General features: G+C 38.6%; 46 protein-coding genes and 2 pseudogenes (1 of these 48 running past the window's edge). 33 read left to right on the top strand and 15 right to left on the bottom strand.

The window, feature by feature from the left end:
• The first annotated feature begins 301 nt into the window (after nucleotides 1–301).
• Nucleotides 302–1,243, top strand: a complete 942-nt coding sequence (locus HYG88_RS05395) for a hypothetical protein (protein WP_143225219.1) — start codon at nucleotides 302–304, stop codon at nucleotides 1,241–1,243.
• A gap of 264 nt (nucleotides 1,244–1,507) precedes the next feature.
• Here the strand turns inward: HYG88_RS05395 and metG are convergent, their stop codons facing one another.
• Both metG and HYG88_RS05405 read right to left on the bottom strand, forming a co-directional pair.
• A complete protein-coding gene (gene metG, locus HYG88_RS05400; RefSeq protein WP_178882713.1) occupies nucleotides 1,508–3,565 on the bottom strand; it encodes a methionine--tRNA ligase in 2,058 nt (685 codons plus the stop codon).
• 101 nt (nucleotides 3,566–3,666) lie between these two features.
• A complete protein-coding gene (locus HYG88_RS05405) occupies nucleotides 3,667–4,164 on the bottom strand; it encodes a hypothetical protein (protein ID WP_178882714.1) in 498 nt (165 codons plus the stop codon).
• Between the two features lie 256 nt (nucleotides 4,165–4,420).
• Here HYG88_RS05405 and HYG88_RS05410 point away from each other — a divergent pair, with 256 nt between their 5' ends.
• Together HYG88_RS05410 and apbC are read left to right on the top strand one after the other, a co-directional pair.
• Nucleotides 4,421–4,957, top strand: a complete 537-nt coding sequence (locus tag HYG88_RS05410; RefSeq protein WP_178882715.1) for a hypothetical protein — start codon at nucleotides 4,421–4,423, stop codon at nucleotides 4,955–4,957.
• Between the two features lie 160 nt (nucleotides 4,958–5,117).
• Nucleotides 5,118–6,347, top strand: a complete 1,230-nt coding sequence (gene apbC / locus HYG88_RS05415) for an iron-sulfur cluster carrier protein ApbC (RefSeq protein WP_178882716.1) — start codon at nucleotides 5,118–5,120, stop codon at nucleotides 6,345–6,347.
• A gap of 18 nt (nucleotides 6,348–6,365) precedes the next feature.
• Here the strand turns inward: apbC and HYG88_RS05420 are convergent, their stop codons facing one another.
• Nucleotides 6,366–6,938 carry a DUF2062 domain-containing protein gene (locus tag HYG88_RS05420; protein ID WP_178882717.1) on the bottom strand — a complete coding sequence of 191 codons (573 nt, stop codon included), beginning with the start codon at nucleotides 6,936–6,938 and terminating at the stop codon, nucleotides 6,366–6,368.
• A 312-nt stretch (nucleotides 6,939–7,250) separates the two neighbouring features.
• Between HYG88_RS05420 and HYG88_RS05425 the strand changes: the two genes are divergently transcribed.
• From HYG88_RS05425 to HYG88_RS05465, 8 genes are all read left to right on the top strand, one after another.
• Nucleotides 7,251–7,844, top strand: a complete 594-nt coding sequence (locus HYG88_RS05425; protein WP_004663686.1) for a LysE family translocator — start codon at nucleotides 7,251–7,253, stop codon at nucleotides 7,842–7,844.
• 114 nt (nucleotides 7,845–7,958) lie between these two features.
• Nucleotides 7,959–8,528 (top strand): dCTP deaminase, encoded by a 570-nt coding sequence (gene dcd / locus HYG88_RS05430; RefSeq protein WP_004663684.1) that lies wholly within the window; start codon nucleotides 7,959–7,961, stop codon nucleotides 8,526–8,528.
• Nucleotides 8,529–8,854: 326 nt separating this feature from the next.
• A complete protein-coding gene (locus HYG88_RS05435) occupies nucleotides 8,855–11,131 on the top strand; it encodes a hypothetical protein (RefSeq protein ID WP_178882718.1) in 2,277 nt (758 codons plus the stop codon).
• A gap of 12 nt (nucleotides 11,132–11,143) precedes the next feature.
• Nucleotides 11,144–11,815, top strand: a complete 672-nt coding sequence (locus HYG88_RS05440; protein ID WP_178882719.1) for a hypothetical protein — start codon at nucleotides 11,144–11,146, stop codon at nucleotides 11,813–11,815.
• Between the two features lie 22 nt (nucleotides 11,816–11,837).
• Nucleotides 11,838–14,360: a hypothetical protein gene (locus HYG88_RS05445; protein WP_178882720.1), complete on the top strand. Its 2,523-nt coding sequence runs from the start codon at nucleotides 11,838–11,840 to the stop codon at nucleotides 14,358–14,360.
• A gap of 20 nt (nucleotides 14,361–14,380) precedes the next feature.
• Nucleotides 14,381–16,030, top strand: coding sequence for a hypothetical protein (locus tag HYG88_RS05450; protein WP_178882721.1), 1,650 nt, complete (start codon nucleotides 14,381–14,383; stop codon nucleotides 16,028–16,030).
• Nucleotides 16,031–17,071: 1,041 nt separating this feature from the next.
• On the top strand, nucleotides 17,072–18,526 hold the full coding sequence (locus tag HYG88_RS05460) for a hypothetical protein (RefSeq protein WP_218647849.1): 1,455 nt from the start codon (nucleotides 17,072–17,074) through the stop codon (nucleotides 18,524–18,526).
• A 139-nt stretch (nucleotides 18,527–18,665) separates the two neighbouring features.
• Nucleotides 18,666–19,724 carry a DUF6160 family protein gene (locus HYG88_RS05465; RefSeq protein WP_178882723.1) on the top strand — a complete coding sequence of 353 codons (1,059 nt, stop codon included), beginning with the start codon at nucleotides 18,666–18,668 and terminating at the stop codon, nucleotides 19,722–19,724.
• Nucleotides 19,725–19,872: 148 nt separating this feature from the next.
• On the opposite strand, the gene HYG88_RS05470 is transcribed toward HYG88_RS05465, so the two are convergent.
• Both HYG88_RS05470 and HYG88_RS05475 read right to left on the bottom strand, forming a co-directional pair.
• Nucleotides 19,873–20,799, bottom strand: coding sequence for a tRNA-dihydrouridine synthase (locus HYG88_RS05470; RefSeq protein ID WP_178882724.1), 927 nt, complete (start codon nucleotides 20,797–20,799; stop codon nucleotides 19,873–19,875).
• Nucleotides 20,800–20,879: 80 nt separating this feature from the next.
• Entirely contained in the window at nucleotides 20,880–21,689 is an 810-nt protein-coding gene (locus HYG88_RS05475; protein ID WP_178882725.1) for an inner membrane protein YpjD, read from the bottom strand.
• Nucleotides 21,690–21,836: 147 nt separating this feature from the next.
• On the opposite strand from HYG88_RS05475, the gene ffh reads away from it, so the two are divergent.
• Nucleotides 21,837–23,243 (top strand): signal recognition particle protein, encoded by a 1,407-nt coding sequence (gene ffh / locus HYG88_RS05480; protein ID WP_004663664.1) that lies wholly within the window; start codon nucleotides 21,837–21,839, stop codon nucleotides 23,241–23,243.
• 157 nt (nucleotides 23,244–23,400) lie between these two features.
• Nucleotides 23,401–23,988, top strand: coding sequence for an alpha/beta hydrolase (locus HYG88_RS05485; RefSeq protein ID WP_178882726.1), 588 nt, complete (start codon nucleotides 23,401–23,403; stop codon nucleotides 23,986–23,988).
• Here the strand turns inward: HYG88_RS05485 and HYG88_RS05490 are convergent.
• Both HYG88_RS05490 and HYG88_RS05495 read right to left on the bottom strand, forming a co-directional pair.
• On the bottom strand, nucleotides 23,958–24,701 hold the full coding sequence (locus HYG88_RS05490; RefSeq protein ID WP_178882727.1) for a pantothenate kinase: 744 nt from the start codon (nucleotides 24,699–24,701) through the stop codon (nucleotides 23,958–23,960). The two genes, HYG88_RS05485 and HYG88_RS05490, sit on opposite strands and share 31 nt — an antisense overlap.
• A 14-nt stretch (nucleotides 24,702–24,715) precedes the next feature.
• Nucleotides 24,716–25,468 (bottom strand): biotin--[acetyl-CoA-carboxylase] ligase, encoded by a 753-nt coding sequence (locus tag HYG88_RS05495; RefSeq protein ID WP_178882728.1) that lies wholly within the window; start codon nucleotides 25,466–25,468, stop codon nucleotides 24,716–24,718.
• A gap of 29 nt (nucleotides 25,469–25,497) precedes the next feature.
• Here HYG88_RS05495 and HYG88_RS05500 point away from each other — a divergent pair, with 29 nt between their 5' ends.
• Nucleotides 25,498–26,298, top strand: coding sequence for a sulfite exporter TauE/SafE family protein (locus HYG88_RS05500; protein ID WP_178882729.1), 801 nt, complete (start codon nucleotides 25,498–25,500; stop codon nucleotides 26,296–26,298).
• On the opposite strand, the gene HYG88_RS05505 is transcribed toward HYG88_RS05500, so the two are convergent.
• Nucleotides 26,295–26,837 carry an ATP/GTP-binding protein gene (locus HYG88_RS05505; RefSeq protein WP_005158504.1) on the bottom strand — a complete coding sequence of 181 codons (543 nt, stop codon included), beginning with the start codon at nucleotides 26,835–26,837 and terminating at the stop codon, nucleotides 26,295–26,297. The two genes, HYG88_RS05500 and HYG88_RS05505, sit on opposite strands and share 4 nt — an antisense overlap.
• Before the next feature lie 14 nt (nucleotides 26,838–26,851).
• Nucleotides 26,852–27,817 carry a hypothetical protein gene (locus HYG88_RS05510; RefSeq protein WP_178882730.1) on the bottom strand — a complete coding sequence of 322 codons (966 nt, stop codon included), beginning with the start codon at nucleotides 27,815–27,817 and terminating at the stop codon, nucleotides 26,852–26,854.
• A 347-nt stretch (nucleotides 27,818–28,164) separates the two neighbouring features.
• On the opposite strand from HYG88_RS05510, the gene HYG88_RS05515 reads away from it, so the two are divergent.
• The 5 genes from HYG88_RS05515 (at nucleotide 28,165) to HYG88_RS05535 (ending at nucleotide 35,947) form a co-directional block, all read left to right on the top strand.
• Entirely contained in the window at nucleotides 28,165–28,860 is a 696-nt protein-coding gene (locus HYG88_RS05515; RefSeq protein WP_005158499.1) for a GntR family transcriptional regulator, read from the top strand.
• A gap of 10 nt (nucleotides 28,861–28,870) precedes the next feature.
• Entirely contained in the window at nucleotides 28,871–32,320 is a 3,450-nt protein-coding gene (gene smc, locus HYG88_RS05520) for a chromosome segregation protein SMC (protein WP_178882731.1), read from the top strand.
• 1 nt (nucleotide 32,321) lies between these two features.
• Nucleotides 32,322–33,311: a cell division protein ZipA C-terminal FtsZ-binding domain-containing protein gene (locus tag HYG88_RS05525; RefSeq protein ID WP_178882732.1), complete on the top strand. Its 990-nt coding sequence runs from the start codon at nucleotides 32,322–32,324 to the stop codon at nucleotides 33,309–33,311.
• 72 nt (nucleotides 33,312–33,383) lie between these two features.
• Complete coding sequence (ligA, locus tag HYG88_RS05530) at nucleotides 33,384–35,420, top strand: NAD-dependent DNA ligase LigA (protein ID WP_178882733.1); 2,037 nt, start codon at nucleotides 33,384–33,386, stop codon at nucleotides 35,418–35,420.
• Nucleotides 35,417–35,947 (top strand): DUF6155 family protein, encoded by a 531-nt coding sequence (locus HYG88_RS05535; RefSeq protein WP_004675028.1) that lies wholly within the window; start codon nucleotides 35,417–35,419, stop codon nucleotides 35,945–35,947. The genes ligA and HYG88_RS05535 overlap by 4 nt, the downstream gene beginning before the upstream one ends.
• Before the next feature lie 51 nt (nucleotides 35,948–35,998).
• On the opposite strand, the gene HYG88_RS05540 is transcribed toward HYG88_RS05535, so the two are convergent.
• Nucleotides 35,999–37,054, bottom strand: a complete 1,056-nt coding sequence (locus HYG88_RS05540) for an aldehyde reductase (protein ID WP_178882734.1) — start codon at nucleotides 37,052–37,054, stop codon at nucleotides 35,999–36,001.
• 351 nt (nucleotides 37,055–37,405) lie between these two features.
• Between HYG88_RS05540 and bfr the strand changes: the two genes are divergently transcribed.
• The gene (gene bfr, locus HYG88_RS05545) at nucleotides 37,406–37,870 is read left to right on the top strand and encodes a bacterioferritin (protein WP_004663600.1); all 465 of its coding nucleotides are present in this window, start codon (nucleotides 37,406–37,408) and stop codon (nucleotides 37,868–37,870) included.
• Nucleotides 37,871–37,921: 51 nt separating this feature from the next.
• On the opposite strand, the gene HYG88_RS05550 is transcribed toward bfr, so the two are convergent.
• The gene (locus HYG88_RS05550) at nucleotides 37,922–38,500 is read right to left on the bottom strand and encodes a peroxiredoxin (protein ID WP_178882735.1); all 579 of its coding nucleotides are present in this window, start codon (nucleotides 38,498–38,500) and stop codon (nucleotides 37,922–37,924) included.
• 195 nt (nucleotides 38,501–38,695) lie between these two features.
• On the opposite strand from HYG88_RS05550, the gene HYG88_RS05555 reads away from it, so the two are divergent.
• From HYG88_RS05555 to HYG88_RS05610, 12 genes and pseudogenes are all read left to right on the top strand, one after another.
• On the top strand, nucleotides 38,696–39,409 hold the full coding sequence (locus HYG88_RS05555) for a hydrolase (protein WP_178882736.1): 714 nt from the start codon (nucleotides 38,696–38,698) through the stop codon (nucleotides 39,407–39,409).
• A 352-nt stretch (nucleotides 39,410–39,761) separates the two neighbouring features.
• On the top strand, nucleotides 39,762–41,057 hold the full coding sequence (gene bioA, locus HYG88_RS05560) for an adenosylmethionine--8-amino-7-oxononanoate transaminase (RefSeq protein ID WP_178882737.1): 1,296 nt from the start codon (nucleotides 39,762–39,764) through the stop codon (nucleotides 41,055–41,057).
• A complete protein-coding gene (locus tag HYG88_RS05565; protein ID WP_178882738.1) occupies nucleotides 41,044–42,198 on the top strand; it encodes an 8-amino-7-oxononanoate synthase in 1,155 nt (384 codons plus the stop codon). Before bioA ends, HYG88_RS05565 begins: the two co-directional genes overlap by 14 nt.
• Nucleotides 42,195–42,947: a malonyl-ACP O-methyltransferase BioC gene (bioC, locus tag HYG88_RS05570; RefSeq protein ID WP_005158470.1), complete on the top strand. Its 753-nt coding sequence runs from the start codon at nucleotides 42,195–42,197 to the stop codon at nucleotides 42,945–42,947. The genes HYG88_RS05565 and bioC overlap by 4 nt, the downstream gene beginning before the upstream one ends.
• Complete coding sequence (gene bioD / locus HYG88_RS05575; protein ID WP_178882739.1) at nucleotides 42,944–43,585, top strand: dethiobiotin synthase; 642 nt, start codon at nucleotides 42,944–42,946, stop codon at nucleotides 43,583–43,585. Before bioC ends, bioD begins: the two co-directional genes overlap by 4 nt.
• A gap of 267 nt (nucleotides 43,586–43,852) precedes the next feature.
• Nucleotides 43,853–44,518: pseudogene (locus HYG88_RS05580) on the top strand (hypothetical protein).
• Nucleotides 44,519–44,679: 161 nt separating this feature from the next.
• On the top strand, nucleotides 44,680–46,464 hold the full coding sequence (locus HYG88_RS05585; protein WP_178882740.1) for an ABC transporter substrate-binding protein: 1,785 nt from the start codon (nucleotides 44,680–44,682) through the stop codon (nucleotides 46,462–46,464).
• A gap of 14 nt (nucleotides 46,465–46,478) precedes the next feature.
• A complete protein-coding gene (locus HYG88_RS05590) occupies nucleotides 46,479–48,293 on the top strand; it encodes an ABC transporter substrate-binding protein (RefSeq protein WP_178882764.1) in 1,815 nt (604 codons plus the stop codon).
• A 67-nt stretch (nucleotides 48,294–48,360) separates the two neighbouring features.
• Nucleotides 48,361–50,379, top strand: a complete 2,019-nt coding sequence (locus HYG88_RS05595; RefSeq protein ID WP_178882741.1) for a M3 family metallopeptidase — start codon at nucleotides 48,361–48,363, stop codon at nucleotides 50,377–50,379.
• A 12-nt stretch (nucleotides 50,380–50,391) separates the two neighbouring features.
• Entirely contained in the window at nucleotides 50,392–51,330 is a 939-nt protein-coding gene (locus HYG88_RS05600) for an ABC transporter permease (protein WP_178882742.1), read from the top strand.
• A 10-nt stretch (nucleotides 51,331–51,340) separates the two neighbouring features.
• On the top strand, nucleotides 51,341–52,483 hold the full coding sequence (locus HYG88_RS05605) for an ABC transporter permease (protein WP_178882743.1): 1,143 nt from the start codon (nucleotides 51,341–51,343) through the stop codon (nucleotides 52,481–52,483).
• A gap of 12 nt (nucleotides 52,484–52,495) precedes the next feature.
• On the top strand, nucleotides 52,496–54,229 hold the full coding sequence (locus HYG88_RS05610) for an ABC transporter ATP-binding protein (RefSeq protein ID WP_178882744.1): 1,734 nt from the start codon (nucleotides 52,496–52,498) through the stop codon (nucleotides 54,227–54,229).
• A 57-nt stretch (nucleotides 54,230–54,286) separates the two neighbouring features.
• Here the strand turns inward: HYG88_RS05610 and rluB are convergent, their stop codons facing one another.
• Genes rluB through HYG88_RS05625 form a run of 3 tightly spaced genes read right to left on the bottom strand, consistent with a single transcriptional unit; the run spans nucleotide 54,287 to nucleotide 56,653 of the window.
• The gene (rluB, locus tag HYG88_RS05615; RefSeq protein ID WP_087536766.1) at nucleotides 54,287–55,222 is read right to left on the bottom strand and encodes a 23S rRNA pseudouridine(2605) synthase RluB; all 936 of its coding nucleotides are present in this window, start codon (nucleotides 55,220–55,222) and stop codon (nucleotides 54,287–54,289) included.
• 40 nt (nucleotides 55,223–55,262) lie between these two features.
• Nucleotides 55,263–55,862 carry an SMC-Scp complex subunit ScpB gene (gene scpB / locus HYG88_RS05620; RefSeq protein WP_004663573.1) on the bottom strand — a complete coding sequence of 200 codons (600 nt, stop codon included), beginning with the start codon at nucleotides 55,860–55,862 and terminating at the stop codon, nucleotides 55,263–55,265.
• On the bottom strand, nucleotides 55,859–56,653 hold the full coding sequence (locus tag HYG88_RS05625) for a ScpA family protein (protein WP_087544730.1): 795 nt from the start codon (nucleotides 56,651–56,653) through the stop codon (nucleotides 55,859–55,861). Before HYG88_RS05625 ends, scpB begins: the two co-directional genes overlap by 4 nt.
• A 245-nt stretch (nucleotides 56,654–56,898) precedes the next feature.
• Between HYG88_RS05625 and HYG88_RS05630 the strand changes: the two are divergent.
• Nucleotides 56,899–57,615: pseudogene (locus HYG88_RS05630) on the top strand (GNAT family N-acetyltransferase).
• 14 nt (nucleotides 57,616–57,629) lie between these two features.
• Here HYG88_RS05630 and HYG88_RS05635 read toward each other — a convergent pair.
• Nucleotides 57,630–57,671, bottom strand: the 3' end of a protein-coding gene (locus HYG88_RS05635) for an L-threonylcarbamoyladenylate synthase (RefSeq protein WP_087544727.1). The gene runs 576 nt beyond the window's last position; 42 of the gene's 618 nt are visible here — the last part of the coding sequence; its start codon lies beyond the right edge, outside the window; it ends in the stop codon at nucleotides 57,630–57,632.

Consider the following 57,671-nt stretch of genomic DNA (forward strand, 5'->3'; position numbering starts at 1 on the left):
TTCTTGACTCAAGCATTAATGCAGTACGATCTTCAAAGTTAAGATGATGGTATGACAATTTTATATACTCCATAAACCCTTTAAATTAATTAGGTGGTTTATGTCGCACTTCAAGTTTTACTCTGCCATTGTTTTTAGCATATCGTTAAAGAATAAATAAAGTATAATTTTATAAATATCAATAAGCTTTTATCATCCTATGCGAGAATATAACCAAAAATTACGGCAATATCAGAACTACTTAGACCAGTTTATAAATGTATTAGACACATATTCTGATGAAAAAATAGTGGAAGAGTTTATGCAAGAAAATGAAAAGGATAGAGTTTCTGATCCCTTTCATATAGCTAGAATTATGCGAGGTAATGTTTATCAAAGTCGAAATATTGGTAATCGGATTCTTCAGAACATAGGTACTTGGGATAGTGAAAACCAAAAATTCTTTTTGGATTCAATCGCTGCAGAATTAGACAAATTAGAGAGTGTTTTTAGGGGATATTCTATTGTAGTTCACGAAGCAAAATTACCTACTTTCGGTGAGGGTGGTTTTTATTATTTGGTTGAGGGCTGTGAGATATTAATTACTAATTATAAGATTATTCAAGGGTATTTTTTTGCTTCTCAATCTATTTTTAATCACTTAAAAGTAAGCATTGAAAAAGATATTAATCCTATTTTTAATGATAAAAATGATCAAGTAGATCAACTTATATCAGATTTAAACTTATATAAAGGTGAAGCATCCTCGAGAAAAACAAAAGAAATCTATAAAAAGAAATATAAAGATTATAAGCGAACTGTTGAAGTCTATGAACTGTACCTGATGTTACTAGTATGTTTATCTGTGACTTTGGTTATAGGACAGTTATTTGCACACAATTTTTTTGATTCGTTAAATGTTTCTAATGCTCTAATGATTAAATTAACAATTCTGGCTTTAATTGCGACTTTATTTACTTACTGTTTTAAGCAGATTGGCTTCTATCGAAAAATTTCAGAGCAAGCACACCAAACATTCATGGAATTAGAAGCATTACCTGAGTATTTGGCACATTTGCCAGAAGACAAGCAACACGAGATTAGGACTGATTTAGCAAAATGCTATTTTGGTCAAAACCTTTTTGATTCTATTAAAGAGGACTCAGTTTCGATACAGGAACAATCTAAAGCGAATGCTGAGGTTCTAAAGTCGACAGCTGCATTATTGGAAGTAATAAAGAAACAGAGTTCGTCACCAAATTAATTCAGATGTAGGCGATATGGATGTCGCTGTTAGCTTGTGATACATGGACGTATTATCAAGCTAACAAAAGATTTTTGTTACTTTTGATCTTTCAAAAGTAAGGCAATGCCTACGCAATGAAAATTGAGTTTAGATTGTAAAGTGGGGGCAGTGATTTAATAAATCTTCTCCCTAGCCCTCTCTTTTAAAGAAGGAGAGAGAACTAAAAACCAATAAAAAAAGCCCCTACATCGTAGAGGCTTTTTCTCATCTCAGATCTAAATCTTAAGACACTTTATCACCAGCTTTAGCGCCAGATTCAGGTGAAATCACCCAAACACCTTCGCCATTACCCGCTGCAAGTACCATACCGTTAGAAATACCAAAACGCATTTTACGAGGTGCAAGGTTAGCGACCATCACCACTAATTTGCCTTTTAAATCTTCAGGCTGATAAAACTCACGAATACCACTAAACACATTACGTGGTTCAGCTTCACCTACATTTAACGTGAGTTGAAGTAATTTATCAGAACCTTCTACCGTTGCAGCTTCTAAAACTTCAGCTACACGTAGGTCAACTTTCATAAAGTCTTCAATACCAATAATTTCAGCTTCACCCACTTTAGGTTCAGGCTTCTTCTCGGCTTTCTTCTCTTTTTTCTTTTCCACTTTTGGTGCTTCTGCCGCAGCAGCTAAAGAGTCTTTAGATGCATCAACCATTGCAGCAACTGCTTTAGGATCAACACGCTGCATCAGTGGTTGGAATTGTGCAATTTCGTGTGCAACGAGGATTTGCTGACGTGATGCAAAGTCAAAGCTTTCAAGTTGTAAGAAAGACTGAACTTGAGCCGCAAGTGTTGGAAGCACTGGAGCTAAGTAAATCGCAAGCTGACGGAATAAGTTGATACCAACTGAGCAAACATCATGAACTTCTTGTTCTTGACCTTCTTGCTTCGCAAGCGCCCACGGTTTTTTCTCATCAATATATTGATTCGCTTTGTCCGCAAGAGCCATGATTTCACGAATAGCAGCAGAGAATTCACGTGCTTCATAGGCTTGAGCAATTGAATCACCCGCATCAATAAAGCTTTGAATCAGTTCAGGTTCAGCGCATGTGCTTGAAAGCGTATTATTGAAATTGGTGTTAATGAATTTTGCACAACGGCTAGCAATATTCACTACTTTACCGACAAGGTCAGAATTCACTTTTTGTACGAAGTCATCCAAATTCAAATCTGAATCTTCAACTTTGTCAGAAAGCTTAGAAGCAAAGTAATAACGTAAATATTCAGGATTCAAGTGCTGTAAATAAGTTTCAGCTTTAATGAATGTACCGCGAGACTTCGACATCTTCTGACCATTCACTGTCAAGAAACCATTCACGAATAAACCAGATGGGGTACGGTAGTTCGCACCTTCAAGCATTGCAGGCCAGAACAGTGCATGGAAGTAAACAATGTCTTTACCAATGAAGTGATAAACTTCTTTATCGCTGTCTTTTTTCCAGAAGTCATCAAAGCTTAGATCAGGACGTTTAGTTTTGATGTAGTTTTCAAAACTCGACATATAACCAATCGGAGCGTCTACCCAAACATAGAAATATTTGTTTGGAGCATCTGGAATTTCAAAACCGAAATAAGGTGCATCACGTGAAATATCCCAATCCGATAAACCTGCTTCAAACCATTCATCCAGCTTGTTGGCAATCGAAACAGGTAAACGACCTTGATCACGTGTCCATTTCTGTAAGTATTCTGAGAAATTCGGTAGTTTAAAGAAATAGTGATCTGATGATTTCTCAACTGGCGTTGCACCACTCAATGTTGAGCGTGGGTTTAATAACTCGGTCGCGTTATAGGTTGTACCGCAGACTTCACATGAGTCGCCGTATTGATCTTCAGCTTTACATTTCGGGCACGTGCCTTTAATGAAACGATCAGACAAGAACATCCCTTTTTCAGGATCAAACAACTGTGTGACAGGGCGAACAGCGATATTGCCTGCTTCACGGTTTTTAATATAAATCTCAGATGCACGTGCTTTGTTTGCATCGCTATGAGTTGAATCATAATGATCGAAATGCACACCAAAACCATCAAAATCACGAATGTGTTCTTTCTGAACATTGGCAATTTGCGCTTCAGGGCTAATGCCATTCGCTTCAGCACGTAACATGATCGCTGTGCCATGAGCATCATCCGCACATACGTAAGTCACGTCATGACCCATTGCACGCATCGCACGAACCCAAATATCTGCTTGGATATAACCGAGTAAGTGACCCATATGGATAGGACCATTGGCATAAGGAAGGGCATTGGTGACTAAAATTTTACGCACGGATATTGTTCTCTCATTCGTATTTACAAGGCAAATGATTTTACATGACTTAAGAGCGACTTGCACAAGGGAATCGGTGAAATCTTTTTAATCCTATAGGATCACATACTCTGCATTTGTTTAACCGTTACGCTTTGCTTAGAGTTCTTTCTTAAAGAGATGATTTTTCCTTTTGATAAGAAATGAATGTGATAGCTCTTTAAGCGATTGGTTTTTGGATCAACTGTAATTTCAGCAAATAAAGGTGTTTGCCAAAGTTCATCACTTCCTAAAGTACCTAACCAAGCCTGAGCTTTAATTACAGCGGTAAATTCATCTTTAACTTGTAGATCGCTAATACTTAATTCACTGCACCAATGAACGGTCTTTGGAAATTCAACTTTTGAAAATTTCCAACAAATTGAAAGTGCCAAACTTGTTGCGATTCCAGCATAATCGTTGCTTTCATTATGAATGACTTGAAGGAGTTGCTCAGCTAAATCACTTTCAAAAGAATCAATCATGCTTTGGATTCTTCGTTTGCTCGAAAGAATATAATTCAGGCGCTTTTGTTGAGCTTGCAGTTCATGTTGAATTTCTAGAAGTTCATTTTCGTTCATAAGGGGGCTTGATGAGTAAATTGAAGATTTAAATCGCTTGAAAGTATATCCGATCGATTGCCTGATCATTGTTGATACTTGTTTCGTGGTGCTGTGTTGGTTCTAAAAATAAACAAAAGACTCGAAATTTACTTTGACTGCTACTGTATCCCATTTGTTTCAATTTGCAGCAATTCCTCCAAATATCCGCAGAATCTTGTATAACTATAATTGAAAGCAACAGTAATTTATTACGATATAACAAGAGGAACAAGACATGAGTAATGACAAAATTGATCAGTTAAAAGAGTTTGCATCAAAAGACTTGGAGCAAACTAAAACAGATTTACAGCAAGTCAAAGATAAAGTCAGCGAACTTGGAAATGACATCAAGCAGAAAGGTCAGGAAACTGTCGAAGACGTTAAAAACTTTGCAGCTAAAGATCTTGATCAAACGAAAGCTGATCTGCAACAAGCAAAAGATAAAGCGAATGAGTTGAAGCAAAAGGGTGAGCAAACTTTAGATGATTTAAAAACAAATGCAACGGATCAGTATGGTGAGGGTAAAGCTGCTTTATCTGCTAAAGCAGATGAGCTGAAAGAAAAATTGGCAGATACTCAGCATGCAGCCAAAGAGAAATTAGATCATTTAAAACAAGAAGCAAGCCATAAGTTAGAAGATGCCAAAGCAAAAGCTGCTGAACTAAAAGATGAAGCTACTGCTAAGCTTGAAGATCTAAAAGCTCAAGCGAGCCATAAACTGGATGATTTAAAGAAAGCTGCAACAGATACATTAAATAAATTCAAAGGTTAATCTTTTGATGACTATTTAACATCACGCTTATACTCAGAGAAGAAAACACGTTCATAAAAAATGAGCAATTATCTTCTCTGATGTGAGCGTCCAATCTTCAATACTGCTAAACTAGCCAAACTCAGTGATATATTGATCATCTGTTTTTGGAGTAAACAAAATGTCGTGGCTTTCTTCCTTAAAATCTGTTTTTTCACCAGCACAAGAAGTGAAGGAAGATGAAATTCAAACTGTTTTACAAAATTATGTGCTGCCACATTCTGAAAATGCATTAAAAGATCGTATCAGCCAAGTGAATGTACAAGGTCGGATTTTACAACTCACGATTAATACTTTTCCTCAAGAAAAAGATCACTTACAACAGATTCACGACGAACTCGCTGAAGCTCTGGAAAAATGCGGTATCCAAGAGTTAAATTTACATATTATCCAACAAAAACATGCAGCGCATGGTGAAGCAGGTCATAGCTGCTCATCGAAGCCAAAAGCAGAAAATAGCAATTTACCACCTGTAATGGATGCTTCGCCTAAAGCGGAAGTCGATCCCAATAATCCACCGATTCAAAAAGCTGCACCGCAACAACGCGATGTGGCTGCACATCCACGTATTCAAAATGTAATATTGGTATCGTCAGGAAAAGGTGGGGTCGGTAAATCAACCACCACAGTGAATCTGGCGCTTGCATTGCAACAACTCGGTCTAAAAGTCGGTGTTTTGGATGCAGATATCTATGGTCCAAGTATTCCAACCATGTTAGGGAATGCTGGACGTACTCCACAAATTGAAAATGAAAATTTTGTGCCCTTAGATGCGTATGGCATGGCTGTGCTTTCAATCGGACATTTGATTGGTGCACACAATACACCTGTGGCTTGGCGTGGTCCTAAAGCGACTGGTGCATTGATGCAACTTTTTAACCAAACACTTTGGCCAGATTTAGATGTGTTAGTGATTGATATGCCACCTGGTACAGGTGATATCCAACTGACTTTGGCACAACGTATTCCAGTGACAGGTGCTGTGATTGTCACGACGCCGCAAAATGTTGCACTTATGGATGCGGTAAAAGGAATCGAACTCTTTAACAGAGTAAATATTCCTGTACTCGGTGTTATTGAAAATATGTCGACACATATTTGTTCTAACTGTGGGTATGAAGAACAGATCTTTGGGATAGGCGGAGGAGATCAATTGTCTGAGCAATATGATATTCCTTTATTAGGACGTTTACCTTTAGACGCAAAAATTCGTGAACATGCAGATAATGGTCAGCCAAGTGTCCTTGCTCAGGATAGCGCGGCGGAAAGCTATATCAATATCGCACAAGCTGTATTAAAACAAATGGATAAATTGCCAAAACGTCAGCGTGATGAAAATCGTATTTTCTAAATTTGAAAAGCCTCTCATTTAGAGGCTTTTTTTAATGTCATTATTTGATTGCAGTACTTGTTTTCTTTTTTTCCAAGCATTCACTACGCTCCAACGCCAAAGTAAATGTGTAATTAAATAAAAACTAATCGCAAATAAAATTGCTTCAATGACAAGTCCTGATACGAGAATCTTCGCAAGACTGAAATCAATATGACCGTGCCCAAAATTCTTAAGCCAATTGATAATTTGGTGTAAAACCCCTAATAGCATATCGCTATTGATCATGTGCACATGATAAATTTTAGTTCCGAACCAAAAACCTAAATAGAGAATTGGAACGATAGTGAGCGGATTGGTTAGCCATGCCATGCATAGTCCAATCGGTAAATTTACTTCTAACCATAAGATGGTCAAAATAATAAAAAGACTATGAAAAGGAACAGGTAAAATTCCCCAAAATGTTCCAATAAACATCGCCTTGGCAATCGAACGGCGGTTTACATACCAAAGCAGTGGATTTAAGGTACGTTCACCAAAAATTCTCATAAATTTTAGACTAGCAACTTTCTCTGATGAAGGCAGCCACTTATTAAAAAATTTCTTAGGCATAAACGAGGAAGCACATTGAAAGGAAAAAGTGAACGAATGTATATAAAATAACATTATTTACTTATTGAAAACTTAAAATAGCACCAAAGTTTATCTTGTTAAAAAATAAGAATACTTAGAATACGTTATATGTGTTGTATTTTAGCGTATGTTTTTACTCATGTGACTCTTGAGTAGCGTGTACTTGTAATTAATAAAATATAGATAAAACATTTATTTAAATAGGCTCTCGTCATAAGTGCTTACAGTTAAAATTTTGCTATCAACTGGCAACTATATTAATCTAAATTTATCTTTTAGTGAGGTCATTCAATGATTTCATGGTTTTTTATTGGTTTAGTGATAACCATTTTGCTCACTCCTGGCCCAACCAATACTTTACTTGCATCCTCTGGTATTCAGGTAGGATTGCGTAAATCTCTATTGCTGATTCCTGCGGAGGCAATTGGTTATATTATTGCGATCAGTGCATGGGGAATGTTGATTGGTAAAGTCTCAGCGACATTACCTTTATTACCAACATTTTTAAAACTATTAAGTGCAGGGTATATTATTTTCCTTGCGATTAAATTATGGCGTACAGCAAATCAAGAAGTGATTTTAAATCAACCTACAATTCGACCTAGAGAATTGTTATGTGCGACATTATTAAACCCTAAAGCTTTATTATTTGCTTCTGCAATTTTCCCAACAACAGCATGGCAAACGCAAGAAATCTATGTTGCGCATATGAGTAGCTTTGTTGCACTCATTCTTCCAATTGCACTATTTTGGATTTCAGTTGGCGCTGTGTTGGCAACCAATAAAGTAAAATGGTTATCTCAATCTAAGTTACAGCGTACAGCATCAGTTGTACTGATCAGCTTTGCCATTCCTATTAGCTATTCAGCTCTAATTAATCTCTAATTCTAATGTTCTGCTGCCTTGAACCATCTAGGTAGCAGGGTTCTGTTGTTTTCATTAATGTCGTTTTACGTTAAAGTACTCGCCAATCATTAACTTAGATTTTGGATAAAAGTCATGGCAATAAAATCTGATCGTTGGATTCGTGAAATGAGCGAAAAACACGGCATGATTGAACCTTATGCAGAGAATCAAGTTCGTTTCGATGAAAACGGAGAAAAATTGATTTCTTATGGGGTGTCTAGCTATGGCTATGACGTCCGTTGTGCGCGTGAATTTAAAGTTTTTACCAATGTTCACTCTGCAATTGTTGATCCGAAAAATTTTGATGATAGAAGTTTTATCGATATCGAATCAGATGTTTGTATTATTCCACCGAACTCATTTGCTCTCGCACGTACGATTGAATATTTCCGTATTCCACGAAATGTCCTAACGGTATGTTTAGGTAAATCGACTTATGCCCGTTGCGGTATTATCGTGAATGTAACGCCGCTAGAGCCTGAGTGGGAAGGTCATGTTACGCTTGAGTTTTCAAATACAACGAATCTCCCAGCACGTATTTATGCGGGAGAAGGTGTTGCACAAATGTTGTTCTTTGAAAGTGATGAAGTTTGTGAAACATCTTATAAAGACCGTGGTGGTAAATACCAAGGTCAAACAGGTGTAACTTTACCGAAAACATGATTTCTAAATTACATTTTGCAACAATCATAAAGTTTTTTGGTTGTTGCAATACAAATCTTATATTTAAAGAATAAAGATATAATATTCATACATATATTTAAAAGAAATTATTTAAAAACAATAATTCATTCATCGGAAAATAAAACGTTTACCTAATATATTTTGCATTTGTGTAAATTATCGGCATAATGAAGAATGAATATATATGGGTAAAATTTACCTGTGTTTGAGTGATGTTTGGATACAATTTCTCTTTTAGGGAATCACTCGAAAGGAAGTTAGAAAAATAACGATGGTGCGGAGCATCGCGTAATGGGAAGGTCAAGATGACTACACTTCATACGGTATCATTTCAAAAAACTGTTTTGGCGACTTTGATTGGTTTATGTCTAAATCAGTCAGTTTTTGCATTGCAAGAATTATCAGATGATGGTTTAAGTGAAACCACTGGTGAAGGTATCGCAATTTTACCGCAAGATTTCTCATTGCGTTTAAATGGAGCTGATATAGCCAATAGTGGTCAAGGGACTTATGGGGCAGGTTACATCCGCATGCTTCCAGTAGGGCCACTATCTTCTGCTCAAGAAGCTAAGAACTATCAAAAAGCTGATATGTATTTGTACGGGCTTTCGCTTGCTCAATCTAAAAAAGACTATGGTGTTGGACGAACTGCTACAGACTGGGGCGTTCCTTTTGGTGCGATTGCAGCAGGTACTTCGGCGAATGCAACTGATTTTGGCCGAAAAATTACATCATGGGGGACAGCAGATAATCCTTGGGTTATTAAAACCCTTAATGATTTAAGTGTCCCAAATTTTAATGGTGCATTAAATAATGTTACGTACCTAACATTAGAAGCGCCACTTTATAAAACAGGTACAATTGCTGCTACCGATGCTGACTATAATCTCAAACTGGGATTTTGGGCAGATGCATTTATGCGTGATAAAACCTTAGCAGATACTGGTACATATAATACAAACGAGTTGAAAAATCGTCTGCGTTTAGGATTTGTGTGGGATGGTTTTGGTATAAATGGTTCTAATATAAAAGTATTTCAAACTTTAAATGGTGTGTCTAGTACAAATAATAACGTAGGAGGAACCTACACTGCTAATTTAAAAATTAATGGTGTACCTAACCAATCAAGAACATTTAATTATGGAATGAATACGTCATATAATAATACCTTTGGTATAGCAGGTTTAGTTCGTTTAAATAGTGGGGCAACTGATTCAACTCGAGGTGTGATTTCAAATCAGACTGTGACGCGCGAGATTAGAAATCTTGATTGGGTGCCTACATATACTGCTCAAGGAGGAGGAACATTACCAGGAATACGTGGTGGATCCTTTGTACCGGCGGCAACTACAATTGTCTCTAAGTCGGGTTCAATTAGTGCGGGAACAGACACAGCATTGGTATCTGCTACAGATGTAGCAAATGTAAATAATACAACAGGTATACAACTTTCTTATCGTCCGCCAGTTCGATCAACTACATATAAAGATCCGTATGAACCATTTTGGTATCCAAGCAGACCCGATCAACCAGGGAATTTTTTAAATACAGGTGTTTGTGTAACCTCTGAAGATGGAAATGGCCCAACTGGTGGTACAAATGCAGGGCACTGTTTGGTACAGGAGGGTTTTACTACTCGTCGTTTCAGAGCCTATGGGACTAATACTTGGACGCCACCAGCATTCAAAAGTGTACTTCGAATTAGCACACAGCAAATTACGGGAAGTAATGATGGTAATAGCACTCCAGCTTTAGGAGGTGTAGTTCCAAATTTTGGTGTAAGTACTTCTCCTGTGCAAAATGCAGATGGTATATTTTTATATGATCCTAATATTAATTTAGTTCTAGGTAATCTGTATCAACCATTAATGTTTAGTACGGATGGAAATAACTTTTCTATTGAATTAGCTCGTATTCCAAATAAACAAGAGGTTTATCGCCGTATCTATACTCGTTATGAATATATCGATCCAAGTTCTGGAGTTGGAGCGGTTGATAGTGGTGTAAGTTATTTGGGTTCAACTTGTAATATTTATACTTGTGGCACAGAAAGTAATGGTTATCAGGGTTCTACTGCAACACACAGTAGTATTACAATTGGCGCTACAAATAAGACAGATAGCGCAACTATTAATGGAAAAACATATACAGGTTTAAATTGGCTAACAGGTGATACTAGTTCTGGTTCTTATGGTGTATCTATAGGAGAGTTGAAGGCTGGTGATAACATTGCCTATAATGATGAAAAAGTTTACACACAGGTTTGGAATGCCACACGTAGTGAGAGCGGCACTGGTTGGGGAGCGTGGTCAGCATGGGCTGCTGTCGCACCTAAAGCAGCGTTAACAGGACAACAACATTCTTCTCTAAATCGTGCAGATCCATATGAAACGACGTATCGTCAAAATTATAATAATATTATCATGGGTATTCAAACGACAATACCTCAGACGAATCAGGCAATTGCAAATACATTAAATAATATGAAACCTACAGGTGGTACGGTTTCTAATAACTTTGGTTCAGTTGCTATAGATGGTTTATTGATTCAGCATCTTAAATTTTCAACCACAGGGCTATAAAGGACGCATAATATGAAAAATTATAAAAACCTTTTAGGCAAACTGTTTATGGTAATAGGATGTTTGAGTCTATCGCCATTTGCTATCTCTATGGAACGTTTAGATGATGTTGGCTTGCAACAGATCACGGGGCAAGCAGGAGCTGATTTATCTTTAAAAATAAATTTAAATCACACAAGTGCAAGCATACTTGATACAACTGTATGTAGTGATTTGCGTTTTTGTCGTTTAGGCATTTCTTTAAATAACCGTTATCATGATGGGACACAAGATACGATTAATGCAGCAACTGGCGTAATTACTCCATCCCCAACAGGGAAAAAACAGTGGTTGGTTTTTAAAGGCATTCAAGGAACGATTGATATTCCTTATATTGGATTAGATGGTGAGGATATTACATATGCTTCTACACCACATGCCGCTATTAAGTTAAGTTTTGACCCGAATAAACCTATTCAATTCAAAAATGTTGGTTTTGAATCTTTATCAATTGAAACGGATACAGTAGCAGCAGAGGGGACTGGAAATATACCTGGATATTTAACACCCGCGACTTTATATGGTGGTATAGGATTTGATGCTAATAAAGAAATAGGGTTTATAGGCATGAAAATGACAGGTAATTTGTCATTGACGGGAAATATAAAAATATTTTCTTGTGGCGATAGTCACCCTCGTTGTTAAAATAAAAATAAGGAAGTAAATGATGAAAAGGATTCCAATCAATACTCGCTATTTTGTTTTAACAACATTGGCAAGTAGTATTCTGCTTTCACAAAATGTGTATGCTCTACAAGAGTTGGCAGACAATGATTTAAGTTCTGTTAATGCACAAGATGGTTTGTATATTCAAACAGAATATAAGCAAATGGATTTTGACCAATTGTATTGGCAAGATAAAGTAGGCACACCTACAGGCGAGAATATTTTAAATGCAACCGCAAATACAGTGAAAATTCGAAAAAATGACAATTACTTAGGTGGAAGTTATCAATTAGGAACAAATTATAAAATTCAAACAGGGACAACTATCAATGGGGGGAATGCAACTGCAGGATTAGATTTTGAAGTAGAAAGTATGCCCTCTACTATTTCAGTTCAAGGATTTCAAGTTTGTAACCAGACGACGAGTAATTGTGATCCATTAATTGGTAATGTGGCAATTCAAACTGATTCGCCACAATACATCCATTTTCAAACCAAGAATGGTTTATTTGATCCCAATTCACAATCTGATTTACGTTTGAATTTACAAAATATTAATATGTATTTTGGTTTAACGAACAATACACCTAACTATTATAATCAACTTATTTTAAAGAATTTTAATTTTAATTTTTTAGGTAAAGGTGTCATGTATGTTGATCCTACAAAAGGTTTAATGCTCCAGACCAATAAAGTTTCTGCAACCGCGAATGCAACTAAATCAACGGCACCATCTGAAACTTATGGTTATATTGATTTTGCTCGAGCGTCTATACCAAATATGGATGCAACACAAAGTGCGAATGCAACTTATAAGAATAGTAGTGGTATTGCAACTAGTTCGGGTCTAAATATTGAAATGATGACCAAAAAAGATGCTTATGTTGATCCAACAAATCCTGTCTATGCTTTAGCTTCGGGAACAAATGAGACTGATTCTGCTAAAGGGCTCATTCGTGTTGGTGCAAGTGGACGCATGGTGAACAGCTATTTACAAATCCGAGGAATTAACACTAAAAGCCAAGATCAGACTAAAAATATTTTAGGTTATGCAACGAGTGCTGATAATGGTGATCCAACTACTACAACGCGCATAGATGGTAATGATACTGTGTTGGGTTCTACCGGGATAGGTGTGCGTTTACGTGGCGAATTCACCAATGATGGTGATGCGATGTTGGGAGCAAATCTTGGATCAGCAGGTGAAGCGACTACTTTAGAAATTGGTGGTGCTGGTGCAAATACTTTTGGTTTTGAATTCAGTAAACTGAGTCCGCTAATGTCAAACTCGAATGACCGTGCTTATTTTGATAGTGGTAATGTTTACTTGGGTTTAGCAAATACTCGACATTTATTATTACCAAATAATGCTGTATTAAATAGCGCACGTTTAGGCGGAACAGGTGGTACTTTAACAACAGGAAATGATTACAAGCAGCAAATTGCAGACACAAACTCGATAGCTTCAGGGTTGACTCCAAATAGTTTGGTTGTTGGTATCCGTGGTGGTGAATTCCAAGCAGTTTCAAAACGTGGTCGCTTTACTTCAAGTGCTGGGGTTTCAAATGCTAATGCAATCCCTGCTACGGGTGTAGGAAGCGGATTAGATAATAAATGGGGATTAGGTCTACCTTATTACAACTTGAATAGTAATATTGCAGTTTATTCAACTAAATATACTGGTTCAGTCTATAACCTAAATAATTTAACTAATACAGTAACTAAGACAAATGTTACTAATCTTGATCGCTTAGGTTTAGCAATTGGTCTAAGTGTTCAGGGGCGTAATGATGATGGTACAAAGACGACCTCGATTATGGTGGTTGATGCTGATCGAAACTATTATATAGGTTTACGTAATATTGATATGTTATTGCGTGGATATGGTAGCATGGGATTTGAAAATGGTAATGTTAATGTTGATTTAAAAAATTTATTGATGGTAATGGCTGCTGAAATTTCAGCAGGATATTTGCCAAGTTATGTAAATCCTAATTTGACAGAAGCCACTGGCTTAAATGCTGCTAGTAATATTAAAAACTCTCTTAAGAGTAAAGATGATGTTTTATTTGGTTTAAAACTTAAAATGCTAGGTGATATGAACTTTAGTTTGGTCCCTAATAATGAAATTTCGAATGCAAATGGTAATAGACTCTCTATTGTCGGGCGTTATAAGTTAACTGATGGTACGATCCAACTTAGTGATCCAATTGAAGATTCAATTATTGGTTTTGATAGAATATCTGGCTTAATGGCTTTTAATAATGCGATCGTAGTGAATAAAGATAGTGTTGGATTCAACTATTCTTTTGATATCAACCCAGCTTCTGATCAAAGTTCTGCTGAAAGAGAAGTCAATGTCTTGAGGGTTCGCGATATTAACTTTTACCCACCTGTAGACCCACCTGCGGGATGGAATACCTCTACGATGGGTACATATAATAATCGTGCACAGCGTCTTGGTGAGATGGTTATGACTGGTGGTCGCATTAGTTCTGAATTTACACTTAAACCACGAAATTAATAGATAAAGAGGAAAAAGTGATGAAAAAGGGAATGAAAAAAACGCTTTTAGCATCTTGTTTATTATCTATAAATACAGCAGGCGTTTTTGCAAATGGTTTGGTATCCATGAGTGATGATGAGCTTTCTGCTACTCAAGGGCAAGCTTTAATTTCGATGGCGTATACCGCCCCAAAAAATATTGATGGTAGTGCTGGTGATGGAAGTGGTGCTGGTAGTACAAGCAATTATTTGAATTATGGTTACTACAAATTGGGTTTAGAAGCCAAAATGGAACTCAATACCAATATTCGTAGTCTACAATTGGGCTGTGGTGGTATCAATGGGACTGGTCAATGTGATATTGATATTGAAAATTTATCGTTGAGTGGTCCTGCTGATAGCGTAGCTGCAGATGGTACGCCTATCTGGACGAAAGGTAGGGCAAATACGAGTGCATTACTTACAAACCCGTTTATTGAATTCGCAATTAAAAATCCAACGAGTGCTGCACTACGTGAAGTTGCTGGTTTTCGTTTGAGTGCGGAAGATATTTTAGGGCATTTATCTGCAGGAACTTTAAATGATTATAATTCTACCACTCAAAAATCTACGGGTGGCGGTATTAATACATTTAGTGGTTATATACAAGTTGCTCCAACGCCAGTAGATGCAAAAACCAATCCTTCTATTTTTGGTACACGCTATGACGAGCAAATTTTTGCCAATGTGCGTATTAATACTCTTTTGTGGAATAATCGTTCTGTTTTTTCAAGTCCTAGCCAGATGACAGGAGTGGTAAATAATCCGAATAAAGCTAGCTCGAATAACGACCAAAAAATTTATGATAACTTACGTAAAAACTCAAGTAATCAGGGCATCTATGGGATTTTAGTACCACAACAAAATGTAAGTTTTGAGTTTCCACAAACTGCTGTAACAGGTAATCGGATGTCACAGTTGAATCTAGTTGTGAACGATGTACCTATTGATCCAATTGCTATTGGTCGAGACAGTGGTGGTATATTTATGGCACTTGATCAGTCTTTGCTAGGAGTACCTGGTGTTGTATTTTTTATGGGAGCAGATGGAGCAGGGGGAAGTCAGGCTAGCTGTGCCGCGGCAAAAAATACTGCAAATTGTTCATATATTACGAACTTAAAAGTTAACGCGACTGTAAAAGAAAATTTTAACTTAGTACACAATCTTCCAATCAGTAGTGGCGGTTATTTATCACTGCAAAAAGAAGCGTTACGTTGGCCTGGTAGTTCAAGTGCATTTACTTATAATAGAACAACCAAAGCTATTACTAATGTTGCAGATAATTATTCTAATACGGATAGTAATCTTGTATTCAATAAAGGTGATATTGCACAACCAGGTTGGTGGTTATCATTTAAAGATCCACTTGACTTTGGTAAACTTGTTCCGACTAACAATATTCCAATGGATGATGTCTTGCCACAAATTGCAACTTATATCACTAATTATTTATCTGATACACCAAATAATAATATTGATATTAGTTTAGGTACGGCGGTTACGCTTTTATTTGGTGCACCTGTATTTAGAGGTTTAGGAGATATTAAACTTGCAGATAGCTCTCGCGCAGTTATGGTAATGGAGAACTTGCAGTTAAATAATTATCAACAGCCTGTGTCGAACTGTTTTGGAAATTTAAAATTCTGTTAATAGGTTCATAAAATAATAGAAAAAGCGACTAATATAAATAGTCGCTTTTTTATTATAAAAATTAATGTTAAATTAATATGGTATACAGCATTTTTTTATTCTTGGCGGAGAGAAGGTACGATGATTCGCAGTATTATATTGACGTCAGATTTTCAATCACTCTGTTGAAATCATGGTTATTTCGGTATAAAAAATTCCAATTGTGGGAGTGAGTGAGAGGGAAGTTGTTGCTTTAGAAAAACTAAAAATACCACGCCTTGAATTTATTAAAGAGATAGAGGTTGCACATAAACTAGGTTTTTATATAAAGGGTAGAGTCGTAATTTTTATAATTTAAAAGATTATTCTTATCACATTTTTTCAGCAGAAAGTAAAACATATTTTTAGGGATGAAAATATTTATTTCTCTGCATTATCTATACTAGAAAATCGTGATATTCTTATTTCCAATTTTGTTGAATCGATTTAATTGTGCGAAAGAAATATTTCACAGAAAAACTAACAGATATGTTTTGCACAAAAAGAACATAATTTGCATCTTCCTTTTATTTTGATACTTATAAAGAAGGGTGATATTTACGTAAAATTACTTTGGAAAGTGGAGTTATCCATAAAGAAGAGTTTTCAAGGATATATCAAAATTTAGAAAATGGAAATATCTCAACTTTGTATATTGATGAAAAATATATTCTTGTAAATTTTGTGAGAATCCTCAAAACTATAAAATGGGCAATCATTTATAATTTAGTCTTTATCGTTGGTTTTCTATTAGACAAGCTATAGGTGTTATGAAAGCTGATGCACTCGTAGCAGAGTTAGTTGCTTTATCTTCTGATAAAAAAGAGTAAGTTAGCAAATTAGTTATTAGAAATTAGAAGCAAATTAAATTCGTAGAGTTAAGCGTTATTGATAAATATTATTTAACAAATTTAATTAGAAAATTTCTAAAATAAATGATGCATATATTTACAAAAAAAAAAGTCAAATTGAGATAGATTGATTAGAATTGACAAAAATACTGGTGATATAAGGACGTATTTAATGAATGGAAAATCAACACATCAAATTATGATGTTTGCCACTATGTTAGTTTTAGCTGGTTGTGGTGGCGGTGGCTCATCAACGCCTACACCGACTCCAACGCCTACACCGACTCCAACGCCTACACCGACTCCAACGCCTACACCGACTCCAACGCCTACACCGACTCCAACGCCTACACCGACTCCAACGCCTACTCAGAATGCCCCGTGTCAAGTAAGTTACGAGCAATGGAAGCAGCTTCAAATAGATGATAGTCTTGCATTAAGCAACAGTAAGTTAAGTTGTAACAGTTTTCAGTCTACTGTAGTTGAAACGGCTGATAGTAAACAAACTACGCATATTTGGGGAGTGAATCTACTTGAGCCTACTATTGTAGTACAGAACTTAAATGGAAAATTAAAAAATAAAGTTTTTATTCCTACTAAATCAAATGTGACTACGACATGTTTACCTGCCAAAGATGTAATAGATCGTTTGTTTTTAGGGCAAACATTGATTGATGTTTCTAATAAATTAGGCTGTTCAGGTATTTATAACTATAGTGCTAGTAACAGTAATAATCGTATCTCGTCGTATTACACTTGGACTAACACTAACCGCGATACTTTATCAATTGAGTTTGATGCAAATGATAAATTGGTAGAAAAAAATTATGTAAAATCTCCACCAGAAGTTGCAACATGTCAACCTTTTTATGCTCAGTGGGATAAAATTAAAATTAAGGATTCTTACAGTACTATTAAAAATGAAATGGGATGTGAGGGGGTCTTAACACAAAGTATTGATAATAATAATATTCCTGATTATTTCTCGATTAGAGAATGGGCAAGGCAGGATCGTAATAGTGAAGATCGTGCAATATTTTGGCTAGAAAATAATTTGTTAAAGTATAAACAATTTATATTTAAAGATGCTAAAACGACATGTATTCCAGATATACAAAACTGGCAGAAGTTAACCGTAAACATGACCTATGATCAGGTTCGAACAATACTTGAGTGTGGTGATGGTACTTTACAGATGTTATATACTACTTCTGATGATGCTTCAGCTTTACAGTCTGTTTATACATGGAAAAATGTTTTAATGGATGATAATGGTAATTTACCAATCGGTGGAATTTCTTATCAATTTGGTTTTGTTGGGGGCAAATTGCAGGAAAAGGAATATACAAACTCCACACAGCCTTTTTCAACGTGTACTCCAACTGAAATTGGATTGAATAATATTTCAATCGGTAAAAGTTGGACTAGTATAGAAAATCAGCAAGCGATGGGATGTAGTCCTTCATTGAGTTATGCGTTGGTTAATATTAATGGTGGGGCTGTTAAACAGTATTCATGGGGAACTTTAGTTAAAGATGCTGTTACAACTCGCGCGTATGTATCTGTGGATGCTGAAGGTATCGTTAGAGGAAAATACATCAGTCTTACGCCGCCAACTAGTAAGTAGTAAGTAAATAGGAAGCTGATTTTTGTTTGTATTGCGGAAGTCAGCTTTATTTTATCAGCTATCGGTTTTATGTTGTGATTTGTTCAAACTATGTTAATCTAGTGAACATATTTTAAGCATTTGTCTATGGATCAGGGCAATGGGAAAAAACAAAAAATTAGGATGTTTCACATTATTATTGTTATTTACGCCATTTACGATGGCAATGCAGCCGCTTGATGATCAAAGTTTGTCAATTGCAACTGGGCAAGATGGTCTTAATATTGGTGTGCAACTTTCAAAAATAGACTTTAATCAAATAGCTATTATTGATACCGATGGTTTTGCAAAAAAAGGTGAAACCGCGTTAACTCAAGCAGCATTAGTTATGGCAGCAAATCCTAATGCTGTGACTCCTACTCTGGGCGTGGATTTCGTTCAAACATTTAATGCTAATGGTACTATTCAGAATAATACATCACAGTTATTGCAAGCTGTTATTGACACTGACAAAGGTAATAGTGGTGCATTTGCGAATATTGCAATTAAATTTGGTAGTGGTGTCAATGGTATACGTATACGACCATTATCAGTTTATTTAGTACCGCATGATCCTGTAAATATCGATGCTATTTCAACAATGAATGCTTCAAACTATGTAAGAAAGTCTATATTTACAACAGGTACGACTTTAAAGCCGAATATTAAGGAATTATTGCGTACTAGCAATATTGACATTGAGTTCATGCCTAATAATAAGCCAACAATGAATTTTCAATTGGGTAGTGCTCCTCAAAGTCATATGTTGATGTTTGGCGGTGCGATTAAATCAATTTGTGGACCAACTACCTTAAACCCAGATGGTTGTTCAATTAATTTAGTGTCTGGAAATACTGGCGCTAAATTTAATTTACAGTTGACTGCCAATGATACTGACCCAACGGATACAACCGCTGGTTTTTCTTTAAGTGGTTTTTATGCTGGAATTGAAGGGAAAACGGGGACAAATCCAACGGAAACAGGTAGTGTTGTTTTTGGTAATATCGGTAAATCTGAAAAATTTGATGCTTCAATAAATAATCTTTGGCTAGGAGATACGATTCCTACTGGAAGTCTAGATTCTAATACGTTTAATGGCCTACAGAATGGCTCAATGGGGAATTGGGGAATTAAAGGTGCGAATATTACTGATCTAAAAGTGAAAATAAGTGGTTTATAGCTCTTTTAGTTAATATCATTTATGTTTTGTTATTGTTTAATTTATTTTTTATTTAAATAATCAAACAAGGTTAGTAAAGGAGGTTTTCTCTATCTAACCTTTCATAAATGTTGGTATATAATTCAAGATGAAACTAATAATTTTAAATTCAGGTATTTAAATGGCTGATAATTAATTCTAACTGTTTCTCTTTTTTTACTTTAGTCCAAAGCTCTTGAGCTTCAGGATAGGCTTTCGTCATCATACCTAACCATTGCTTATAACGACCGATCATTCCGATTTCAGTTTTGTACTGGCCACTTAAAAAACGTTGCTGGAGTTGCACTAATTCTGACCAAGAAAGGATAGCTTGATCACTATTCTCTCGGATACATAAGGTCAAATCAGGTGTAGTAACAGCCCCGCGACCAATCATAATATCATGGCAATCTGACTGCGCTATACAAGCTTTGGCATGAGTATTATTCCAAATCTCACCATTCGCAATCACATTGATGTCTAAAGCTTCGACGATTGGCTGAATTTTTTCCCAATAGGCAGGTGGGGTATAGCCATCTGCTTTAGTACGCGCATGTACGGTAAGCCAATTTGCGCCAGCATCTTCTATCGCATGTGCATTATCTAAAGTGTGGTTTTCATCTAGATAGCCCAGACGCATTTTAGCTGAAACGGGTATATGTGTAGGTACAGCGTCACGAACAGCTTTAACTAAGAGGTGTACGGTCTCAGGTTCATCCAATAGAACAGAACCGCCACGATGACGATTAACAGTTTTAGCGGGACAACCAAAGTTAAGATCAATTGCTGGAGCACCGAGTTCAACAACTTTCGCTGCGTTTGCTGCTAACATTTCTGGATTATTGCCAAGAAATTGAACATGAACTGGTGTGCCAGCCGCAGTTTTACCTGAGTTTTTGAGTTCAGGACAAAAACTATAATAAATATGATCTGGAAGAATACTATCGGTAATACGAATAAACTCAGTTACGCACCAATCAAAACTGCCAACATGAGTGAGCACATCACGCATGATTGGATCAGTTAGACCTTCCATTGGAGCGAGCACAAGTTTCACGATGATTATTACCTAATTAAAAGAATACAGCGTTATACGCATTTTCAGATAGGCTGTCTAGTTTATTATGAAGCTAGAAATTAACGTCCCAAAATCATTTCTAAAACAAACTTACTACCGATAAAACCAATTGCAAGTAAGATAAAACCTGTAATGGTAAAGCGAATTGCTTTACGTCCGCGCCAGCCAAATTTGTAATGCCCAATTAAAAGCGCACCATATAAAAACCATGAAATAATACTAAAAGCGGTTTTATGAGCAAGATGCTGAGCAAAGAAGTTATCAATTGTAAAAAAGCCAAAGAAAAGTGCAGCAGTGAGTAACCCAAAACCTGTAATAATTAAATCAAAGAGTACCGATTCCATTACTTGGAATGGTGGAAGTAGGTTAACCCAAATTCGTCTTTTTTGTTTCTTCTTAAGTTCTCTATCTTGAAACCAAAGCAATACGGAATGAATAGTTGCCATCAGTAAAACAGCATAAGCTGATAAAGAGAGGATGATATGAAGATCTAAACCTAAGCTATGTTGTTCAATCACTTGGTTCGGTTGACTAAAAGCATATCCTAAAATTAAACCAATTGCGGCAACAGGAGTGCCAATTAAATTTAATGGTAAGATTGGTCGAATTAAACTTAAAATTAAACTGAGTGCTAGCATCAGCCCCGAAGTGAATGACATCAGGTTAAATACATCATAATTCACGCCAATTGGTGTCATCATATCTTGATAGAGCACAGTACTATGCAGTAGTAGCCCTAGACCAATCATAATCGAATAACACCAAAGATTTGGAGTACGTTTTGACATCAAACGTATAAACAAATACCAAAAAGAACTGGTATAGGCTACAAGTGCCAAAATTGTGTAAACCAAGGGGAGACTGATCATGTCAAACCTTTTTCAGGGGGTTGAATAATATTCACTATATAAGATGTAAATTCGCTTCGAACTACAGTATCCTATAGCATCTTACGCATAAATTTTCTATTTTAAGAAAGATTTTTTTGCAACTAGCCATTTTAAGCGGATTTCGCAATGTTTGATACCTTAACAGAACGACTCACACAGAGTTTAAGAAATGTTACTGGCTCAGGGCAGCTGACCGAAGACAATATTAAAGATACCTTACGTGAAGTACGTATGGCACTTCTTGAAGCCGATGTGGCATTACCTGTAACTCGTGAATTTATCGCGAAGGTTAAGGAAGAAGCTCTCGGTCAAGAAGTCATGACTCAGCTTTCTCCAGGTCAGGCATTTGTAAAAATTGTCTATGATGAACTCACCAAAATGATGGGTGAGGCAAATGAGACTCTAGATTTAAGCGCAAAGCCACCTGTCGTGGTTTTACTTGCAGGTTTGCAAGGTGCGGGTAAAACAACAACTGCCGCAAAATTAGCGCGTTTTCTGAAAGAGCGCCAAAAGAAAAAAGTAATGACTGTTTCTGCTGACGTCTATCGTCCAGCCGCAATCAAGCAGTTAGAAACAGTATCCAATGAAGTTGGTGTGGGTTTCATTCCATCAGAAGCATCTGAAAAGCCAATTGATATTGTTAATCGTGCGATTGAACAAGCTAAAATCCAGTTTGCTGATGTTTTAATTGTTGATACCGCAGGACGTCTGCATGTCGATGAAGACATGATGGATGAGATTAAAGAATTACACGCTGCAGTTAAGCCAACAGAGACTCTGTTTGTTGTCGATGCGATGACAGGTCAGGATGCTGCTAATACAGCAAAAGCGTTTAACGATGCTCTGGCTTTGACTGGTGTTATTCTGACTAAAACTGATGGTGATGCACGTGGTGGTGCTGCACTTTCTGTTCGTGCGATTACAGGTAAACCGATCAAGTTCTTGGGTATCGGTGAAAAACTAGATGCACTTGAGCCATTCCATCCAGATCGTGTTGCACAACGTATCTTAGGTATGGGTGACGTACTTTCTTTAGTCGAAGAAGTTGAACGCAAAATCGACAAAGAAAAAGCCGAAAAAATGGCGAAGAAATTGCAGAAAGGCGGAACCTTCAACTTTGAAGATATGCTGATGCAATTTGAGCAAATGAGCAAGATGGGCGGTATGATGGGCTTCTTGGATAAGTTGCCTGGCATGAGTAACTCTGGTATTCAAGATGCGATTGCACAAGCAAATCCTGAAAAGCAAGTGAAAAAAATGGAAGCGATTATTCAATCGATGACCATTAAAGAACGCCGTAACCCAGATTTGATGAATCCAAGCCGTAAAAAACGTATTGCTGCGGGTTGTGGTATGGACGTTGCTGAAGTGAATAAATTAATTAAGCAACAAGCTCAAATGGCGAAAATGATGAAGAAATTTGCGAATCCGTCAGGAATGAGCAAAATGTTGAAGTCATTAGGTAATATGCAAAAACAATTTGGTGGCGGTAACATGGGACCTTTATTTGGTAGTAATGAACCAAAGAAATAACCTAAAGCTACTTAAAAAAGGCGCAAATTGCGCCTTTTTTGTTAAATCTTACTTGTGCATCTAAGTATCAATTTAATACAGAAAATCAATATGAAAATAAATAAATAAGGGACACAATAATTTTAAGTATTTGTTTTATATTTATAAAGTGTTATATATGTCACATAATTCGAACGGTAAGGTATTTATATTACATTGTGAAAATGCAAATCCAGAGCAGCATTGGTATTTATGGTTAGAACAACAATTAAAATCTGAAGGAATTGCCGCTGAACGAATATTCCTTGCGGATTCGAATCACCCAGAAGCTGAAATTTGGCAAACTTGTTTAGAAACACAACTACAAGATTTAAATGAACAGAGTATTGTTGTTGCCCATGGATTGTCTTGTATTGCCGTGGCTCACTTTCTAGCAAAGCGTCTGCAACAAACTCAGTTGAAAGCATGCCTATTTATTGCTGCTTTTAATGAGCCTATACCCAAATTTCCTGAATATGATGAATTCATCAAGCATTCAAATTTTACCAGTGGCGTAATCCGAGCCAATGTTAAAAGACGTCTCGTTTTCTTTTCTACGAATGATCCTATTGTCCCAGTGCCTTTGACTTTTAAATTTTCAAATTTACTGAATGCCCAACTGATTGAAGCTGTTCAGGCAGGGCATTTCCGTACTGAAGATGGATATTCAATGTTTCCTCAGTTGTTCCAGATACTTCAAACATTGGTTAATGCTGACTTAAGTTGAACGTAATTTTTTAGTCCTTTAAGTAATAGATCAGATTCAATCAAAGGCTGATGATGTTGCAGAAATTTGGCGAATATATCGGCATCTCCACCTGTTAAAATCAGGTGTTTAGGTGATTGTTGCATAATTTGATCAATGGTACTAATTAGACCTAGCAAGATACCGTGATGCACAGCATCAACGGTGTTGTGTCCTGGTTTCAGATTATCGAATGCAGAGTCAGGAATTTTAATACCTTTGGTATTTTGAATGAGTGAATCTCGTTGCAAATATAAATTTGGCAGAATATAACCGCCTAAATGTTGTAACCCTTCTACTAAATCGATGGTCAGCGCTGTACCACAGCCAATCACACAAAAGTTTTGATCAGGTTTTGAAATTGCTAAGACCTGTAACCAACGATCAATCCCGAGTTGACTTGGAACATCATAACCACAACGAAGTCCTGCATAATTAGCATGTACCTGAGCGAAGATAATTGGAATTTCCAAAATATCGAGGATCATTTGAATACGTTGATTATTTTCTGTATCTAAAACAGATGAAATTCCAACCTGACTTAAATTTTGATGTCTAAAATGTTGAATTAAACCTAAGAGTAAATCGGCAGGTGACTGTAAGTGTAATTCGGCAGCATGTTCAAGCACTTGATCATTTTCGGTAATCCAATACTTTAAACGGGTATTACCAATATCCAACCATAGACTTTTCATAAAATGATCACTCCTTAAATGGGTGCGAGGCGTAAACGGCCTTGATAGAAGGCTTGAACATGATCGGTTTTAATGAGTACAGCACCATCATTGGAGATGCCTTGAAAACGCCCTTGAAGCTTACCTTGCGCATGTTCAAACTCAACTTGTTGATTGAGCCATATTGCATGATGGTTAAAGCGTTCAGCTAAATTATAACTGCCATGTTCAAACCATTGAGAAGCCTGTTGAATCGCAGTGTACAGTTCAGCAATCAGTGTTAAACGATCAGTATGAGCTAAACCGAGCATCGTCAGAGAGGTAATTGGCTGATCCGCATTTTCTACAGGGGGTGTGTTCAAGTTAATGCCTACGCCAACAATCGCTTGATGAGGGGAGAGCGGTTCAACCAGAATACCTCCCCATTTGCCTTGGGCACTATATAAATCATTTGGCCATTTAATTTGTAAACCTAGACCTTGTAAGCTTGGCATTTGTAGGATGTTGAGTGCAACCTCTAGGGCAAGACGACCATCTAAAGCTGTTTTGGTTTGAATCAGTGTGCTTAAATAAATATTACCTTCAGGAGAAGACCATTGCCGTTGGTGCTGACCTCGACCTTGTGTTTGCTGTGCACTGCAAACTAATCCTGAGCTAATGCCTTTTTGTGCAATTTCACGCATATCATCATTTGTCGATGTTGTCGTCGTTTTGAGCAACACGATTTCAGGAAATTGATTTTTTGCATTAAGTAATTGCTGAAGCTGGCGAGTTGCTAAATCTTCCATTGTTTTATAAGTAGAGTGGTCATGTGTTTATGGAGTTAATCATATATTTGCTGATTGGCGCAATTGCTGGATTTACTGCAGGTTTGTTTGGTGTTGGCGGTGGATTAATTATTGTACCAATTTTATATATTGTCTTTACTCAAATGCATTATGACCCGAATGTGATCATGCATATAGCTGTGGGGACATCTCTAGCTACAATTATTGTAACATCAATTAGTTCTGTGACTGCTCACCATAAAAAAGGTGCTGTCTTGTGGAATGTATTTCGTAATTTAGCACCAGGTTTGGTTTTGGGGTCTTTCTTCGGTGCAGGTGTGGCGGATTTACTCTCTGGGCAGCATTTACAGTTAATTATTGGTGTATTTGCAGTGTGGATGTCTTACAAAATGTTTAGCGGAGCGCATGCTGTTATTGATCCAAATCGCCACTTACCATCTGCACCATTACAGTTTATTGCTGGTGGTGGAATTGGAGTGGCATCTGCGATATTTGGGATCGGTGGTGGTAGCCTAACGGTACCTTATTTGAACCGTCATGGTGTGGTGATGCAAAAGGCGGTGGCAACTTCAGCGGCGTGTGGATTGCCGATTGCGATTGCTGGTGCAATCGGATTTATGTGGTTTGGTGCAAAAGAACAAATTAATGTGCCAAATACGATTGGTTATGTTCATATTTATGCTTTTCTTGGTATTAGCGCAATGAGCTTTATTACCGCTAAACTGGGAGCAAAAGTAGCACATCGCTTATCATCTACGATGTTAAAAAAATCTTTTGCAGGCTTATTAGTTGTTGTTGGCTGCTACTTTATTTATAAAGGTTTAATTTAAGTTATCAGCCCATAATGTACTTCAATATTTGCGATCAGCGTCTCTACCAATAGCAAAACATCATCCTGTTGCCGTGCATCGATGAAAAACAGAGGATAATTAACGCCTTGTGTTGCAAGCCAATCTCGGTACATCGAAAGCGTTCTTTCTGGTTTTTGATCAATATGAGTAATCGCAATCACAATATTATTGCCAAATGGTTTGAACGCTTCTACATACTGAGCTAGATCGAGTAGTGGATTTTCTGTGGCGTGGTCAATCATGACAATCGTACCAATTGCACCTTTGCAAATTACAGCCCAAATAAACTCAAAACGTTCTTGTCCAGGCGTCCCGTATAACCCGACTTTAACGCCATCATCTAAAGTAATCTCACCGTAATCGATACCGACAGTGGTGAGCATTTTTTCATGCGATTCAAGATCAGTATTTAAAGCCTCGGTGCTGAGTACATCAATTTCCGAGAGGGCCTTTATCGCACTGGATTTACCTGACCCCATAGTTCCACCAAAGACAATTTTATATTGTTGTATAATCATAGAGTTATCCTAGGTTAGAAGCCTAAACGGTTACGTAATCGACCAAACAATTTTTTCATGAAATTTTGTTCAGTCATATTTTGATTATTTTGCGGATGATAGTTGGCTTGATGATCTTTGATAATTTTGCCGTAATTTGCACCTAAACTTGCTGCAACAAATTGTTTGACACGCTGTTCAGGTAATTTTAATTGGCTGGCTACAACTGAAATTTCAGCCCCTTTAGCAAAACAAGCAGCCATACGTAAAATATCTTGGCGCTCAATTTTATTTATTGGTTGTGGCCAAATCTCTAAATAGAAACTTGATGCAGAGGGGGGGCAAAGTTCATTAAAATCTTTTGATGCCCAAAGTAAATTCCATAACCATTGTTTTAAATCTTGTTGTGGAGTCTCTGTGATCCAAAGTTGGTCATTTTGTGTGGCGTAGGTGTAGTTTAAGCTTGGATCTGTATGTAATGTTTGTAGCATCGGATTTTGCCAAACCCATTCGTTACGAGGGTCTGCAATTGCAATTAAACCATTGTGATCAAACAACTGAATTTTGCCATTTTTAGGATTGAGGATTTCTTGTAGAACTTCCCCGATTTGTTTCCGATGAATTGTAGTATTGGTTGCTTGAGGTGGGGATACTTTCTCTATCGCAGCATTTTTAGCTAAGCGCTCATTTAGCCATTGATGTAGTGAGTGAAGATGATTCAATGGTAGATATAGAATGTCATCTTCGATTGAACTATTTTTATCAGCATTATTGGCAATTTGTAGAACATTAATATGGTTATTTTGGATTAAGCTTTTGATATTCGGTGAATCAAAAAAGATATGATTGATCATCAAAATATCGAGATGTGGTTCAGCAATATTGCTCCAATTGACTTGGATATGACTAGGAATAGCAGTTTGTACATGTTCTTTTAATTCATTCAATGTTCTGAGACTGAGCCCAAAAATTGCGATATTAACAGCTTGATGAAGACTCATAATGCTACTCATAATTGCTGAGCAATTCAGTAAAATTAATAAAAACGTGCTTATGTTTGTGGAATATATTGTTTTATGTGATTAATATCAATAAATTTTTGGTAAATAAATTAATTTTCAGATATTCGGTTAGCGCAATTTCGTAAGCTTAACTCATTGATCTTAAACATAAGGAATTTAAATTTTTAACCAAATATTTCCTTAAAATATTGTTTTTATCTTTCAATTGACTTAAAAAGCAATAAAATTGTTAGACAATGATATAGAATTTATGCCGTGAGATCAGTTAAAACAAAAAAGCGCAAATAGCATTGGAATATGCGTATAACAACGATAGCGAGGGGATCATGAATCTCGAAGAGGCTGATAGTCTTTCTGAACAGATTGCAAAATACATTAGTGAACAAATTATTAGCGGCGAGCTGGTTGAAGGCGAACGTATTCAGGAGCTGCGCATTGCGAAAGAATTAGATGTGAGTCGAGGTTCTGTTCGTGAGGCTTTGCTACTACTAGAACGTACTTATTTAATTGAAATTTTCCCAAGACGTGGTGCAATTGTTTCTGAAATGTCAGCTCAACAAGTTAAAGCTTTGTTTGATACCAGTGTGATGGTACTTGGGCATATTGTGCAACGAATTAGTGAGACTTGGAGAGTTAACGAGACTGAACAGCTACAGACCTTATTAGATCAACTGGTTGAATTTGTACGTGCTGGGGACATTGAAAAATTCTACGATTCGATTTTTAAATATTTAGCAGATCAGCATGATATGGTGGCCAATCCCTATTTAATGCAATTTTATAAAGAACTGTTGCCTTCGTTACGTCGTAGCTACTTTTTAACCTTAAATACTTCACGTCGTGAATTACAGGAATCTTTTACCCTGTTTAAGTTAGTGATTGATGCTATTTTGATCCGAAAATCACAACAAGCCGCTTTATTTATGGAAGATTTTTGTCGACACTTACGTAACCTTGTGTTGGAATCTCTGACACGTATGAAACAGATTGAATTGGCTTGGGCTAGACGCTCACGCCGCTAGTTAGGGCAGTATGCGTTTAAGCAGTTTAAAACTTTCAGGCTTTAAATCTTTTGCCGATAGTACTACATTACATTTCAAAGCAAACCGTACTGCGGTGGTTGGACCGAACGGTTGCGGTAAATCAAATGTCATCGATGCTATTCGTTGGGTGATGGGTGAATCCAATGCACGTCAGTTGCGCGGCGGTAGTATGCAGGATGTCATTTTTACTGGGACTGCCAAACGTAAACCTGTCGGGGTTGCCAGTGTCGAACTTCGTTTTGATAATACTTATGGCAAATTAGGCGGTGCTTATAATGCTTATAGCGAGCTGGCCGTCCGTCGCCAAGTCACACGTGAAGGTAAGTCTGAATATTTCTTAAATGGCACGCGTTGTCGTCGTCGTGATATCACTGATATTTTCTTGGGGACAGGCCTAGGGCCACGTTCTTATGCGGTGATTGAACAGGGCATGATTAACCGTCTGGTTGATGCCAAGCCTGAAGAAATGCGTGTGTTTATTGAAGAAGCGGCAGGAGTGTCTCGTTATCAAGCGCGCCGTCGTGAAACCTTGCAGCACTTAGAGCATACTGAGCAAAATCTGGCGCGTTTAGACGATATTGCCGCTGAACTAAAATCCCAACTTAGAAGCCTAAAGCGCCAGTCTGAAGCTGCAATTCAATATAAGACCCTAGAAGGGCAGATTCGAACTTTAAAAATTGAAATTCTTTCGTTTCAAGCCAATCAAAGTCAAAAGCTACAACAAGAATATACTGTTGAAATGACGGCACTCGGCGAAAACTTTAAGTTAGTCCGTTCAGAATCTCAAACCATTGAACACGATCTTGAAGCCACCAGTGCTTTATTCCAACGCTTAATTCAGCAGTCTTCACCGTTGCAGCATGAATGGCAACAGGCCGAGAAAAAGCTGTCTGAATTAAAAATGACCTTGGAACAAAAACAGAGTTTATTCCAGCAAAACAGTACCAGCTTGCTGCAACTTGAACAGCAAAAATTACAAACCAAAGAGCGTTTACAATTATCAGAGTTACAGGTTGAGACTTTAACAACTCAATTTGATGAGCAAAACGAAAGCTTACTTGCTTTAGAACAGCAGACACAAACGGCTGAGCAAAATTTTAGCGATGTTCAAGCACAACATAAGCAAGCACAACAGCAATTTGAACAACTGAAAATCCAAGTCGATCAGCAACAACAAAAAAAGTTGCAGATGGCAGCGCAAATTGAGCAGTTGGGTAAGAATGTGCTACGGATTGGGCAGCAAAAGCAGACTCTGCAAACACAAACCACTCAGATTCGTGCTCAGGTTCAGGATGATGAACAGGCGCAGTTAGAACAGTTGCAGCAGCAACTGCAACAGGAAATTATTACGTTAGAAACTGCCATTGAACAATTACAGCAGGATGTTCAGACTAAGCAAGATCAACAACAGTCGAACAAAATGGATCTGCAAAGCCTGAAAACTGAAATTCAAGTTTTATTGGCTGAACAAAAAAACCTGAATCAGCTTGTCGCAAAGCAAAGCCCGAAGCAGGATCAACATGCAGTTCGACTGATGCAAAGCCTACGTTTAAGCGCTCAAGCTAAAGCGCATGCAAGCATTATTGAGAAGTTCTTAGCCAAGTGGTTACAAGCGCAGTTGATTGGGAATGAGCAAGCCTTCCAAGAGGGTATCGCACGGCAGTTAAAATCATCACAACAGCAGCCTATTCAAGTTGCAGAGCTGACTTGTTTGAGTGAATGGATCGAGGCACCACAATCTTCTTTATGGACAAATGTCGCCGTTGCAGAAGATTTAACCACAGCTTTGCGATATCAAGCGGATCTCCAGCAAGCACAATCTATTCTGACGCTTGATGGTTATCATGTCGGCTCAGACTGGGTGATTGCACTGCACTATGATGAAGACAGTCAAACTGCGCAGGGGATGCTCAGTCATCAGGTGCGTTTAGAGGAAATTCAACAGCAACTGGCACAGAAACAACCCCAGTTGCTTGATTTGGAAAACCAGTTTTTCCAACAACAGCAAAGCCTGCAACAGCAACAACAAATCTTGCAGCAACAGCAGCAAAGTGTGAAACAAAAGCAAAAAGAGTTGCAGCAACTGGATGTGCAGATTGTCAAGCTACAAAGTACCGCACAGGCTTTTGTATTGCAGCAACAGCAACTGGCAGAGCAACTGAAACAACTGGATGTGCAACTTGAAGAAGATGCCATGCAGCGCGATGATCTGGAAATTGATTTACATGCATTGGCACTCAAACTCGAAGCAGTATTGCCAAATTATAAAACCTTGCAGTTTCAGGTGGAAAACTTGAATGAACAGCTGGATGAGCAACAACAACAGCTTACGCAACAGCAGCAGCAACGTGAAGCTTTGCGCCGTCAGACTTCACAAGCCAATCAACAAATTGAGTTGCTCGAAAAGGATATTTCATTCCTGAAAACCCAATATCGACAAATCATTGAACAGATTGAGCAAGCGAAGAAATTTGTTGATCCGATTCAGCTTGAATTACCGAACTTAGAGTCGCAATTCCAAGAGCAATTTCAGCAAACAGAAAAGCTGCAAAAAAATTGGAATGGGTGGCAACTTGAATTGAATCAAGTCCAAGAGAAACAGCAGCAATTGACAGAACAACGTCATCAAGCACAGCAAAAAGATGAGCAGGTGCGTGAGCAGTTAGAGCAAAAGCGTTTGGCTTGGCAAGCTGCTAAATCAGATCGTGAGCATTATCTGGAACAGCTCAAAGAACTCAATGCGGATGCCTTATCTGATCTCTCGATTGAAATAAAAGATCATCAACAGAAATTAGAAAGAGCATTGCAACAATTTGATAAAATTGGTGCGGTAAACCTGGCAGCTTCACAAGAATATGCAGACGTGTCACAGCGGTTTGATGAACTGAGTCACCAGATGCAGGATCTACAAAATACGGTTGATCAGCTTAAAGATGCGATGAAAAGCATTGATCAGGAAACGCGTAAGTTGTTTATGACCACTTTTGATCAGGTCAATCAAGAGTTACAACTGCTATTTCCAAAGGTATTTGGTGGTGGTGAAGCGACTTTAAGCCTTGAAGATGATTGGCAGTCTGGGGTGAAGCTGATGGCACGTCCACCTGGCAAACGTAATAGTTCTTTGGCACTATTATCTGGTGGTGAAAAGACCTTAACTGCTCTGGCTTTAGTATTTGCGATCTTTAGGTTAAATCCAGCACCTTTCTGTGTATTAGATGAAGTTGATGCACCACTTGATGATGCCAACGTACAGCGGTATTGTAATTTGGTAAAAGAGCTTTCTGAACAAGTGCAATTCATTTACATTACACATAATAAATTGGCGATGACAATGGCAACTGATTTACTGGGAGTGACCATGCCAGAGCCGGGCACATCAAAATTAGTGACTGTCGATTTAGAACAGGCAAAAGAATACGGGTTAGTTGCGGAGTCCTAATATGGAAATGAATACAATAATAGGCATTGTTATCGCCGTTGTGATTATGCTCGTTGGTTTGATCATGATTTTAAGAAAACCAAAACCAGTTGAGCCTTCATTAGAAGCAGATCTTCATGTTAACCCTGAAAGTCAGCAACCTGTGATTCCTCGTCATGTGCGAGATCAACTTCTACAAAGCAATGTCGCCGCTACAGTTGAACGCGTTGAACCAAGTTTTAACACGGCACCGATTGAAGCAAAAGCGTCAGTTGAAACAACTGCTGCAGAAAATATTGTAAAAGCGAGTGAAACTGATGTTGTGATTGAACCTGAGCCAGTCGTTAAGTTCACTACGAGTGCAAATAAACCAGAGAAAATTCTTGAATCGCAGTCTCAAGACGAAGTTGAAGCGCTTTTAGCAACGCCAGAAAAAGCTGAGGATGAGAAAGCTGAAACAGAGCTTAGCTTAAACCCAAATATTGCAACTGTTGAAATTGAAGAATTTGATGGTGAAAGCAATATTCTGGATGTGCATCTGCATGAGCAGCAACGCTGTGATGATGAAAGTGCATTGGCGACTGCTGAACAGATCATTGCCCTTAATGTTTATCCAAACCCACGCCGTGCTTTGTCTGGTGATAAAGCTCTCAAAGTATTGTTGAAATACGGTCTGCGTTTTGGAGAGATGTCTTGCTTCCATCGTTATGAAAATACCGATGAGCCAAGCCCATTAATGTTCTCTGTATTACGTGTCACAGATAATGGACCTGCTGGTTTTGATTTGGAAAGTTTGTCGGGAGAACAAGTACAAGGTTTGGCATTTTTCCTTGCATTGCCAAACAGTAAGGCGGTGACAGGTTATGACATGATGACCAGTATCGCAGGCTTAATTGCGCGTGAGATTGATGGTAAAGTTTACGATGAAAACAATCTTGAATTCACGCCGCAGTTGAAAGAACATTGGCGTCATCATGTGATTGATTATCGTCCAAATCAAGCAACCGTCTAATGAATCTTTTATAATAAATTTAGTAAAAAATTATAGGGCGGTTTTTCCGCCCTTTTATATGGTGAAACTTAAATGGAACACAACTCAGTTATTGAGCAAATGCGTCAGTTAATTCAACTGATTGCAAAACATAATCATGCTTATTATGTGATGGATCAACCTTCCATTTCTGATAGTGAATATGACCATTTATTTCATCAACTGAAAGCCTTGGAACAACAATATCCAGAATGTATTCAGGCGGATACTCCGACCAATAAAGTCGGTGGTCAAGCGTTGTCAAAATTTGAAAGCGTGACACATGCAGTGCCGATGTTGTCGTTGGGTAATGTCTTTAATCAGGAAGACCTGTTTGCTTTTGCTCGTCGTATTGATGAGCGTCTACCGAATCAAGAAGTTCAATATGAAGTTGAACTTAAACTCGATGGCTTAGCGATTTCACTGTGGTATGAAAATGGTGTATTGGTTCGTGGGGTCACTCGTGGCGATGGTGAGACAGGTGAAGACATTACTCAAAATGTTAAAACCATTCGTAACCTGCCCAAAGTATTATCCAGTCAGCATCAAGCGATTCCAGAGTTTCTTGAGGTGCGTGGTGAAGTACTGATGCCAAAGCAAGGCTTTGAAAAACTCAATGCCGATCAAGAAGCGAAAGGAGAGAAGACTTTTGCGAATCCACGGAATGCCGCAGCAGGAAGTCTAAGGCAGCTTGATCCAAATATCGCAGCCTCACGTCCATTGGCGTTTTATGCGTATGGTATCGCGCAGTGTGTACCGAATCATGGACTGGAGACCATGCATGATAGTCTGCATTGGTTGACCAAATTTGGTTTTGAAATTGCTGAACGTCAATTCTTGTGTGCTTCGATTGAAGAAGTTCAACAGCGTTATGAACAAATCCAACAAGAGCGCCCAGATCTTAAAGTCGAAATTGATGGTATGGTGATTAAGGTGGACAGCCTTAAACAACAACAACAACTCGGCTTCCTGAGTCGTGAACCTCGTTGGGCAACAGCTTATAAATTCCCAGCACAAGCCGCTTTAACCAAAGTTGAGAATATTGACTGGCAAGTGGGACGTACTGGAACACTTACCCCAGTTGCGCGTTTAGCCCCTGTATTTGTGGGAGGCGTTACCGTATCCAATGTGACTTTACACAATATTGGTGAAATCCATCGTTTAGATGTACGTGTAGGCGATACTGTCAGCGTCTATCGTACTGGCGATGTGATTCCAAAAGTTGAAAAAGTTTGGGCTGAGTTTCGACCTGCCGATGCAGAGATGGTTCATCTTCCGACCAATTGTCCAGTCTGTGATTCACCTGTAGTGATGCCAGAAGGTGAGGCATTGGCACGTTGTTCAGGTGGCCTGTATTGTGCAGCACAACGGATTGAAGCCATTCGTCACTTTGTATCCCGTAAAGCGCTGGATATCGAGGGCTTGGGGGATCGTTGGGTAGAGTCGTTATTACATCTCGATTTACTCAAAGATGTCGCTGATATTTATCATTTGCATGAACATCGTGACACCTTATTGACCATCGAGAAAATGGGTGAAAAATCCGTTCAAAATCTGATTGATGCAATTGAAGCAAGTAAGAAAACTACCTTGGCACGTTTTATTTATGGCTTAGGTATTCGTGGTGTCGGTGAAACTACAGCACGCATGTTAGCCAATACTTTCCACACTTTGGATGCTTTGAAAGTAGCCGATGTTGAAGCACTTAAGAAAACGCCAGATGTCGGTGATATTACAGCAGAGTGGATTGCAGACTTTTTCCAAGCACCACATAACATTGAAGTACTCGATCGTTTATTGGCAGCAGGTATTCATTGGGATGCACCAACTGCACCAACACGTCAACCATTGAATGGTGAGAGTTGGGTGGTGACGGGTACACTGGAAACCATGGGACGTGATGAGGCGACACAAAAGTTACAAGCTTTGGGTGCACGTGTCAGTGGCAGTGTTTCTAGTAAAACCAAATGTGTTGTTGCTGGTGAAAAAGCGGGAAGTAAGCTGGATAAAGCACAGAAACTGGACATTCGGGTGATGAATGAACAAGAGTTTCTGGATTTCTTGGCGCAGTATGGGGACAGCACTGCATGAGTGTTCAAAAATTAAAAGCGCATCTTGCTGCTAAATCAGAAAATGAGCTTATTAAAGAAATTACCATGTTATATCAGCAGTTTTCTGTGGTTAAAGATTTTTATACTGTGCAAATGAGTGCAGATGGAGAGCGTGAGGTATTTACTAAGCATAAGAAAATCATTCAAGAGCAGTTTTTCCCTCAGCGTGGATTGGGAAAGAAGTTACGTTTATCCGTTGCGCGAAAAGCGGTCATGGATTTTAAAAAATTGAATGGGTTGAATGAGTATCTGATTGATCTTGCCTTCTTCTATGTCGAGATTGGTATTGAATTTAGTAATACTTATGGTGGTATTGATGAAGCATTTTATAGCAGTATGGAGTCGATGTTTGAACAGGCGATGAAATGGATGCAACAATGTCATCTAAATCAGGACTTTCAAGAACGTGCTCATCAAATTTGCAAAGATACTCGTCATATAGGCTGGGGGTTTCATGAAATCTTATGTGATATTTATGATACATATTTTGATGAACGGAATTTCTAAAAAATGAGGAAAATCAGCCCACCCAATCATTTTTTGAGTGGGCGGATGAGATTAAATATATTTTTTCACAATCCCATCATCAAGTAATTGCTGGAAATGTTCACAAACACTTTCACGAATATCGTGATATTGAATACCTAGCTCATTCACACTACGTTGTGAATTAAAGTAGATTGGATAACCCATATTCAGTTTTACAAATTGACGGGAATGTCCAAATACTGGTGCGATCAAGGAAAAAGCTGCTTTAGGCACGGTAAAATGTGGGAAAGGGTATCTGTAGCCAAATTTTTGCGTTAATGCCTTACCCATTTCGAGTAAGCTTAAAGTTCCACCACACACGATATAGCGGCCTTTTGCTGCTGGATTGAGTGCCGCAGCAACATGTGCATCAGCAACATCACGGACGTCTACTATACCATTCCACATTGGCGGCACACCAAATAAGGTCGTACCATTCCCGAATTGTTGTAATACTTCGATACTGCCTGATTGACTAGCATCAGTGAGTGATGGCCCCATCACCAGTGCAGGGTTAATACAGACTAGACTCCAGCGATTTTGTTGCTCGGCCATTTCCCAAGCTTTACGTTCAGCCGCGACTTTTGAATATGGATAGGGTTGGTGCGTTTCACTACTCGTATTATTCCAGTGGCTTTCATCAAACTCATTATTTGCTGTATTTTGAATCTCAATCGCATCGCCATAGGTTGAAGCAATACTTGAAGTGAGAACCACACGTTTGACTGATTCTGTACGATTTACACTATCTAAGACATTTTCTGTGCCTTTCACTGCAGGTTCAATAATGTCTTTAACGGCATCTTTATAGTTAGTGACTACAAAAGGTGATGCAGTATGAATAACAACTTCACAACCTTGCATAGCTTCATCGAAAGAACGTGGTTCAAGTAAATCGGCTTTAAAAAACTGGATTTGTCCTGATGATTTATCTGCTAGATCATACAGGTGCTGAATTTTATTTTGCTTAGATGGATCTCGAACCGTGGCATGAACGCTATAACCCTGATTCAACAGGCGTTCGATAATCCAGCTCGCAATATAACCCGTTGCACCCGTGACCAGAATGGGCTTACTTTTATCCATTTTATTTCCGCATTGTGTTTTTGTGATTGATGTTATTTACCGAATTTTGTATAAACAAACAACAGCCGAGCAGTCATTTTTTAATCTTTTTTGATCAAAATTGCAGTGGAATAAGAAGCATTGCGAATCGTTACAAAAAATCAAACAAATGATTTTCAATAAGATTATCTATTTTGAAAGGTTAAAATGATATGCAAATGCTTCTTTTATTTAGATAAATTAGGCGAATTAAAACTGTAAATGCGTATGTTTCTCATTTTAATTTGATAAAAATCATAAACTTACACAATTTAATTTTGCAAATATGATTTAAGTTCACCATAATATTATTATTCGATAGGAGTAAATATTATGCGTGGCAATCCAGAAGTCATCGACTATTTAAATATGCTCATTGGCGGTGAATTGGCTGCTCGTGATCAATATTTAATTCATTCAAGAATGTACGAAGATTGGGGCTTAAGTAAAATTTATGAGCGTATTGATCATGAAATGCAAGAAGAAGCTTCACATGCTGATTCAATCATTCGCCGTGTTTTATTTTTGGGCGCTCAACCGAATATGAATCGTGAAGATATTAATGTGGGTACAGATGTCGTAAGTTGTTTAAAAGCTGATTTAGCACTTGAATATCATGTGCGTGAAAAACTAGCGACAGGCATTAAGCTTTGTGAAGATAAAGGTGATTACATTAGTCGTGATATGTTGCGTCAGCAGCTTTCGGACACAGAAGAAGATCATACGTATTGGTTAGAAAAACAATTGCGTTTAATTGAATTAATTGGTTTGCAAAATTATATTCAATCGCAAATTTAAGATTTTCGAATAAATAAAAACTCAGCACCTGCTGAGTTTTTTATTTATGAATTATTTTTTAGTTTGGGCTTCTTTTAAATCTTTTAATACTTGATCAGCATGCGTTTGTGTCTTCACACTTGTGTAGTGATACATAATTGCACTTTGAGGATTAATCAAGAAACTCTCACGTTTGGCAATTTTTGTAATCCCGAGGTTTCTGACAATACCAAATTTTCCAGCAAGTTCGCCTTTTTCATCTGCCAAGATTGGGAAAGGTAAACCGAGCTTTTGTGAAAACTTTTGATGTGATGCAACATCATCTAAGCTAACACCCAAAACTACTGCATTCGACTTTAAGAATTGGGGATAAAGTGATTTAAATTGATTCGCTTCTTGAGTACATCCCGCAGTGTCATCTTTAGGGTAGAAATAAAGTACAATCCACTTGCCTTTATATTGGTTTAAAGTGTGCCATTTACCACTTTGATCTTGCAGTTTAAAATCTGGTGCAGACTGTCCAACCCATTCTTTTTGAGCTGTATTTTGCTTAGAAAAAATAGAAGTTTGCGCTGTACTAAGGCTAGGGATACCAAGTAAAAAAAACAAACTGCATAAAATAATAACTTTGGACTTTATCGTATTCATCATGTTGATCTCAAAGTGTAATAGACTCTACTTTAGCAAATTTCGAAATCATATGGGTTAGAAAATTCTTTAAAGAATTTTGATCCGTTTAATGGTGTCTTTTGAGCAAAGCATTATGAAATGAATTGATTAGGAAAATAATGACTCGTATAAATCGGAGAGTATACTGCATTCAACTTTTTGGAATTGAGCAAGCGCGTGACTTATAGGATTCTACTCATCACAGGATGGGGCGGTGGAGCAGAATTATTAAAGCCATTACATGAGGCTTTAGAACAAAAGGGACATAGTGTTGAGCGGATTAATATTTTTAATGTCTTGAATGATGATGTTTTACAACAGCATGTCGAACTTGCGGTTGAATATGATGTAATTATTGGATGGTCGCTTGGCGGACAACTGGCAACAATCTTGGTCAATCAAATACAACAACAATATGCTGAACAGAAACTTTTAATCACTTTAGCGTCGAATCCATGTTTTGTTGCTCAAGCAGATTGGATGACTGCCATGCCTGTTGAAACTTTTATGCAATTTAAACAATCATTTGAACAGGATGCCATTACCACGCTAAAACGGTTTGGCTTATTGGTCTGTCAAGGTACAAGTTCGGCAAAAAAAGACTTCGTGGCTATGCAGAAATTGATTCGTCCACAACCAATTGCTTTGCTTCGGGATGGGTTGCAGTTGCTGGAGCAATTAAATCTGGTTGAAATGTATAAAAATTATCAGGGTAAGCAGTTGCATGTCTTTGCCGAGTATGATGCTTTAGTTCCTTACCAAGTTATGCAAAAAACTAAAGATTTAGCTGCAAATAATTCATCTATCGTTTCTGTTGAAGGAGCTTCACATGGTTTTCCATGCTTTATGGTGGAGCAGACTGTGCAAATAATTGAAGATTTTATTCAATAGACGGTTTAATCTTGCTTGAATTGAGAGTTCTCGCAATATATTTTAGCTTTTGACAAGTTTAAGATAAAACCTATTTTATAGATCTAACGGAATCGTGCCGAGTACTCATCCATTTTCAGGATATGCCTTCGGCGACCTACCTTACGAAACGATGTTTCTCATTTCGGGAAAAGTAGGCAAAACCATTTGTCATCTGCAAAACCTGTTCACTTCTTTCACTTTTTCTTTTGATCTAGTGTACTAAGCCTTGTATCTTGTTTATATCACGCAGGTTGCAGATGACATTTCCGAGTATCGAAAAGTGTGATTAGGCTGATGGAAAATTTTGAAATAGCAGCAAATGAGGTAGAGGATGACCGATTTATTTGATTTAGAACATATATGGCATCCCTATACTTCGATGTTAAATCCATTGCCAACTTTTAAAGTGAAACGTGCCTATGGCGCAACCATTGAATTAGAAGATGGGCGAACTTTGGTTGATGGCATGTCGTCATGGTGGTGTGCGATTCATGGCTATAACCATCCAGAACTAAACAAGGCAGTTGCTGACCAATTGCAAAACATGGCGCATATCATGTTTGGTGGTCTGACCCATGACCCTGCAATTGAATTAGGTAAATTACTATTAAAAATTACGCCGCCGAGTTTAGATAAAATTTTCTATGCAGATTCAGGTTCAGTTGCTGTAGAAGTGGCTTTAAAAATGGCAGTGCAGTATTGGGCTGCATTGCATCTACCTGAGAAAACCAACTTTATTACCACCCGTTCTGGCTATCATGGCGATACATGGAATGCGATGTCGGTGTGTGATCCAGTCACGGGGATGCATCAGATTTTTGGTACAAGTTTACCGAATCGAATTTTTGTACCCGCACCACAAAGTCGCTTTGATGGTGAATGGAATCCACACGATATTCAGCAACTCAAACAGCAGATTAAACAGCATCATCATAGTATTGCTGCACTGATTATCGAACCGATTGTACAAGGTGCAGGTGGCATGCGTTTTTATCATCCTGAGTATTTACGCCAAGCCAAAGCTTTATGTGAACAATACAATTTATTGTTAATTTTCGATGAGATTGCCACGGGTTTTGGGCGCACAGGCAAAATGTTTGCTTGGGAACATGCCCAAGTGGAACCCGATATTATGTGTATTGGCAAAGGTTTAACGGGCGGTTATATGACGCTGTCTGCGACCTTGACCACCAAGCAAGTGGCTGAAACCATTAGTCGTGGTGAAGCGGGTGTGTTTATGCACGGCCCAACCTTTATGGCGAATCCGCTGGCCTGTGCAGTAGCATTAAGAAGCACCCAATTATTGGTGGAACAGGATTGGCAAGCCAATATTCAACGGATTGAAAAGATTCTTGCTGAACAATTAACGGATTTAGCTCAGCTCGATCATGTTGCGGATGTACGGGTTTTAGGGGCGATTGGTGTGGTTGAATTAACCAGCAATGTCGATATGAAAACCTTGCAGCAACAGTTTGTTGAACGCGGTATTTGGGTACGACCATTTGGAAAATTGGTCTATGTAATGCCGCCGTATGTGATCACAGATGACGAACTCTATTATTTATTAGCACAGATGAGTGAAGTGGTAAAAAATATGCAAGGAGTAAATGCCAATGTCCTTGCTTGATCATTATGCCGAGCAGCTTGATCAGTTCAAACAGCAAGGTAATTTCCGCCAATTTACTGCAAATCAACAGCAGGGACGATGGATCACGATTCAAGATCGAACCATGTTGAATTTGGCATCCAATGATTATTTAGGTTTAGCCGCTGATTTAAGTTTAAGAGAAGAATTTCTCGATACGCTTAAAATAGAACGGGCGTTATTTAGTTCTTCTTCTTCGCGTTTGTTGACGGGTAATTTTGCAGAGTACGAGCAATTTGAAAATAGCCTAAGCAAAGCTTTTGGCCGTGCTGCCTTGCTTTTCAATAGTGGCTACCACATGAATATCGGTATTTTGCCAGCCTTAGGTGATAGCAAAACCGTGATTCTGGCCGATAAACTGGTACATGCCAGTATGATTGATGGCATTCGACTTTCGACTGCTCAATATGTTCGTTATCGTCATAATGATTTGCAGCATCTGGAACAGTTATTGCAAAAGTATCATCAAGATGAACAAGTTGAACGCATTATTGTGGTGACTGAAAGTATTTTTAGTATGGATGGCGACGAAACGGATTTAGCTGCATTGGCGCAGTTAAAGCAGCGCTTTGCCAAAACCATGTTGTATGTCGATGAAGCACATGCGATTGGGGTTAGGGGAGAGCAAGGTCTGGGGTGTGCTGAACAATATGGCGTATTGGATCAGATTGATTTCTTGGTGGGAACCTTTGGCAAAGCAATTGCCTCAGTGGGCGGTTATATCATTTGTGATTCGATTATCCGTGATTATCTGATCAATAAAATGCGTCCATTGATTTTTAGTACCGCATTGCCACCGATCTCAATGGCATGGTCAGATTTTATTCTTAATAAAGTATTGAGCATGCAGCAACAGCGTCAGCACTTGGCCGAGATCAGTCAGTATTTACAGCAAGCGGTAATTGCAAAAGGTTTTTCAAGCCCATCGAGCAGTCATATCATTCCAGTTATCGTAGGTGAAAGCCAAGCGGCCATTGAAAAAGCACGCTATGTACAACAACAAGGTTTTTATGCTATGCCAGTACGCCCACCAACAGTGCCACAAAATAGCTCACGTCTTCGTATCTCACTCACCGCTTTGGTGCAAAAAAATGAACTGCAACAATTGGTGGAGTATTTGTGAGTATTAATAAAGCACTGGTTGCCCAACGTTTTGCCAAAGCAGGGCAAAGCTATGTCGAGCATGCTGTGGTACAGAAACAGATTAGTGCACAATTATTTAAATACCTTAAAGTGTATTGTCCGCAGAACTTAGCCTCTGTGCTTGAGATTGGCTGCGGTTCGGGTAATTTAACTCACTTATTTCATTCTTATTTTCAAGTTGATCAACTATTTTTAAATGATCTTTATGAGGATGTAGATCAGCATTTTTCAACGATTGAAAATATAGCTTGGTTGATCGGAGATATTGAGCAACTGCATTTACCGCAGTCCTTAGATGCAGTGATTTCTAGTTCAGCATTACAGTGGATGACTGATCTACCTACGTTATTACACCGAATTCATGATGCTTTAAAACCCAATGCATATTTCGGTTTTTCCACTTTTGGGTCAGATAATCTCAATGAAATTAAGCAGTTGACAGGGCAAGGCTTAAATTATATTAGCCTAGAGTTTTTAAAACGACAGCTTGAACAGCAAAACTTTGAAGTGCTGTTCATTGAGCAAGAAGTGAAGCAGATTTATTTTGATCATCCAAAATCGGTATTGCAGCATTTAAAAGCGACAGGCGTGACCGCAACAGCGAAATCACATCGCTGGACCAAGCAATCCTTGCAGAAGTTTTATGCAGATTATCAACAGTTTTATGGTGAGCAGGGTTTTAGCCTGACTTATCACCCGATCTATGTGATTGCGCGGAGAATAGCATGAGTGCAGCAATTTATTTTGTCAGCGGTATTGATACTGAAATTGGTAAAACTTATGCCACAGGTTATCTTGCCAAACTTTGGACCGAACAAGGGCAGCGTGTTATCACCCAGAAGTTGGTGCAAACTGGCAATGTCGATGTGTCTGAAGACATTGAAAAACATCGTGAAATTATGGGAAGTGGTTGGTTTCAGGAAGATCATGAAAAATTGACTATGCCTGAAATTTTTACTTATCCAGCTTCGCCACATTTAGCCACGCGTTTGGATGGGCGTGATCTAGATTTTGCCAAGATCGAAGCTGCAACTAAAGAGCTTGCTCAGCGTTTTGATGTGGTGCTATTAGAAGGTGCTGGTGGATTGATGGTGCCTTTAACCACAGAATTGTTGACCATTGATTATATCGCTCAGCATCAATTTCCTGTGATTTTAGTGACTTCTGGGCGTTTAGGTAGTATTAATCATACCTTATTGAGTCTAGAGGCATTAAAGCAGCGTGATTTGAATCTGCATGCTTTGGTGTATAACTTAAAGGATGAGTCGAAAGACCCGCTTATTTCAAAAGATACGGCTGATTATTTAAAAGCTTATTTGACAAAGCATTTTCCTGATACTCAATGGATTGAGTTGGAAAAGTTTTAACTCATTCTAGATATTGCTGGTCTAGTAAATCTCTGTAATCGTGACGGGCGGCAAGGATGCCGCCAAGTTAGAGTGCCTTGCGCTGCTTTCAAAGCCTTGCTTTGAAATTGCTCAGGACGTACCGTCAGTCTGACAAAAGATTTATGTTACTTTTCATCTTTGAAAAGTAAGAAGATTTGCTATGAGTGGGTGGGCTTGGGAAGACTAAGTCACGATAGCTAATGGATTTTATAAGCGATTTAATTCATAAACTTAAGGTGAATAACAATGAATAAGAAGAATTTTGTTTTTATAACACTATGCTTGTCAGGTTTGATCTCGACTACTCAAGCTGCTGTACCAACAGATAAAACCATCATTAGTTGGATCACTAACTTACAAGATTCAAATGCCAATCCACCCCAAGCGATTCTGATTGACCATACTGAAAAAGTGAAACTGGTTTCAGGTGAAGAGGCCTATTTATCAGGTGTGAGTTTTGAAAATGCAGGACGCAACTTTTGGGCTGGTTATGTACTCACTCGTCCAAAATTAAAGCAGGCTCGAATCTTGAAAACCTTTGGGGGGCAATCCAATACATTTAAAATCCATTCAACGGTTTATAAAGGCAAGCCCGTTGATCTGGTTGAAATTGAAAGTGCTGGGTCGGGGTAGGGGACGGTCGAGTCGAGTAAAAGCTTAGTTTATTTCACTCAGTGGACAAGCAAACTGATTACAGAAGTGGAGGAATCTTCTTATGACGGTCGCTACGATGAAAAACTGGGCGCAGAAGATTGCCGTACTGGCCGAGACAATTCGGGTTATTTAAGCGTGATGCTGTATTCGCCTTATGTGATTCGAACGACAGTAACCGGAGATGCATGTAATAACAAACCACAAGGCTATAAGGTGAGCAGTAAACTGATTCCAATTGTGATTAATGAAATAAAATAGATAAACAAGAGTATGTTTTGATTGCTTGTTAAATTTTTTAGAAGAAATAATGATTTGGTAAAAATACTGAATTATTAAATAGTTAAAGTAAGTTTAGTTATAAAGTTGAATACAATTTAAAAGTCTAGTATTTATTAAAAAACGATGATGTGAGCACTGATTTGAAGTCAACTTTTTTTACGATCACTGTATTATCAACCGTTATTGCATTTATGCCGACGGGGTATGCAAAAATACCTGCTCAGGCAGATAAAGTACTCCGTGTTGCTTTTGAAGCCCCAGATGATGGTTTTGATATGGTTAAAACTTTTAATTTTTACAGCGGAAATGTCGCCGATGTAATTTTTGAAAGATTGCTTCAATACGATTATCTCGCTAACCCAGTAAAATTGGTTCCATCTACAGCAGAAAGCCTACCTGTGATTGAAAAAAATGGTCAGGTTTATATATTTAAAATAAAGCCAGGGATTTATTTTACCGATGATCCTGCATTTAAAAGTAAACGCAGAGAGTTGGTTGCAGAAGATTATGTTTACTCGATTAAACGCATTTTAGACCCTAAAAATCATGCACCTTCTTTTTCTTTTATTGATAACAAATTAGTTGGGGCAAATGCTTTGGTTGAGCAAGCCAATAAAACAGGGCGCTTCAATTATGATGCTAAGATTGAAGGTGTAAAAGCCTTAGATAAATATACAATTCAATTTAAGCTGACCCAACCTGATTATAATTTTCCTTATATTCTTGCCTATAGCACATTTGGAGCGACGGCTAGAGAAGTAGTTGAATATTATAAAGATCAATTACGCATGCATCCTGTGGGAACAGGGCCTTATATGTTGAGTCGATATGTCCCACGTAGCAAGATTGAACTGATTGCAAATCCAGATTATCGCGGCTTTGTTTGGAATTTTAAGTCCACTGGAACAGCTTGGGATAATCAACTCGTCAAGCAAATGAGTGGCAAGCGTATGCCACAAATTGGCAAAGTCAATATCAGCATTATCGAAGAAGAACAATCACGTTGGCTGGCTTTTCAGTCCAAACAACTGGATTTTGATAAGGTCACTTCAAGTGCAATTCCTAAAGTGCTTGATCAAAATAATCAGTTAAAAGCAGAAATGCAAAAGCAGGGTATACGTTTGTATGCCAATAAAGAGGCAGAGATCACCTATTCAATGTTGAATATGCGTGATCCTGTTGTTGGTGGGAATAGCCTAGATAAAATTGCGTTAAGACGTGCCATCGCCATGTCTTTTAATGTCAATGAATATATTCGTATCTTAAGAAAAGGTCAGGCGGTTAAGGCTGAAATGCTGGTACCTGCAGGCATTAATGGTCATAACCCGAATTATCGCAGTAGTATTGGTTATAACCCTGTTTTAGCCAATAAATTACTTGATCATTTTGGCTATAAAAAAGGCCCAGATGGCTATCGTAATTTGCCCAATGGGAAGCCTTTAACCTTAAAAATAAATACCGAGAGTGGTACAGCTTCCGTGATGTATTCTGAATTGTGGAAGAAAAATTTAGATGCAATCGGGATTCGGGCAGACTTTAAAGTCAGTAATTTTGCCGATAACTTAAAAGCCGCAACCCAGTGTCAATACATGATGTGGAGTGGAGCATGGCATGCGGATTATCCAGAGGGTGAAAATTTCACGCAATTGCTTTATGGTCCGAATGTTGGTCGTGGTAATCAATCCTGTTATCAGTCAGCTGCTTATGACAATTTATATAAACAGGCGATGCAGCAAGCCCCTGAAAAACGTATGCCATTCTATGAAAAAATGAGTCGCCAAATTGAAGCAGATGGAACGTGGATTTTACAAGATACACGGATTCGGAACTGGTTGATTCAACCTGATGTGCAGGGATTTAAAGCTCATCCAATTATGAATACCAACTGGCAATACTTAGATATTGTTTCACCAAATCAAAAATAAGTGATGTGTTTATGATGAAGCAAAATTTTAAACTTTCGATGCAACGGACTAGTCTTGTGCTGTTATTGGGGACAACATTAAGTCTAGGGGTAACGATTACAGAAGCGAAAAGCCCTGCCGATCCAAACAAAGTGTTACGTTATGCTTTTCCCGTGGCTGAGACTGGATTTGATCCTGTTGCTGTACAAGATTTATATTCAGCACATATTTTGTATTCAGTGTTTGAAACATTATATACCTATGATTATTTAGCTTCACCCGCAAAACTCGTTCCAAATACGGCGGTGGCTTTGCCAGAAGTGAGTACCGATGGTTTGACCTATACCATTCGAATAAAAAAAGGAATTTATTTCACGCCTGATCCTGTATTTAAAGGCAAAGCGAGAGAATTAACTGCAGCAGACTATGCCTATTCTTTTAAACGTTTGCTCGATCCAAATCTACATTCACCCAACAGTTGGTTGTTTGATGGACGTATCTCAGGAATAGATAGTGCTATCCAGCAAGCAGCGAAAAATGGAAAATTTAATTACGATCAGCCGATTGCAGGGCTACAAACACCAGATCGTTATACTTTGGTGATTCGATTAAAAGAGCCAAATTATAATTTTCCAATGTTACTTGCACATCAACCAACGGGTGCAGTCGCGCGTGAAGTGATTGAACATTATCGTGATAAAGCAGGCTATGCGATGGGACATCCTGTAGGGACAGGGCCTTATGTTCTCGCACAATGGACACCAGGCTCGCGTATTATTTTGAAAGCCAATCCTGATTATCGCGGTTACACATGGAATTTTAAAGCGACCCATCCTGAAGATCAGAAAATCGTACAGCAAATGCAAGGCAAAAAAATGCCGCAGATTGGTGTGGTCGATATTCAAGTGATTGAAGAATCACAGTCAGGATGGTTATCGTTCCAAAAAGATGGGCTAGATATATTTACTCTAGATGGTGAATTACCTGCACAAGCTTTAAAAGATGGTCAATTAAAGCCAGAGTTAGCAAAAAAAGGGATTCAACTTTCACGTATTGCAGACCCTTCAATTGATTACTTGTATTGGAATATACAAAATCCTGTGGTGGGTGGCGTGAGTAAAGAGAAAATTGCTTTGCGCCGTGCAATGGCGATGGCAATTTCCAAAGAGAAATTTATCAGCATTTTAGCCAAAGGGAACGCCAAAAAATTAGAATCGCCGATTCCTTATGGTGTCGCGGGGCATGATCCCAATTATAAAAGCAGCATTCCGTATTCCGTCAAAGCAGCAAATTTATTACTTGATCGTTATAACTACAAAGTGGGCAAAGATGGTTGGCGGATGTTGCCAAATGGCAAGCCACTGGTGATTGAATTTATGCCATCCAGTAGCAGTGCGCGAAGTATGCAGATGGCTGAACTGTTAAAGAAAGAATTAGCCAATATCAAAGTCAATATGGTCTCTAAACCTGTGCCTTTTGCAGAAGGTTTAAAGGCTGAAAAACAATGTAAAACCATGTTTAAAGCTTCCGCTTGGATTGCAGACTATCCTGATGCAGACAACTTTGTGCAGTTGTTTTATGGCAATAATATTCATGCCACCAACCATACTTGTTTTAAATTGCCAGAATATGATCGTTTATATGAACAGTCATTGAAACTTGCTGATGGTCCTGAACGTGATCTGCTCTATCGTAAAATGTCACGTCTTTTAGAGTTTTATGCGCCTGTACAATTCATGTCGACCCGTTACCGTACTGTCGTGGCACAACCTCGAGTGATTGGCTATAAAAAGCATCCAATTCTGCCCGCAGAGTGGATGTATATCGATATTCAACAAAACAAACCATAGTGTCGAAAGAAGGTTCGTGAGAAACCTAAACAACATATGAATGAAATTAAATTGGAGAGAAATAATAATGGCGAAGAACATGTTGAAACGATCGACGCTGGGTCTGTTATCAATGGTGATGACAGGGATGAGTCAAGGCGTGTGGGCAGAAAGCACATCTGCTGTTTTACCTATTTTTAAACTGAATGACAGTGCAGAATGGTGCGATGCGAATTTACACAAGTTACAACAGCGTATTTCTCAATTAGAACAACAATCCATTCAACCGCAATCGACAGCTGCACCTGTTCTAGCTGAATGGGATCAATTGATGGCAAGCTTTGAGGATTTTTCTGGGCCAATTAGCTTATATAGCAATGTGCATCCCGATGCGGAATTTCGTAAGGCTGCTGATGATTGTGAAGTAAAAATCAATCAGTTGCAGACTGAAATTTATCAGAACCCAAAATTGTATCAACGGATTAAAAATACTAAAACAACAGATCCAATTGATCGTAAATATCGTCAAGATATTCTTGATCAATTTGAAGATACAGGGGTGCAGCTTGCACCTGAAAAACGAGCACGTTTAAAACATATATTGGATGAGCTAACCAAACTTTCGCAAGAGTTCTCTCGTAATGTCCGCGACAATCCAGAGAAATTAGAATTCACGCCAGCCGAATTAAAGGGACTACCTGAAAGTTATATTTCAGGCTTAAAGAAAAATGATAAAGGCAATTATTTATTGGGTTTTGAATATCCTGAATATCAACCATTTATGGAACTTTCAGACAGTGATGATGCAAGAAAACGTTATCAAACGGCATTTACACGTCGTGGTACAGAAAAGAATTTAGTCCTGCTTAAACAGATTGTCGACTTACGTTATGAATTAGCACAGCTATTTGGTCAGCCAAGTTATGCAGACTGGGCATTAAAGAAACGCATGGCGAAAACACCAAAAACAGTGAATAACTTCTTAGCAGATGTTCATAAAGTCGTGGCACCTTTAGAGCAAAAAGAGGTGCAGGAGTTACGTGTATTTAAAGCTAAAACCCTAAATATTTCTTTGGAAAAAGCTGAAATTAACCGTTGGAATGTTGGGTATTGGAGCGAAAAACTACGCAAGGACAAATACCAGATTGACCAAGAAAAACTGCGTGATTATTTCCCAACACTCGCCGCACAGAAATGGTTATTTGCAATTTCCGAAAATTTGTATGGTATTCAGTTTAAAGCCGCTAAAGTGGATACGTGGCAACAAGAAGTCGAATATTACGATGTTGTAGACCAAAAAACAGGTGAGATATTGGGTAGCTTATATATGGATAAGTTCCCACGTGAAGGTAAATATGGTCATGCAGCAGTATGGGGCGTATATGGGGGCAGTACGCTGAGTAAACGTAAACCAATTTCAGTATTAGTGACTAATTTTAATCGTAAAGGTTTAAACAGCAATGAGCTTGAAACTTTTGTGCATGAGTTTGGGCATGCCTTGCATGGCATTTTGTCCGATACCCGTTATGTGGGGCAGTCGGGTACGTCAGTCGAGCGTGACTTTGTTGAAGCACCATCGCAAATGTATGAAGAATGGGCTAGACGTAAGGAAACCTTGTCTAAAGTGGCAGACTATTGTGATCCTGCTTGTCCGAGAGTAGATGATGCACTGATTGCACGATTAAAAGCTGTGCATAATTATGGACGTGGATTAGGGTATGCACGCCAAACGCTTTATGCACAATATGATATGGCATTGCATGGCGCTGATGCACTCAAAGTACAGCCGATGGATGTGTGGAAAAAAATGGAATCCGCAACCGCTCTAGGCTATGTGCCGAATACTGAATTTCCTGGGCAGTTTGGACATCTGATGGGCTATCAAGCGGGCTACTATGGTTATATGTGGTCTGAAGTATTGGCTCTGGATATGTTGTCTGCTTTCGGTGATAACTTGAATAATCCAGAAGTGGGTCAGCGTTACCGCCAAACGATTTTATCTCAAGGCAGCCAAAAGAATGCAGCTCAACTGGTCAAAGATTTCTTAGGCAGAGAACCAGATAACAAAGCTTTCTTTAGTGAAATTACAGGTCAACGGGTCAAATAAGGATTTGCCATTATGCTTGCTTATCTCGTGCGTAGACTATGGCAAATGATCCCGACCATGTTGGGGGTCATTTTGCTGATTTTCTTCTTGTTTAACTGGGTGGGGGGAGATCCTGCATATATTTTGGCAGGGAAAATGTCTAGCCCAGAGCAAATCGAAAACATCCGTAAACAATTGGGCGTTGATCAGCCCTATTATGTGCAGCTGTGGATTTTTATTAAACAGATTCTGACCTTCGATTATGGTGCGAGTTGGAGTACGGGAGAGCCTGTATCACAGATTATCCTGACCCGTTTAGGGCCTTCACTGACTTTATTGATTCCACTGACGATTTTACAAACCGTGATTTCAATTATCCTTGCTTTAGCGGTTGCTTCAGTTCGTGGATCACTGACAGATCGTATGGTGATGATGCTGTGTACCATTGGCATGTCGATCAGTATTTTGGTGTATATCATCGTGTTCCAGTATGTGTTGGCATACCAACTCAGTTGGTTCCCCGTACAAGGCTGGAGTGATCAGTTTAGTCAAAACTTATTCCAATATTCTTTGCTACCTATCTTAATCATGTTGGTGGTGAGCATTGCCCCAACACTACGTTTATATCGAAGCTTCGTCCTAGATGAAATTAACCAAGATTATGTGCGGACTGTGCGTGCCAAAGGTGTGGGGGAGTCTCGGGTACTGAGTGTACATGTTTTGCGTAATGCATCGATTCCAATTGTCACTGAAGTGATGGCTAGTCTGCCTGCCTTACTGATTGGTGCTTTCCTGATTGAGCGATTCTTTGGTATTCCGGGCATCGGGCGTGAAATTATTATTGCGGTTGAGCGTAGTGATTTCCCTGTAATTAAAGCGATTACCGTATATATCGCTGTTGTGACCATGATTTTTAACTTGATCGCCGATCTGATTTATAAGCTCCTCGATCCTCGTGTACAGTTGAAGTAGGGGAACGATGATGCTAAGTACAATTTTTAAAGGCAAAACCTCCTCAAATGAATCATCGGCTTCAACGGGGCTCTGGCAGTTGGCATTGAATCGGCTGAAATCAGATCGGATCGCCGTGGTTTCTTTCTTGGTGGTGCTGTTTTATTTCATCTTGTTAGGCTTATCCATGACAGGCGTGATTGCTTCCAATTGGAATAAAGAAGTCGCCGTCAGCTACGCGCCACCGACATTTTTAGGGGCGGATACTGACTCAGATCAAATGAAAGACAGTAGCAAGAAGATAGAGGCATTACCTGAAAATCCAGTTGATCCATTGAAAGATGTGATTCAACAGCTCAATGCCGAAATTCAGGCTGAACAACAAGGTAGCTCAGTCATTGATAATTATGGTGTGGTTGATCCTTTAGCAGAGGATATGCAGCAAATTGATCAACAGCTTGGTGGGCGTCTACTTGATCAAAAACAAGAGTTAAAAACCACGTTGTCTTTTGGGGCAGATAAGTGGGGGCAAGATGTGCTGCTCAAAACTATTAAAGGTGCTGAAACCTCAATTCTGGTCGGTTTGTTATCTGCTTTATTGGCGGTGATGATTGGCACATTTTTAGGTGCAATTGCAGGTTATTTTGGTGGTTGGATTGATGATGTACTGAACTGGTTCTATAACATTTTCACTTCGATTCCTTATCTGCTATTAGTGCTCGCGATCGCCGCGGTACTCCAACAAAAAGGAATTTTGTCAATTGTTTTGATTTTAGGTCTAACGGGTTGGACTGGGGTATTTCGTTTGGTTCGTGCTGAATATATGAAGCACAAATCGCGTGAATATGTACTTGCCGCCAAAGCCATTGGAGTGAGTCATTTACGCCGTATGTTTGTGCATATTTTCCCGAATGTCAGTCATATTGCGTTGGTTCAAATTTCGATTCTGGTGGTGTCATTCATTAAATCTGAAGTGATTCTGAGCTTCCTTGGTTTTGGTGTGCCTGTGGGGGTGGTGTCATGGGGCAGTATGTTGAATGAAGCGCAAAGTGAATTGATTTTGGGGAAATGGTGGCAATTGGCAGCGGCTTCGATTGCGATGGCGGTTTTAGTCACGGCATTCTCCATGTTTACTGATGCATTGCGTGATGCTTTAGATCCTAAGTTGAAATAGCGGAGAAAAAATATGCAACCTCAAAATGAAACACCGCTATTACAGGTAGACGATCTTCGGGTCAGCTTTAAAGGTGAAAATAAACAATGGATCGAAACGGTTAAAGGAATTTCATTTTCAATTCCTAAAAATAAAACCGTGGCTTTGGTTGGTGAGTCGGGCAGTGGTAAATCGGTTACTTCCCTAGCGGTGATGGGTCTATTACCGAAAGGACAAAGTCAAATTGCAGCGCAAAGTCGTATTACTTTTGAGGGTAAGGATTTACTGAATTTATCTGCAAAAGAAATTCGGAAAATCTGTGGTAAGGAAATTGCTATGATTTTCCAAGAGCCGATGTCTTCATTGAATCCTGTATTTACCGTGGGTGATCAGATTGCCGAAGTGCTATGCATTCATTTAGGCATGGGACGCAAGCAGGCCAGAGTACGAGTGCTTGAGTTACTTCGAGAAGTCGGTATCCCTGTACCTGAAACAAAAATAGATGCTTATCCAAGTCAGCTTTCTGGTGGTCAGCAGCAACGGGTGATGATTGCGATGGCAATCGCCTGTGAACCAAAGCTATTGATTGCGGATGAACCAACCACGGCTTTAGATGTCACTATTCAAAAGCAAATCATTGATTTGTTGGAGTCATTACGACAACGTCACCAAATGTCGATGCTGTTTATTACCCATGATTTGGCTTTGGTTGGCGAAATTGCTGATGAAGTGATCGTGATGCGTCATGGTGAAATCCGTGAATCTGGCGCTGTTGAGCAAGTGTTAGAACAACCGAAAGATGTATACACCCGTGCTTTGTTGCACTGCCGACCACAACTTTTAACCCGACCATACCGTTTACCTGTGACCAGTGATTTTATGAAGCAGGACGAAAATGGACAATTGATTGAAGCAACCAATTTGTCCGAATTAAATCTGAAACAGCGTGTCCGTGGTTTGTCTGGTGATGAACCGATTGTGCTTGATGTTAAAGATCTGAAAAAGTCGTTTTATAGCCGTAAAGGTTTATGGGGGCGAGAGGAATTTCAGGCCGTAAAAGGCGTGTCCTTCCAACTGGCTAAAGGCAAGACTTTAGGTTTGGTTGGAGAGTCTGGTTCTGGGAAAACCACCATTGGTCTATTGCTGATGCGCTTGCACGAAGCCACAGGTGGGCAGGTTTTGATTGGTGACAAAGATATTCTTGCCATGACTGAGAAAGAATTTTCACGGTATCAACGTAAGATTCAAATTATTTTCCAGAACCCTTATGCTTCACTCAATCCACGCTTTACCATCGGGCAGATTTTATTAGAACCGATGCGGATTCATGGCATAGGTCAGAATGATGCCGAACGTAAAAAGATGGCATTAGAACTGTTAGAACGAGTCAGTTTGCCTGCGCAAGCCTATGATCGTTATCCGCATGAGTTTTCAGGTGGTCAGCGGCAACGGATTGCCATCGCACGCTGTCTGACTTTAAAACCTGAGATTTTGATCTGTGATGAATCCGTTTCTGCCTTAGATGTTTCAGTGCAGGCGCAAGTATTGAATTTATTGCAGGACCTACAGGATGAATTTGGTTTGAGTTATATCTTTATTTCGCATGATTTATCTGTAGTGAAATATATTTCAGACCAAGTAATGGTGATGAATCATGGTGAGTTGGTTGAGATTGCCAATTCGGATGAGTTGTATTTACATCCACAACATGAATATACCAAGAAGCTGCTCAATGCGATTCCGCAGGGGGTAAACCATCATCATTAAAATTCCAGCATAAAAAAACGCTCTAATCAGAGCGTTTTTTTATTTTAAAGCCAAGAATTAGAATTTCTTAAAGCCTTTGTTAAAACCAATGGTTTTGCGGCCATTGTTATTATTGCCATTGCCTGAACGCTGCTCTTGTTGCTCATCATCACGGCGCTGTTGACGTAAATAACCACCACGACGTGCAGCCAATGGCTTCTCCGCCATTTTTTCAGTACGGCGTTTTGCCATACCAAACAAGCCAGTACCTTGACGTGGTTTTAATTCCACTGATTTCGCTAAGTTGTCAATGTCAGTCTTATCCAGTTCCATCCAGCGGCCTGTACGTAACTCACGTGGCAAGATCACGGTGCCGTAACGGGTACGCAATAAGCGGCTGACTTTTAAGCTTTGAGATTCAAAGATACGACGTACTTCGCGATTACGACCTTCTTTCACCACAACTTGATACCAACGGTTGATACCTTCACCGCCAATTTCAGAGAATGATTCGAATTTGGCTGGGCCATCTTCAAGTTCAACACCTTTCAGCATGTTATTGCGAATTTGTGGCGTGACTTCACCCATCACACGTACCGCATATTCACGCTCAACTTCATTTGAAGGATGCATTAAACGATTCGCAAGTTCACCATCATTCGTGAATAACAATAAACCAGTACTGTTAATATCCAGACGACCCACCATTACCCAGCGATCATTGGCGATTTGAGGCAAATGATCAAATACAGTTGGACGTTTCTCAGGATCATTGCGTGAGCAAATTTCACCCTCTGGTTTATAATAAATGAGAACACGGCGGCGAATTTCATCTTCAACCTGAAACTGAACTTTACGACCATCGATACGGAGTTCATCTGTAGGTTCAATACGTTCACCCACTTGAGCAATTTTTCCATTGATACTGACGCGACCAGCAGCAATGACTTCCTCCATATAGCGACGTGAGCCTAACCCGACTCTCGCTAAAACCTTTTGTAATTTTTCACTCATGACAGCACAACCTTAGACATAATGATCAACAGTTCACCTCTCAAGACTTCGGTGCATGTGCATCGAGTGTCATGAATGCTTCCTTGGCGTTCTGCAGGGGAGGCAATTGACCTAGCGAAGCTAAACCAAATGCATTTAAAAATTGGGGCGTTGTGACTAACAACGCAGGTCTTCCAGGTAAATCTCTAAAACCAGATTCTTTGATCCAGTTCCAGTCAAATAAGTTTCTCAAGATCTGACTATTATTCGATACACCACGAATCTGTTCAATATCAGCACGTGTAACAGGCTGATGGTACGCAATCACGGCGACTGTTTCGAGCAACGAGGGTGACAACTTGGTTGGGCGTTCAGGCCAAACCTGCGCAATAATATTGCGATACTTTGCTCGCACCTGAAAGCGGAACCCTTGAGCCGTCTCAATTAACTCAATTGAACGGCCATGTTGCAACATCGCAAGTTGCTGTAAAAAATGACGTAATTGTTGTTTATTATATTGGTTTTGAAATGCTTCTTTTAATCGTGCAAGTGAAACTGGCGAGTCACTAGCGAACAAAATTGCTTCAATCTGTAATAAGACATCGTGATGAATATCTTCAAGTGACATTCCTTCATTGGTGTCAAATGGATCTAAACTCATGCTGCAATGCCTTGAACTGTTAAAGGAGCTTCAATACCTGTATGGATGATTTGAATTTTTTGCTGGCGTGTGAGTTCAAGCACTGCCATAAAAGTCACCACCATGCCCATACGACCTTGCATAGGATTTAATAATTCCATAAAACTTAATGCTTGACCTGATGCAAGTTGACCTTCAATAAATGCTATACGTTCTTCGAGCAGCACTGGTTCCTGCGCAACAATATGTGTGATCGGTTCTGGACGATTAAACACACAAAATAGTGCATCACGTAAGGCATCGACATCATAACCTTCATAAATTGGAGCAATATGTCCAAGACTTACATTGGCACTAAAAGTATCTCTTTCAAAGATTGGCATTTGCCCCAATCGTTCAGCTGCTTGCTTAATACGGAGGTATGTTTCTAAACGATCAATCAATTCTTGTTTAGGATCTTTTTCAAATTGATCAACTAGAGTTGGTTTTGGAAGCAATAATCGTGATTTCAAATCAGCGAGTAATGCTGCCATCACCATATAATCAGCAGTTAATTCGATATTCAAAGACTTCATACTATCCATATAGGATAAATACTGGGTTGCAATTGGTGAAATATCTAACTGTAAAAGATCAAAGCCATTTTTCTGAATCAAATAAATCAGAAAGTCTAATGGCCCTTCAAACTGCTCCAGTAAAATTTCAAATGCCGCAGGTGGAATGTACAAATCTTCAGGTATGACTTCTTGCCACTCGTCAAGCACACGAATAGAAGGAATTAATTCCAAGGTCGAAGGAAGAATTTGATTCATTACCGTTTATAAGCCACGCGAATTTTCAAAAGCATGAAAGGATGATTTTTTTGTGTTCAAGAAAGTGACACATGCTACAAGCAAGCCTATTCTAATCGAAATCCTTCATTTAATAAATTACTCACTTACAAAAACCTTAAAGTTCTCAGGGTATTTTCTATACTTATACAAGCGAATATGGATGATATAAAAATCTTATGCTTAAATCGGTCATTAAACATCGCATTTCTAAATTATAAGTCACCATGAAAAATTATTTAAAAACACAACAGAATCAGTTCGGACAAACCATAGGTTTTTCGCTTGAAGAAAATGTGACAGCTTCACCCGTGCAGGGAAATATATTTGGACAATACGTTCAGTTGGTTGATGTAGCTGATGGCATAACAGATCAGGCGGCAGGGCAGTTATGGGAAGCGGTATCCACAGAACCCGATGAACAATGCTGGACTTATCTGCCATATTCTGCCCCACATAGCCAACATAGTTTAAAAGATTCATTAGACAACTTATTCGGCTTTAAAGATTCCACTCATTTTCTAATTTAAGTTGCTGAAGAGATACAAGGTTGGGTTGCATTGTTAAATCCGAGGCTTGGGCATGGCGTGATTGAGATTGGTAATGTTTATTTTTCACATAAAATGAAAAAATCAAAGGCGTCAACTGAAACAATTTTCTTACTGCTAGAACAATGTTTTGCAGATGGTTTTAGACGTGTTGAATGGAAATGTGATGATTGTAATGCCCCGTCTAAAGCTGCCGCTTTACGCTTCGGTTTTCAGTATGAAGGCATATTTCGCCAAGATCGGATCATAAAAGGACGAAATCGAAATACTGCATGGTTTTCGATTGTTGATGATGAGTGGTCGGAATTAAAAAATGCTTATCAACAATGGTTAAACCCAGACAATTTTGATTGGCAGGGTATTCAGAAACAGAAGTTGTCTGATTTTTTTGATTGAATAAGGATCAGTGCTTATTCAAAAGCACTGACATCGCCAACGCCACGGCGAACAAT

Origin of the sequence: Acinetobacter sp. SwsAc4 (assembly GCF_013391535.1) — a bacterium.
Classification (GTDB): Bacteria; Pseudomonadota; Gammaproteobacteria; order Pseudomonadales; family Moraxellaceae; genus Acinetobacter.

Excerpts from the sequence above, each read along its gene's own strand:
- HYG88_RS05515 (WP_005158499.1), top strand. The coding sequence starts at position 28,165 with ATGAATCTCGAAGAGGCTGATAGTCTTTCTGAACAGATTGCAAAATAC.
- HYG88_RS05445 (WP_178882720.1), top strand. The coding sequence starts at position 11,838 with ATGAAAAGGATTCCAATCAATACTCGCTATTTTGTTTTAACAACATTG.
- ligA (WP_178882733.1), top strand. The coding sequence starts at position 33,384 with ATGGAACACAACTCAGTTATTGAGCAAATGCGTCAGTTAATTCAACTG.
- HYG88_RS05510 (WP_178882730.1), bottom strand. The coding sequence starts at position 27,817 with ATGAGTCTTCATCAAGCTGTTAATATCGCAATTTTTGGGCTCAGTCTC.
- bfr (WP_004663600.1), top strand. The coding sequence starts at position 37,406 with ATGCGTGGCAATCCAGAAGTCATCGACTATTTAAATATGCTCATTGGC.
- HYG88_RS05595 (WP_178882741.1), top strand. The coding sequence starts at position 48,361 with ATGGCGAAGAACATGTTGAAACGATCGACGCTGGGTCTGTTATCAATG.
- apbC (WP_178882716.1), top strand. The coding sequence starts at position 5,118 with ATGTCGTGGCTTTCTTCCTTAAAATCTGTTTTTTCACCAGCACAAGAA.
- HYG88_RS05465 (WP_178882723.1), top strand. The coding sequence starts at position 18,666 with ATGGGAAAAAACAAAAAATTAGGATGTTTCACATTATTATTGTTATTT.
- rluB (WP_087536766.1), bottom strand. The coding sequence starts at position 55,222 with ATGAGTGAAAAATTACAAAAGGTTTTAGCGAGAGTCGGGTTAGGCTCA.
- HYG88_RS05405 (WP_178882714.1), bottom strand. The coding sequence starts at position 4,164 with ATGAACGAAAATGAACTTCTAGAAATTCAACATGAACTGCAAGCTCAA.
- HYG88_RS05550 (WP_178882735.1), bottom strand. The coding sequence starts at position 38,500 with ATGATGAATACGATAAAGTCCAAAGTTATTATTTTATGCAGTTTGTTT.
- HYG88_RS05450 (WP_178882721.1), top strand. The coding sequence starts at position 14,381 with ATGAAAAAGGGAATGAAAAAAACGCTTTTAGCATCTTGTTTATTATCT.
- ffh (WP_004663664.1), top strand. The coding sequence starts at position 21,837 with ATGTTTGATACCTTAACAGAACGACTCACACAGAGTTTAAGAAATGTT.
- HYG88_RS05495 (WP_178882728.1), bottom strand. The coding sequence starts at position 25,468 with ATGGAAGATTTAGCAACTCGCCAGCTTCAGCAATTACTTAATGCAAAA.
- HYG88_RS05410 (WP_178882715.1), top strand. The coding sequence starts at position 4,421 with ATGAGTAATGACAAAATTGATCAGTTAAAAGAGTTTGCATCAAAAGAC.
- HYG88_RS05535 (WP_004675028.1), top strand. The coding sequence starts at position 35,417 with ATGAGTGTTCAAAAATTAAAAGCGCATCTTGCTGCTAAATCAGAAAAT.
- HYG88_RS05505 (WP_005158504.1), bottom strand. The coding sequence starts at position 26,837 with ATGATTATACAACAATATAAAATTGTCTTTGGTGGAACTATGGGGTCA.
- HYG88_RS05440 (WP_178882719.1), top strand. The coding sequence starts at position 11,144 with ATGAAAAATTATAAAAACCTTTTAGGCAAACTGTTTATGGTAATAGGA.
- HYG88_RS05525 (WP_178882732.1), top strand. The coding sequence starts at position 32,322 with ATGGAAATGAATACAATAATAGGCATTGTTATCGCCGTTGTGATTATG.
- HYG88_RS05590 (WP_178882764.1), top strand. The coding sequence starts at position 46,479 with ATGAAGCAAAATTTTAAACTTTCGATGCAACGGACTAGTCTTGTGCTG.
- HYG88_RS05600 (WP_178882742.1), top strand. The coding sequence starts at position 50,392 with ATGCTTGCTTATCTCGTGCGTAGACTATGGCAAATGATCCCGACCATG.
- HYG88_RS05540 (WP_178882734.1), bottom strand. The coding sequence starts at position 37,054 with ATGGATAAAAGTAAGCCCATTCTGGTCACGGGTGCAACGGGTTATATT.
- HYG88_RS05460 (WP_218647849.1), top strand. The coding sequence starts at position 17,072 with ATGAATGGAAAATCAACACATCAAATTATGATGTTTGCCACTATGTTA.
- HYG88_RS05420 (WP_178882717.1), bottom strand. The coding sequence starts at position 6,938 with ATGCCTAAGAAATTTTTTAATAAGTGGCTGCCTTCATCAGAGAAAGTT.
- HYG88_RS05425 (WP_004663686.1), top strand. The coding sequence starts at position 7,251 with ATGATTTCATGGTTTTTTATTGGTTTAGTGATAACCATTTTGCTCACT.
- bioD (WP_178882739.1), top strand. The coding sequence starts at position 42,944 with ATGAGTGCAGCAATTTATTTTGTCAGCGGTATTGATACTGAAATTGGT.
- HYG88_RS05395 (WP_143225219.1), top strand. The coding sequence starts at position 302 with ATGCAAGAAAATGAAAAGGATAGAGTTTCTGATCCCTTTCATATAGCT.
- smc (WP_178882731.1), top strand. The coding sequence starts at position 28,871 with ATGCGTTTAAGCAGTTTAAAACTTTCAGGCTTTAAATCTTTTGCCGAT.
- dcd (WP_004663684.1), top strand. The coding sequence starts at position 7,959 with ATGGCAATAAAATCTGATCGTTGGATTCGTGAAATGAGCGAAAAACAC.
- scpB (WP_004663573.1), bottom strand. The coding sequence starts at position 55,862 with ATGAGTTTAGATCCATTTGACACCAATGAAGGAATGTCACTTGAAGAT.
- HYG88_RS05435 (WP_178882718.1), top strand. The coding sequence starts at position 8,855 with ATGACTACACTTCATACGGTATCATTTCAAAAAACTGTTTTGGCGACT.
- HYG88_RS05490 (WP_178882727.1), bottom strand. The coding sequence starts at position 24,701 with ATGAAAAGTCTATGGTTGGATATTGGTAATACCCGTTTAAAGTATTGG.
- HYG88_RS05475 (WP_178882725.1), bottom strand. The coding sequence starts at position 21,689 with ATGATCAGTCTCCCCTTGGTTTACACAATTTTGGCACTTGTAGCCTAT.
- HYG88_RS05610 (WP_178882744.1), top strand. The coding sequence starts at position 52,496 with ATGCAACCTCAAAATGAAACACCGCTATTACAGGTAGACGATCTTCGG.
- HYG88_RS05500 (WP_178882729.1), top strand. The coding sequence starts at position 25,498 with ATGGAGTTAATCATATATTTGCTGATTGGCGCAATTGCTGGATTTACT.
- HYG88_RS05565 (WP_178882738.1), top strand. The coding sequence starts at position 41,044 with ATGTCCTTGCTTGATCATTATGCCGAGCAGCTTGATCAGTTCAAACAG.
- HYG88_RS05605 (WP_178882743.1), top strand. The coding sequence starts at position 51,341 with ATGCTAAGTACAATTTTTAAAGGCAAAACCTCCTCAAATGAATCATCG.
- HYG88_RS05625 (WP_087544730.1), bottom strand. The coding sequence starts at position 56,653 with ATGAATCAAATTCTTCCTTCGACCTTGGAATTAATTCCTTCTATTCGT.
- HYG88_RS05485 (WP_178882726.1), top strand. The coding sequence starts at position 23,401 with ATGTCACATAATTCGAACGGTAAGGTATTTATATTACATTGTGAAAAT.
- bioA (WP_178882737.1), top strand. The coding sequence starts at position 39,762 with ATGACCGATTTATTTGATTTAGAACATATATGGCATCCCTATACTTCG.